This is a genomic window from Pseudomonas sp. HP_12 (assembly GCF_055283955.1).
In genome coordinates, this window is record NZ_JBTOQG010000005.1 from 115,019 (window position 1) to 171,089 (window position 56,071).

General features: G+C 62.8%; 50 protein-coding genes (2 of these 50 cut by a window edge). 21 read left to right on the top strand and 29 right to left on the bottom strand.

Features of this window, described 5'->3' with window-relative positions; genetic code table 11:
* The 7 genes from ACYASU_RS05865 to ACYASU_RS05895 form a co-directional block, all read right to left on the bottom strand.
* On the bottom strand, nucleotides 1–298 hold the 5' portion of the coding sequence (locus tag ACYASU_RS05865; protein WP_463582231.1) for a transporter. 719 nt of this gene lie to the left of the window's left edge; 298 of the gene's 1,017 nt are visible here — the first part of the coding sequence; it begins with the start codon at nucleotides 296–298; its stop codon lies beyond the left edge, outside the window.
* A gap of 107 nt (nucleotides 299–405) precedes the next feature.
* A complete protein-coding gene (locus ACYASU_RS05870) occupies nucleotides 406–1,239 on the bottom strand; it encodes an aldo/keto reductase (protein ID WP_192174234.1) in 834 nt (277 codons plus the stop codon).
* 506 nt (nucleotides 1,240–1,745) lie between these two features.
* The gene (locus ACYASU_RS05875) at nucleotides 1,746–3,176 is read right to left on the bottom strand and encodes an efflux transporter outer membrane subunit (protein WP_463582232.1); all 1,431 of its coding nucleotides are present in this window, start codon (nucleotides 3,174–3,176) and stop codon (nucleotides 1,746–1,748) included.
* Complete coding sequence (locus tag ACYASU_RS05880; RefSeq protein ID WP_346628815.1) at nucleotides 3,173–4,093, bottom strand: HlyD family secretion protein; 921 nt, start codon at nucleotides 4,091–4,093, stop codon at nucleotides 3,173–3,175. The genes ACYASU_RS05875 and ACYASU_RS05880 overlap by 4 nt, the downstream gene beginning before the upstream one ends.
* On the bottom strand, nucleotides 4,090–4,299 hold the full coding sequence (locus ACYASU_RS05885; RefSeq protein ID WP_065988670.1) for a DUF1656 domain-containing protein: 210 nt from the start codon (nucleotides 4,297–4,299) through the stop codon (nucleotides 4,090–4,092). The genes ACYASU_RS05880 and ACYASU_RS05885 overlap by 4 nt, the downstream gene beginning before the upstream one ends.
* On the bottom strand, nucleotides 4,296–6,386 hold the full coding sequence (locus tag ACYASU_RS05890) for an FUSC family protein (RefSeq protein WP_463582275.1): 2,091 nt from the start codon (nucleotides 6,384–6,386) through the stop codon (nucleotides 4,296–4,298). Before ACYASU_RS05890 ends, ACYASU_RS05885 begins: the two co-directional genes overlap by 4 nt.
* Before the next feature lie 5 nt (nucleotides 6,387–6,391).
* Nucleotides 6,392–6,844, bottom strand: coding sequence for a MarR family winged helix-turn-helix transcriptional regulator (locus ACYASU_RS05895; RefSeq protein ID WP_463582233.1), 453 nt, complete (start codon nucleotides 6,842–6,844; stop codon nucleotides 6,392–6,394).
* Between the two features lie 567 nt (nucleotides 6,845–7,411).
* Here ACYASU_RS05895 and ACYASU_RS05900 point away from each other — a divergent pair.
* On the top strand, nucleotides 7,412–8,080 hold the full coding sequence (locus ACYASU_RS05900; protein WP_192174238.1) for a polysaccharide lyase family 7 protein: 669 nt from the start codon (nucleotides 7,412–7,414) through the stop codon (nucleotides 8,078–8,080).
* 524 nt (nucleotides 8,081–8,604) lie between these two features.
* Here ACYASU_RS05900 and ACYASU_RS05905 read toward each other — a convergent pair.
* Both ACYASU_RS05905 and ACYASU_RS05910 read right to left on the bottom strand, forming a co-directional pair.
* Nucleotides 8,605–9,996 (bottom strand): heavy metal sensor histidine kinase, encoded by a 1,392-nt coding sequence (locus tag ACYASU_RS05905; protein WP_463582234.1) that lies wholly within the window; start codon nucleotides 9,994–9,996, stop codon nucleotides 8,605–8,607.
* Nucleotides 9,969–10,664 carry a heavy metal response regulator transcription factor gene (locus ACYASU_RS05910; RefSeq protein WP_065988665.1) on the bottom strand — a complete coding sequence of 232 codons (696 nt, stop codon included), beginning with the start codon at nucleotides 10,662–10,664 and terminating at the stop codon, nucleotides 9,969–9,971. The genes ACYASU_RS05905 and ACYASU_RS05910 overlap by 28 nt, the downstream gene beginning before the upstream one ends.
* Before the next feature lie 311 nt (nucleotides 10,665–10,975).
* Between ACYASU_RS05910 and ACYASU_RS05915 the strand changes: the two genes are divergently transcribed.
* Genes ACYASU_RS05915 through ACYASU_RS05925 form a run of 3 tightly spaced genes read left to right on the top strand, consistent with a single transcriptional unit; the run spans nucleotide 10,976 to nucleotide 13,043 of the window.
* Entirely contained in the window at nucleotides 10,976–11,599 is a 624-nt protein-coding gene (locus tag ACYASU_RS05915; RefSeq protein ID WP_133775968.1) for a hypothetical protein, read from the top strand.
* A 57-nt stretch (nucleotides 11,600–11,656) separates the two neighbouring features.
* The gene (locus ACYASU_RS05920; protein WP_122622694.1) at nucleotides 11,657–12,280 is read left to right on the top strand and encodes a cytochrome b/b6 domain-containing protein; all 624 of its coding nucleotides are present in this window, start codon (nucleotides 11,657–11,659) and stop codon (nucleotides 12,278–12,280) included.
* A complete protein-coding gene (locus ACYASU_RS05925; RefSeq protein WP_074889123.1) occupies nucleotides 12,273–13,043 on the top strand; it encodes a molybdopterin-dependent oxidoreductase in 771 nt (256 codons plus the stop codon). The genes ACYASU_RS05920 and ACYASU_RS05925 overlap by 8 nt, the downstream gene beginning before the upstream one ends.
* 739 nt (nucleotides 13,044–13,782) lie before the next feature.
* On the opposite strand, the gene ACYASU_RS05930 is transcribed toward ACYASU_RS05925, so the two are convergent.
* The 6 genes from ACYASU_RS05930 to ACYASU_RS05955 all read right to left on the bottom strand — a co-directional run bounded on the left by ACYASU_RS05930 (nucleotide 13,783) and on the right by ACYASU_RS05955 (nucleotide 20,070).
* Nucleotides 13,783–14,130, bottom strand: coding sequence for a hypothetical protein (locus ACYASU_RS05930; protein WP_463582235.1), 348 nt, complete (start codon nucleotides 14,128–14,130; stop codon nucleotides 13,783–13,785).
* Nucleotides 14,131–14,642: 512 nt separating this feature from the next.
* Complete coding sequence (gene efeO / locus ACYASU_RS05935) at nucleotides 14,643–15,467, bottom strand: iron uptake system protein EfeO (protein WP_192175100.1); 825 nt, start codon at nucleotides 15,465–15,467, stop codon at nucleotides 14,643–14,645.
* Nucleotides 15,468–15,494: 27 nt separating this feature from the next.
* Nucleotides 15,495–16,811, bottom strand: coding sequence for an iron uptake transporter deferrochelatase/peroxidase subunit (gene efeB, locus ACYASU_RS05940; RefSeq protein ID WP_463582236.1), 1,317 nt, complete (start codon nucleotides 16,809–16,811; stop codon nucleotides 15,495–15,497).
* A 65-nt stretch (nucleotides 16,812–16,876) separates the two neighbouring features.
* On the bottom strand, nucleotides 16,877–18,088 hold the full coding sequence (efeO, locus tag ACYASU_RS05945) for an iron uptake system protein EfeO (protein ID WP_463582237.1): 1,212 nt from the start codon (nucleotides 18,086–18,088) through the stop codon (nucleotides 16,877–16,879).
* 8 nt (nucleotides 18,089–18,096) lie between these two features.
* Nucleotides 18,097–18,978, bottom strand: a complete 882-nt coding sequence (gene efeU / locus ACYASU_RS05950) for an iron uptake transporter permease EfeU (protein WP_463582238.1) — start codon at nucleotides 18,976–18,978, stop codon at nucleotides 18,097–18,099.
* Between the two features lie 213 nt (nucleotides 18,979–19,191).
* Entirely contained in the window at nucleotides 19,192–20,070 is an 879-nt protein-coding gene (locus ACYASU_RS05955) for a LysR family transcriptional regulator (RefSeq protein WP_463582239.1), read from the bottom strand.
* Here ACYASU_RS05955 and ACYASU_RS05960 point away from each other — a divergent pair.
* The 3 genes from ACYASU_RS05960 to ACYASU_RS05970 are packed head-to-tail and all read left to right on the top strand — an operon-like array spanning nucleotide 20,069 to nucleotide 23,217.
* Complete coding sequence (locus tag ACYASU_RS05960) at nucleotides 20,069–21,538, top strand: CitMHS family transporter (RefSeq protein ID WP_463582240.1); 1,470 nt, start codon at nucleotides 20,069–20,071, stop codon at nucleotides 21,536–21,538. The genes ACYASU_RS05955 and ACYASU_RS05960 overlap by 2 nt on opposite strands.
* Entirely contained in the window at nucleotides 21,539–22,903 is a 1,365-nt protein-coding gene (locus ACYASU_RS05965) for an acyclic terpene utilization AtuA family protein (protein ID WP_463582241.1), read from the top strand.
* Nucleotides 22,900–23,217, top strand: coding sequence for an AtuA-related protein (locus tag ACYASU_RS05970; RefSeq protein ID WP_463582242.1), 318 nt, complete (start codon nucleotides 22,900–22,902; stop codon nucleotides 23,215–23,217). The genes ACYASU_RS05965 and ACYASU_RS05970 overlap by 4 nt, the downstream gene beginning before the upstream one ends.
* A gap of 194 nt (nucleotides 23,218–23,411) precedes the next feature.
* On the opposite strand, the gene ACYASU_RS05975 is transcribed toward ACYASU_RS05970, so the two are convergent.
* Together ACYASU_RS05975 and ACYASU_RS05980 are read right to left on the bottom strand one after the other, a co-directional pair.
* Nucleotides 23,412–24,752 carry an ATP-binding protein gene (locus tag ACYASU_RS05975; RefSeq protein WP_463582243.1) on the bottom strand — a complete coding sequence of 447 codons (1,341 nt, stop codon included), beginning with the start codon at nucleotides 24,750–24,752 and terminating at the stop codon, nucleotides 23,412–23,414.
* Nucleotides 24,749–25,489: a response regulator gene (locus ACYASU_RS05980; RefSeq protein ID WP_192175111.1), complete on the bottom strand. Its 741-nt coding sequence runs from the start codon at nucleotides 25,487–25,489 to the stop codon at nucleotides 24,749–24,751. Before ACYASU_RS05980 ends, ACYASU_RS05975 begins: the two co-directional genes overlap by 4 nt.
* Before the next feature lie 301 nt (nucleotides 25,490–25,790).
* Here ACYASU_RS05980 and ACYASU_RS05985 point away from each other — a divergent pair, with 301 nt between their 5' ends.
* The 3 genes from ACYASU_RS05985 to ACYASU_RS05995 all read left to right on the top strand — a co-directional run bounded on the left by ACYASU_RS05985 (nucleotide 25,791) and on the right by ACYASU_RS05995 (nucleotide 28,476).
* Nucleotides 25,791–26,054 (top strand): DUF2790 domain-containing protein, encoded by a 264-nt coding sequence (locus ACYASU_RS05985; protein WP_463582244.1) that lies wholly within the window; start codon nucleotides 25,791–25,793, stop codon nucleotides 26,052–26,054.
* Nucleotides 26,055–26,132: 78 nt separating this feature from the next.
* Nucleotides 26,133–26,387: a hypothetical protein gene (locus ACYASU_RS05990; protein WP_463582245.1), complete on the top strand. Its 255-nt coding sequence runs from the start codon at nucleotides 26,133–26,135 to the stop codon at nucleotides 26,385–26,387.
* 139 nt (nucleotides 26,388–26,526) lie between these two features.
* Nucleotides 26,527–28,476, top strand: coding sequence for an AAA family ATPase (locus tag ACYASU_RS05995; RefSeq protein WP_463582246.1), 1,950 nt, complete (start codon nucleotides 26,527–26,529; stop codon nucleotides 28,474–28,476).
* A gap of 288 nt (nucleotides 28,477–28,764) precedes the next feature.
* Here the strand turns inward: ACYASU_RS05995 and qhpR are convergent, their stop codons facing one another.
* On the bottom strand, nucleotides 28,765–29,841 hold the full coding sequence (qhpR, locus tag ACYASU_RS06000; RefSeq protein WP_463582247.1) for an AraC-like transcriptional regulator QhpR: 1,077 nt from the start codon (nucleotides 29,839–29,841) through the stop codon (nucleotides 28,765–28,767).
* Between the two features lie 488 nt (nucleotides 29,842–30,329).
* Between qhpR and eat the strand changes: the two genes are divergently transcribed.
* The 4 genes from eat (at nucleotide 30,330) to ACYASU_RS06020 (ending at nucleotide 36,195) form a co-directional block, all read left to right on the top strand.
* Entirely contained in the window at nucleotides 30,330–31,682 is a 1,353-nt protein-coding gene (eat, locus tag ACYASU_RS06005; protein ID WP_463582248.1) for an ethanolamine permease, read from the top strand.
* A 27-nt stretch (nucleotides 31,683–31,709) separates the two neighbouring features.
* Nucleotides 31,710–33,101, top strand: a complete 1,392-nt coding sequence (locus ACYASU_RS06010) for an ethanolamine ammonia-lyase subunit EutB (protein WP_282373662.1) — start codon at nucleotides 31,710–31,712, stop codon at nucleotides 33,099–33,101.
* A gap of 35 nt (nucleotides 33,102–33,136) precedes the next feature.
* Nucleotides 33,137–33,955, top strand: coding sequence for an ethanolamine ammonia-lyase subunit EutC (gene eutC, locus ACYASU_RS06015; RefSeq protein WP_463582249.1), 819 nt, complete (start codon nucleotides 33,137–33,139; stop codon nucleotides 33,953–33,955).
* Between the two features lie 821 nt (nucleotides 33,956–34,776).
* Entirely contained in the window at nucleotides 34,777–36,195 is a 1,419-nt protein-coding gene (locus ACYASU_RS06020; RefSeq protein WP_463582250.1) for a CoA transferase, read from the top strand.
* Between the two features lie 6 nt (nucleotides 36,196–36,201).
* On the opposite strand, the gene argC is transcribed toward ACYASU_RS06020, so the two are convergent.
* Nucleotides 36,202–37,140, bottom strand: coding sequence for an N-acetyl-gamma-glutamyl-phosphate reductase (argC, locus tag ACYASU_RS06025; protein ID WP_463582251.1), 939 nt, complete (start codon nucleotides 37,138–37,140; stop codon nucleotides 36,202–36,204).
* 116 nt (nucleotides 37,141–37,256) lie between these two features.
* Here argC and ACYASU_RS06030 point away from each other — a divergent pair, with 116 nt between their 5' ends.
* Nucleotides 37,257–38,141 carry a LysR family transcriptional regulator gene (locus tag ACYASU_RS06030; RefSeq protein ID WP_463582252.1) on the top strand — a complete coding sequence of 295 codons (885 nt, stop codon included), beginning with the start codon at nucleotides 37,257–37,259 and terminating at the stop codon, nucleotides 38,139–38,141.
* 87 nt (nucleotides 38,142–38,228) lie between these two features.
* On the opposite strand, the gene ACYASU_RS06035 is transcribed toward ACYASU_RS06030, so the two are convergent.
* Complete coding sequence (locus ACYASU_RS06035) at nucleotides 38,229–38,660, bottom strand: nuclear transport factor 2 family protein (RefSeq protein ID WP_192172305.1); 432 nt, start codon at nucleotides 38,658–38,660, stop codon at nucleotides 38,229–38,231.
* Nucleotides 38,661–38,927: 267 nt separating this feature from the next.
* Here ACYASU_RS06035 and yghX point away from each other — a divergent pair, with 267 nt between their 5' ends.
* The 3 genes from yghX (at nucleotide 38,928) to ACYASU_RS06050 (ending at nucleotide 43,034) form a co-directional block, all read left to right on the top strand.
* A complete protein-coding gene (gene yghX, locus ACYASU_RS06040; protein ID WP_463582253.1) occupies nucleotides 38,928–39,815 on the top strand; it encodes a YghX family hydrolase in 888 nt (295 codons plus the stop codon).
* Nucleotides 39,816–40,443: 628 nt separating this feature from the next.
* Nucleotides 40,444–42,273: an allophanate hydrolase gene (gene atzF, locus ACYASU_RS06045; protein ID WP_463582254.1), complete on the top strand. Its 1,830-nt coding sequence runs from the start codon at nucleotides 40,444–40,446 to the stop codon at nucleotides 42,271–42,273.
* A 110-nt stretch (nucleotides 42,274–42,383) separates the two neighbouring features.
* Nucleotides 42,384–43,034 carry a GntR family transcriptional regulator gene (locus ACYASU_RS06050; RefSeq protein WP_463582255.1) on the top strand — a complete coding sequence of 217 codons (651 nt, stop codon included), beginning with the start codon at nucleotides 42,384–42,386 and terminating at the stop codon, nucleotides 43,032–43,034.
* Nucleotides 43,035–43,076: 42 nt separating this feature from the next.
* Here ACYASU_RS06050 and ACYASU_RS06055 read toward each other — a convergent pair whose 3' ends face one another.
* The 3 genes from ACYASU_RS06055 to ACYASU_RS06065 are packed head-to-tail and all read right to left on the bottom strand — an operon-like array spanning nucleotide 43,077 to nucleotide 46,261.
* Nucleotides 43,077–43,949: an NAD(P)-dependent oxidoreductase gene (locus tag ACYASU_RS06055; RefSeq protein WP_463582256.1), complete on the bottom strand. Its 873-nt coding sequence runs from the start codon at nucleotides 43,947–43,949 to the stop codon at nucleotides 43,077–43,079.
* A gap of 48 nt (nucleotides 43,950–43,997) precedes the next feature.
* On the bottom strand, nucleotides 43,998–45,335 hold the full coding sequence (locus tag ACYASU_RS06060; RefSeq protein WP_463582257.1) for an ankyrin repeat domain-containing protein: 1,338 nt from the start codon (nucleotides 45,333–45,335) through the stop codon (nucleotides 43,998–44,000).
* Nucleotides 45,336–45,394: 59 nt separating this feature from the next.
* On the bottom strand, nucleotides 45,395–46,261 hold the full coding sequence (locus ACYASU_RS06065; RefSeq protein WP_463582276.1) for a DMT family transporter: 867 nt from the start codon (nucleotides 46,259–46,261) through the stop codon (nucleotides 45,395–45,397).
* A 146-nt stretch (nucleotides 46,262–46,407) separates the two neighbouring features.
* Between ACYASU_RS06065 and ACYASU_RS06070 the strand changes: the two genes are divergently transcribed.
* Nucleotides 46,408–47,262: a LysR family transcriptional regulator gene (locus tag ACYASU_RS06070; protein WP_282373446.1), complete on the top strand. Its 855-nt coding sequence runs from the start codon at nucleotides 46,408–46,410 to the stop codon at nucleotides 47,260–47,262.
* 12 nt (nucleotides 47,263–47,274) lie between these two features.
* On the opposite strand, the gene ACYASU_RS06075 is transcribed toward ACYASU_RS06070, so the two are convergent.
* The 4 genes from ACYASU_RS06075 to ACYASU_RS06090 form a co-directional block, all read right to left on the bottom strand.
* Nucleotides 47,275–47,640 carry a glyoxalase superfamily protein gene (locus ACYASU_RS06075; RefSeq protein WP_282373445.1) on the bottom strand — a complete coding sequence of 122 codons (366 nt, stop codon included), beginning with the start codon at nucleotides 47,638–47,640 and terminating at the stop codon, nucleotides 47,275–47,277.
* A gap of 189 nt (nucleotides 47,641–47,829) precedes the next feature.
* Nucleotides 47,830–48,195: a hypothetical protein gene (locus ACYASU_RS06080; RefSeq protein WP_192172315.1), complete on the bottom strand. Its 366-nt coding sequence runs from the start codon at nucleotides 48,193–48,195 to the stop codon at nucleotides 47,830–47,832.
* A gap of 164 nt (nucleotides 48,196–48,359) precedes the next feature.
* Nucleotides 48,360–49,109 carry a creatininase family protein gene (locus tag ACYASU_RS06085; protein ID WP_463582258.1) on the bottom strand — a complete coding sequence of 250 codons (750 nt, stop codon included), beginning with the start codon at nucleotides 49,107–49,109 and terminating at the stop codon, nucleotides 48,360–48,362.
* Nucleotides 49,110–49,218: 109 nt separating this feature from the next.
* The gene (locus ACYASU_RS06090) at nucleotides 49,219–50,409 is read right to left on the bottom strand and encodes a GAF domain-containing sensor histidine kinase (RefSeq protein ID WP_463582259.1); all 1,191 of its coding nucleotides are present in this window, start codon (nucleotides 50,407–50,409) and stop codon (nucleotides 49,219–49,221) included.
* Nucleotides 50,410–50,699: 290 nt separating this feature from the next.
* On the opposite strand from ACYASU_RS06090, the gene ACYASU_RS06095 reads away from it, so the two are divergent.
* Nucleotides 50,700–52,037 carry a PQQ-dependent sugar dehydrogenase gene (locus ACYASU_RS06095; RefSeq protein ID WP_463582260.1) on the top strand — a complete coding sequence of 446 codons (1,338 nt, stop codon included), beginning with the start codon at nucleotides 50,700–50,702 and terminating at the stop codon, nucleotides 52,035–52,037.
* Between the two features lie 307 nt (nucleotides 52,038–52,344).
* Nucleotides 52,345–53,034 (top strand): ATPase, encoded by a 690-nt coding sequence (locus ACYASU_RS06100; RefSeq protein ID WP_463582261.1) that lies wholly within the window; start codon nucleotides 52,345–52,347, stop codon nucleotides 53,032–53,034.
* Nucleotides 53,035–53,266: 232 nt separating this feature from the next.
* Here the strand turns inward: ACYASU_RS06100 and ACYASU_RS06105 are convergent, their stop codons facing one another.
* Together ACYASU_RS06105 and ACYASU_RS06110 are read right to left on the bottom strand one after the other, a co-directional pair.
* Nucleotides 53,267–55,690, bottom strand: coding sequence for a glucose/quinate/shikimate family membrane-bound PQQ-dependent dehydrogenase (locus ACYASU_RS06105; RefSeq protein ID WP_463582262.1), 2,424 nt, complete (start codon nucleotides 55,688–55,690; stop codon nucleotides 53,267–53,269).
* Between the two features lie 231 nt (nucleotides 55,691–55,921).
* Nucleotides 55,922–56,071, bottom strand: the final stretch of a protein-coding gene (locus tag ACYASU_RS06110; RefSeq protein ID WP_463582263.1) for an NUDIX hydrolase. The gene runs 270 nt beyond the window's last position; 150 of the gene's 420 nt are visible here — the last part of the coding sequence; the start codon falls outside the window, past its right edge; the stop codon is at nucleotides 55,922–55,924.

Below are 56,071 nucleotides of genomic sequence, written 5' to 3' on the forward strand. Positions count from 1 at the left end.
TGACCACGGCGAGCAGGGCAGAGTCGACGTGTTCGATGCGCGTGGAGCGCGACCCTTCGTGCAGGGCTTCGAGAAACTCGTCAGGCAGGTCGAGGTTGGTTTTCAGCCAGCGTTCACAGCTGGCGTGGGTCAGGTTCAGGTGCAGCCAGACAAACTCGTCCGGCGCGGTGGGCTGGCGCAGGCATTCAAGCGCCGCCGTCGAATCCAGTTCGCGGCCGGGTTCGTCGGGACGGAAGCGGAACCCGTACAGCAAGCCAAACAGATCGGAGTCCTGATGGTGGGCGATGCGTTGATTCATGAAGGCTCGCAGACGGGAAGTGCCCCGCAGGGCACGAGATCGAAAGCGGCATCATCGCAAGGGGTTTTGACAGTTTTGTGACGGTTTGTGTCGGCCAGTGGTCTTGTTCAGACCATTGACAGGCGCGTCTTGCGCAAGGGCGCCGGCCATGAGGAATCAATCAACAATTCATCCTCGATGGACAGCTCGATCTCAACCGCGGCAGCGTTCAATTCCAGGTGATGGGGCGTGACGGCCTTGGGAATGGCGATCACGCCGTCCTGACGCAGCACCCACGCCAGGCTGATCTGCGCCGGGGTGGCGTCGTGGCGTTCGGCAACTTCAAGGATGGCAGGGTTCATCAGCAAGTTGCCGGCCTGACCGATCGGGCAGTACGCCATCAGCGGCATCCGGGCGGTTTGCATCCACGGCAACAGGTCGTATTCGATGCCGCGTTCTTCCGGGTTGTACAGCACCTGATTGGTGGCACATCCGCCGCCGAGGCCGAGCTCGTCCAGCTCAAGCAGGTCGGACACGTCGAAATTCGATACGCCCCAGCGGCCGATCTTGCCCGCTTCGCGCAGACGCTCGAAGGCCTCGACGGTTTCTTCCAGCGGGTACTGACCGGCCCAGTGAAGCAAATACAGATCGATGTAGTCGGTCTTCATGCGCTTGAGGCTGCGCTCGCACGCCGCCGGAATGCCCGCGCGGCTGGCATTGTGCGGGTAGACCTTGCTCACCAGCATGACCTCGTCGCGGCGCCCGGCAATGGCCTGGCCGACCACTTCCTCGGCGCCGCCTTCGCCGTACATCTCGGCGGTGTCGATCAGCGTCAGGCCCAGGTCGATGCCCAGTTGCAGCGCCGAGACCTCCGCCTCGAACTGATGGCGGTCCTCACCCATGTGCCAGGTGCCCTGACCGATAACGGGGACGGTTTTGTCTGCCAGTTCAAGCGTGCGCATCGGGGGTGCCTCCGGGCGGATAGGACTGAATGATTAAAAACTCAGGCAGTGCTGGCCGGAAGGGGTTCAATCGCAAGTGAATGCGCGGTGCGTGAGTGGGACTGGGTATCTACTGTAGGACCGGCTTCAGCCGGGAAGAGGCCGGTGTGAACGACATCAGTTTTGCGATGTGACACATGACGCATTCCCGGCTAAAGCCGGTCCCACAATGGTGTTCCAGCCAGTGCCACTGGATGCACGCGGTCAATGAGTGGGACCGGCTTCAGCCGGGAAGAGGCCGGTGTGGACGACATCAATTTTGCGGTGTGGCACATGACGCATTCCCGGCTAAAGCCGGCCCTACAATGGTGTTCCAGCCAGTACCACTGGATGCACGCGGTCAATGAGTGGGACCGGCTTCAGCCGGGAAGAGGCCGGTGTGGACGACATCAATTTTGCGGTGTGACGACCGACGCCTTCCCGGCTAAAGCTGGTCCCACAAAGAGTCCACGCCAACCCGCGAGAACTTACTTATGCCCGTTCTCCCAACCCCCACCCAGCGCCAGGAACAGGTCGATCTGTCCCATCGCCACCTGGGTGTTCGCCGCCGCCAGTTGCGCGGTGACGTCGGTGTAGGTGCGGGTGGCTTGCAGGTCGGCGAGGAAGGATTCGCGGCCGGCGAGGAAAAACTGGTGGGTCTGGTCCGCCGCCTGTCGCGCCGACTCCTCGGTTTCAACCAGCGCATCGCGGCGTTGCAGCAGCGCGGTGTACTGGGATAAACCGGTCTGCGCCTCGCGGATGGCGTTGAGCACCACGCCATCAAAATGCGCCAGCGCCGCCTGATTTGACGCTTCGGCGATGTGAATCCGCGCCCGCGCACCATTGGACGGGATGGTCCAGTTGATCACCCCGCCAAAGCCCCAACGATTGGTCGACGGATCGCCCAGTTCATCGAGAATCCCCACAGTGCCAACCGTCGCGCCGATGCTGATGTCGGGATACAGCTCGCCCGTCGCCACACCAATGGCCGCCGTCGACATCGCCAGTCGGCGTTCAGCCTGGCGCACATCGGGGCGACGCTTGAGCAGCGCGGCGCCATCGCCCACTGGCATGACCTGGGCAATGTGCGGCAGCTCGGCGCATTCAGCCACCCCTTGGGGCAGCTGATTCAGCGGACGGGCGAGGAGCATCGACAGGCGATACAGCGCCGACTTCTGCGCCGCTTCGTAACGCGGCAAGTCAGCACGCAGGGACCTGAACTGGGTTTGCGAGCGCGTCACCTGGGTTTCATCGCCGCGGCCGGCGTCGCGCAGGCGTTGGGTCAGGCTCAGGCTCTGCTTCTGCAGGTCAAGGGAGTGCAGGGCGATGTTGCGTTCTTCGTTGGCGGCACACACCTGGGTGTAGGCGCGAACCACGTCGGCCACCAGCGTAATGCGTGCCGTGTCGGCCGCCGCCTGGGTCGCGTCGGCGTTGGCCTGGGCGGCTTCGATACCGCGCTGCAACACGCCGAACAGATCGAACTGGTACGAGGTGGTCAGCCCGACATCGCCGACGTTCGCGACCGGTACTTTCTCCGGCAGCAGATAGGCCTGACCGGCTTCCTGCAAGCGCTGCGCCCCGGCTTTGGCCGTGCCGCTCCAGCCACCGGCCGCATCCGCCTCGCTCATCTGAAAGCGCGCCCGTTGCAGGTTCGCCGCCGCGACGCGCAGGTCAGTGCTCGACACCAGCGCCTGACCCACCAGCTCATCGAGTTTCGGGTCGTGATACAGCCGCCACCAGTCAGCCGGTACCGGCGCCGACACCACGTTGGACGACGAACCGGCCAGTTCGCCCTGCAAGTCGGGGCGATTCACGGCGGCTTTATCGGGCAGCGTGTAATCCGGGCCGACCACGGTGCAAGCCGACAGCAGCAAGCCCATGCTCATGCCCACCGTTAGCAGGCGTGCGCGGTGTTTCATTTCGGCGCTCCTGGCTGGACGGGTTGGTCATTTCCCTGAGCATCTGCGCGGGCGTCATCGATGATCGACACCGTCGCCGTGCGACCGGCAATCATGCGGAAGTCCGCCGGTACTTCATCAAAGGCGATGCGCACCGGAATCCGCTGGGCCAGACGCACCCAGCTGAAGGCCGGATTGACGTTGGGCAGCAGGTTCGAGCCGCTGCTGCGGTCGCGGTCTTCGATCGCCGCGACAATGCTCACCACATGACCACGCAGGCGCGCGTTGTCGCCGATCACGCGGATGTCCACGCCGGAGCCGATGTGAATCCCGTCCAGCTTGGTTTCTTCAAAGTAGCCGTCGATGTGGAACGAGTTGCTGTCCACCACCGACAGCACCGGGTGCCCGGCGCTGACGAATTCGCGGTCGCGGGGCGCGCGGTCGTTGAGGTAGCCGTCCACCGGGCTGCGGATCACCGAGCGGTCCAGGTTCAGTTGCGCCGAGTCGACCGCCACTTGCGCTTCATTCAGGGCCGACAAAGCACGGGCTTCCTTGGACTGGCTTTCTTCCAGCTGTTCGCGGGCGACCAGATTGCCGAGGCTGCGGTTACGGCGGTTCTCGCGCTGGGCCTGTTCCCAGGTTTCCCTGCGCTCGGCGACCGTGGCCTGGGCCTGGCGCAAGGCGAGGCGGAAACGGTCTTGGTCGATGGTGAACAGCAACTGGCCTTTCTTGACCAGTTGGTTGTCGCTCACCGCGACCTTCTCGATCAGCCCCGAGACGTCGGGGGCGATCTGGATGACGTCGGCGCGGATGTGCCCGTCGCGGGTCCAGGGCGCGTACATGTAATACATCACCATGCGCCAGACGACGATCGCGGCGAGGGTGACAACCAGCAGGGTCAGGACCACGCGGCCCAGCGTCAGAAGAGGTTTTTTCATTTCATCAGGTATCGACTTAGGGTATCCACGACGCCGAGCAGCAGAGCGTATAGACCGACGTTGAATAAAGCCCGGTGCCAGACCAGGCGGTAGAAGCGGGCGCGCGTCAACACGGCGTGCACCACCAGAAAAATCAGGTAAGCGATGCCCATCAGCACCAGAAAGGTCGGCAGGAAAATCCCGCTGATGTCCACATCACCGATCATAACGGCGCTCCATCGATGCCATAGGGCGGTTGTTCTTCCTGCTCGGCGAGCACATCGACGATCTCCACCCCCGGCAGCAGCGCCAGACGCAAGCCACTGAGGGCGTGCAGCAGATTCATCCGCGCCGCGTCATCCCCCTCGCCATTGAAGGTCAGCGCGCGGCGGGCGCGGTCCATGGTCATCAACAGACCTTTGGGCGCCGGCAAACGCTCCCGGGCTTTCAGGCAGGCGCGGAAATGCGCACCGACTTCGATGGTGACCTGACGCAGCAACTGGCGTGGCAAAGGGTCGACCCGCGGCATATAGGCCAGCAAATCCAGCATGTTCAGGGCGACCCGTGCTTCACGCAGCGCGCTGGTGGAATCCTGCGCAGTGATCGCCAGACGCGGAAGATGCTGCATCAGCCGGTCGAGCATGCGTACGCCCATTTGCCGGTGCTCGGCCAAGGTGGCCTCTTCGCTGAGGGAGACGATGTCGCGCCAACTGAAGCGGGTCATGCGCTTGGCCGCCACTTCGGTGCCGAACGGCCTGACGATCAGGGTCCAGACGAAGGCGAACGCCAGACCCGCCGGCCCGGCCAGGTTGGAATTGACGAAGTTGACGAAGTCGGCGTCGTAGGCGCTCTGGATGCTGATAAAGGACGAGGTATTGACGATGGTCAGCAGCGTGCCGAGGTAGAACTTCGGCTGCACGGTGAGGGTGCCAACGCAGATAAACGGCACCGAAAACGCCAGGACCAGCATCGGGAAGTCGTGCAGGTTGGGCAGCACCACGAATAGATAGAGGCTGGCGAAGATCACCGACATCATGGTCCAGAAGAAGAAGCGGTAGATCTGCGGCGCCGGGTCGTCCATCGCCGCGAAGAAGCTGCACGACACCGCCGCCAGCGCCACCGCGCTCGCGCCGTCTTGCCAGCCCAGCATGATCCACAGCACTGACGCGACGATGATGGCGCTGACCGAGGTCGCCACCGAGTACAGCATCATCCCGCGATCGAGGAACGGCGAAAGTCGCCCCAGCCGCCAATGGCGGTACACCGCGCGCCATGCCGAGTGATCGTCAGTCTCGATGGCGTGTTGCAGGCTGCGGCAGTCCTGCCACAAGTCGATCCATTCGCGCAGCCGATACAGCGCGTTCGACAGCAGCAGTTGCCGGCGATCGTCGATCTGCGCGGGTGTCGGTTGCAGGCGGTCGAGCTCGGCGTGCAGCGCTTTCCAATACTTGATCGGCGCGCCTTCGGCGGTCTGCTCGACCCAGTCGCGGCACTCGATCAACAGCGGCGCAAGGTCAGCGACATGCTCGGGCGAGCGCCGCTCCAGCGCCCAAAGGGCATCGTCCAGGGCATCAATCACCGGCAGCAGGTGAATCATCCGGCCGCGCAGCTCTTTGGCGTTGCGCACGGTCTGGCGATGGGCGCCTTCATGGGGCAACTGGCCAATCATCAGTTCCAGGCTGTTGAAGGTGCCGACCATGGCCGTGCGCAGGCCGCCGACCGCTTCCGGCGTGGCGCTGCGGGAGAGAAATAGATCGCTGTAAGCCGAGGCGTCCTTGAACCACTTGCCCATGGCATCCACCAGCACCGGTGCCAGCCGACGTGGCCAGAACATCGCGCCGACCACGGCGGCGCAGACGATGCCGAGGAAGATCTCCTCGGTGCGCGAGACGGCGATGTCGAACACCGCCTGCGGGTTGTCGACCACGGGAAAGGAAATCAGCGGCATGGTGTAGCCGGCCAGCATCAGCGCGTAGCTGTTGGCGGTGCGCAAATGCAGGGACAAAAACAGCAGGGTGCCGGTCCACAGCGCGATGACCACCGCCAGCAAAAACGGCGTCTGCACGAACATCGGCACCAGCACCACCGAAGCGGCGGCGCCAAGCAGGGTGCCGGCGGCGCGGTACAGCGCCTTGGAACTGGTCGGCGCCACGAACGGGCTGGAGACGATGTACACCGTTGCCATCGCCCAGTAAGGGCGTGGCAGTTCCATCATCAGCGCGATGTACAGCGCCAGCATCGAAGCCGCGAACGTGCGGACGCCGTAGAACCAGTCGCGGCCCGGCGGTACTCCGTCGAAAAAGCCTTTGAACAGGCCGCTCAAGATGACGAATCCGGCGCCATCGGTGTGGCCTGGGCAATGGCGTTGAACACGCGCAACGTCGCCTCAAGATCCGCCGGGTCGACGTGACTGAAGATGTCGCGGCGCAGGCGGATCAGCTCTTCCTCGATGGAATTGGCCAAAGCGCGGCCCTCGTCGGTCAGGCTCAAGGCCTTGGCGCGGCGGTCAGTGGGGTCTTCGGTGCGCTGCACCAGCCCGGCTTTGCACAGTTGATCAAGCAGGCGCACCAGTGACGGGCTTTCCAGCCCGCAGGCCTGGGCCACCGTCACTTGGCGCACGCCCTCACCCAGGCGCGCGATCATCAGCAACGGGCCCGCGCAGGCTTCGCTCACGCCGACGTTCATCAACGTGGTCTGGCAGACGCGGCGCCACTGCCGGGAGGCCGCGACGACGCCGCCGGTGATGCGCATTTGCAGGGTGTCAGGGTTCATGAAAAGGCCATTGGGGCGGTGTGGGTTTGGTTAGGAGCTAAATGATTAGGCGCTGCATTATTAGGCTGCTAACTAATAATATCTTGTTACACCCTGGTCTCGTCAAATGGAATGTTGGCAGACGCGCCCGGCGGATTGTCGCAGGCCGGCGTGTCCGGATTTTCAGTTGAACGGGAGGGACGCGCCAAGCGCTTAGGACCGCGGAGCACGATGGAAGAGGGTACGAGTGAAGGAATTTATCGTACCGTCTGTCGGGTGGGTGCTCGCCAGCTGAACTATTTTTTTGAGGGCCGTCTAAGTGTCCTCCAAAAAAATGGCGCCAAATAATTAGCCTTCATCGCCCGGTTTACGCTGGCTGGGCAAATCTGGAAGGCAATGGGCCACTTTTACCCAGTACTGGCATTGTGCTGGCCTTATACGCCTCTTCAGGTGGCTCGGCGGTTTCTTGACTCCGGGGACGACTAAAGATCAAACGGTTCAGCCGATAGCAAAGATGACGGGAACGGCAGTGACAGGCCTGTTCCAGACACCTCCTTTGCTGTGCGCATCGCGCACCATGAGTGCACCATGATTGATCTCGCCATCTGGAATCTTTCTGTACCGGTCGGTATCCCCGCCGCCACCATCGACACGCCAAAACTGGTGGCCGGCTACAAGGATGGTTACTTCCGTTCAGGGGACACTTTGTTCTTCTGGGCACCGGTGACCGGGTCAAGGACTGACAACGCGATCTATCCCCGTACCGAATTGCGTGAGACCTACGCCAACGGTGCGGTGCACAACTGGGTTTACTCCCAGGCGGACAATTTCCTGCGCGCGGCGCTGACCGTGGACCAGGTGCCATCGACGGGCAAGATCGTCATCGGCCAGATCCACTGCTATGGCAGCACCGAGCCGCTGATCAAGCTTGAGTACCAGTACAAGGAAAAACTCAAGAGCGGCAACATCGTCGTCAAGTTTCGCCTGACGCCGACCTCCGAGCCCGAGGTGATTCAGGTCGCGACCGGCGTGCTGCTCAAGGAGCGCTTCACCTACACCATCCACCTGACCGCCGCCGGCAACCTCACGGTCAACGCCCACGAGATGCAATGGGGCACCAAGCTCGATCCGTCGTGGAGCGGCAAGCCGTTGTACTTCAAGGCCGGCGTGTACACCCAGGACAACACCGGCTACGCCACCGAAGGCGGCGCAGCGACGTTCTACAAACTGCAGGCGACCCACGACAAGAAAGCGTGAGGCTTGGGGCAGACTGCTGTCTCGCCTTAAACACCGCCCTTGTGGGAGCTTGCTCACGAATACGGTATTTCAACCACTGGATATGTAGTGGATGTACCGGCCCCTTCGCGAGCAAGCTCACTCCCACAGGTTCTGCAGCGTGACCAAGATTCCGAGTCGATCACCGATCCGGTGGGAACGAGCTTGCTCGCGGAGATTTAATTCCAACCGCTGAAGATCTAGCGGATGTACCGGCCTCTTCGTGAGCAAGCTCACTCCCACAGGTTCTGCAGCAACCTGAAATTCCGAGGTGAACCACCATCCCGTGGGAGTCGAGCTTGCTCGCGAAGACTGAGTGTTAGCTTCAGAAAATGTGGCTGAATGTCCCGGCCTCTTCGTGAGCAAGCTCACTCCCACAGGTTCTGCGACATGCCGGATATCTCAGGCAGAATCATGATCTTGTGGGAGCGAGCTTGCTCGCGAAGGCTTAATTCCGACCGCTAAAGATACGAACTCGCCCTGTTGGGTGGCAATTGCGCTGCGCGCTATCGTGGAAACACCAGCCCGAAACAGATCCGTCCCGGCGTCGGTTGGTTGACCGTCACTTCGCCGCCATGCAGCTGCATGATCGCGGCGACGATCGCCAGGCCCAGTCCGTTGGAGTCGGAGCTCTGGTGGCGTGAGGCATCGCCGCGGTAGAAGCGGTCGAACAGTTTGCCCAGGGTCGCGTCGTCCAGCGTCGGGCCCTGGTTCTCTACTTCGATGCGGCAGTGCCTGGCACTTTCAACCACACGAACATCGATGATGCTGCGTTCATCGGCGTAGCGAATCGCGTTCGCCACCAGATTGCTCAGCGCCCTGCGCAGCAACAGAGGATCAGCCTCAATCCGAGCGTCGCCTTCGGTGTGCAGGGCGATGTCCCGTTCTTCCGCCAGCCCTTCGAAATAGCCCGTAACCCGTTGCATCTCGTCCGCCAGGTCCAGCGTCTGGCGATTGAGCGCGGCTTGCGCTTCATCGGCGCGCGCGAGGAACAGGATGCTTTCGACCATCCGCGAGATGCGTTCCAGCTCCTCCAGATTCGAGGCCAGTAACGCCTGGTATTCATCCTGGGTGCGCGGTTGCCGCAGCGCCACTTGGCAATGCCCCATCAGCGAACCCACAGGCGTGCGAATTTCATGGGCCAGGTCGGCGGAAAACTGAGTCAGCCGCTGATAGCCATCGGCAAGCCGGTCGAGCATCGCGTTGTACGCCTCGCCCAGTTGCTGCAGCTCGACCGGCGTGTCGCGGTTGTCCATGCGGCTGTCCAGTTGCGCCGGAGTGATGGCCGCCGCGTGGCTGGCCATCCTGCGCAGCGGCCGCAGCCCTCTGCGTAGCAACACATAACCGAGCAGCGCCGTGAGCACGAAGGCCAGCGCCACGGCGAACAGGATGCGGTTACGGAAGCCCGCCAGGGTGGCCATTTCCTTGACCGCGATGTGCGCCGCCGTCAGATGCACAGTCTTGCCGCCGGACACGGCTTCAACCGTCGCCGCCCGCATCGGCACCCCTGAATCCAGCATGCCGCTGCGCATGTCGGCCACGCTCAGCGGCATGTCGGCTGGCACCACCGGCATCGGCGGCAGCGGCGCGTGCAGTGGATTGACCATGATCACTGCGGGCTTGCCCGGCTCGGCGATGATGAAAATGTCGTCCTCGCTGTCGAGCATGTTCTCGAACAGCTGCGGGCTGCTTTGCAGCGTGGTCAGGGTCAGGTCGTATTGCAGCAGTTTGCGAAAGTGGTCCAGCCGCGCCAGCACCGCATGGTCGCTGCGGGTCATGACCGCGCCCTTCATGGTCTCGTAGAGGTACATGCCGGCGCTGGCGACGGCGAGCATGGCCACCACCGAAAACGCCAGGGTCGCGCGCAGGGTCAGGGATGGCTGGCGTCGGGCTCGCATGGCCGCACCTCGCAGACGTAACCGATGCCGCGCACGGTGTGGATGAGTTTGATCGGGTAGGGCGTGTCGACCTTGCTGCGCAGGCGCTTGATCGCCACGTCGACGACGTTGGTGTCGCTGTCGAAATTCATGTCCCACACTTCCGAAGCGATCTGCGCCCTCGACAGCACGTCACCCTCGCGGCGCAGAAACAGATGCAGCAGCGCGAATTCCTTGTTGGTCAGGGTAATGACCTGTTGCTGGCGCGTGACCCGACGGCGCAGCAGGTCGAGTTCCAGATCGGCCAGATGAAAATGATCGGCCTCGCGCACCACGCCGCGACGCAGGATGGTGCGGATGCGCAAGAGCAATTCAGTGAAGGAAAACGGCTTGACCAGGTAATCGTCGGCGCCCAGTTCCAGGCCCCGAATGCGGTCCTGCAACTGATCCCGGGCGGTGAGAAACAGCACCGGCACATCCTGCTTCGCCCGCAGGATTTCGATGATCTGCCAGCCGTCGATGCCGGGCAGCATGACGTCGAGCACCAGCAAATCGTAGCTGTGCTCAAGGGCCATGTGCAGGCCGTCGGTGCCGTGCTGGGTCCAGTCGACTTTGTAACCGGACTCGGTAAGACCTTTCTTCAGGTACTCGCCGGTCTTAGTGTCGTCTTCGATAAGCAGAATGTGCATCGTCGGTCAGGCTCGCTTCACGTCATTGGCAGCGTCGCCGGCGTGGGGTGTCGGATGATTCATCAGATTGGGTCAGAACAGGCGCGAAGGGCTGCAGGCCGCGCCGGATGTGGAGTGTAACCAACGGATGGCGCGCGGTCGGTTACATTTTTGTCATTGATCGGCATCGTGACGAACCTGCCGCCCGAATGACAAAAATGTAATCGGGCGGTCATTGTCGGGTGCCGGTTACGGGTACAGGATGGTGGTCATGCAACACATGACGTTCAGCTTCAACTTTCCCAACTGCCTGAAGGAATCCACCGATGAAAATGAAGACAGCCCTGACCACTACGTTCGGCATGCTCATGCTCAGCGCCGCCGTCATGGCCTCTGCCGCCGGCATGGCGGCGGGTGACATGCCTGTGGTCAAGCCACTGCGCGGGACGGTCGACAGCGTCGACAGCAACACCCTGAATTTCACCACCCGTTCCGGCGCCCATCAGAGCATCGGCCTGACCGACAAGACCGGCATCCGTCTGGTCTCCAAGACTGATATCGCGTCGATCAAAGCGGACAGCTTCATCGGTTCCGCCGCGACCCCACAAGCCGACGGCACGCTGAAAGCCCTGGAAGTGACCGTGTTCGAACCCAGCCTGAAAGGCAGCGGTGAAGGCCACTACGGTTGGGAAAACGCTGACGGCAGCACCGGCACCATGACCAATGGCACCGTTGGCAAACTGAGCGGCAAGGCCAACGGTCGTACCTTGAGCGTCGGCTACAAAGGCGGCGAGAAGCAGTTGGTCGTGCCGGAAGACGTACCAATCGCCTACGTTCAGCCGGGCAAGGTCGATGAGCTGGTCAAGGGCGCGAAAATCGTCGTGTTCCCGGGCGAAGACGGCAAGACCGCACGCGGTGTCGCGGTCGGCAAAGACGGCTTCCAGCCGCCGATGTAAGCGGGTTGCGGCGTCTCACGGCGCCGCGCTCACCGAATCCGTGATGAGTCTCGCCCCATGAAAAAAACCAGAATTCATCCATGGCCCATCCGCCTGACCCACTGGATCAATGCCTTCGGCATGGTCTGCATGTTCATGAGCGGGTGGGGCATCTATAACGCGTCGCCGCTGTTCCGCTTCTCCTTCCCCCGGGATTTCACCCTGGGCGGATGGCTGGGCGGCGCGCTGGCGTGGCACTTCGCAGTGATGTGGCTGTTGGTGATCAACGGCCTGATCTACGTGCTGTATGGCCTGTTCACGCGGCATTTCAAGCGCGACTTCCTGCCGGTCACCCCCACAGCGGTCAAGCGCGACATGCTTGACGCGCTGCGCTTTCGTCTCAAGCACGAGAAGGGCGTCTACAACGCCGTGCAGCGCCTGATGTATTGGCTGGTGCTGGCTGCCGGCGTGTTGATCGTGCTCACGGGGCTGGCGATCTGGAAGCCCATTCAGTTGCAGGAATTGACCGCTGTGTTCGGCGGATACGACTTCGCCCGTTACGTGCATTTTGCGGCGATGGCGTTCATTGGCGCGTTCGTGGTGGTGCATCTGGCCCTGGTGCTGATGGTGCCGAAAACCCTGATGCCGATGATCACCGGCGGTACGCGTGGGATTGAGAGCGGGAAGGTCGAGCATGATTGAGCCTAAAAAACGCGCCATTGCGCGCATCAAGCTGGAGCCGGCGCAACAGATCCAGCTGGAGAGCCTGCAGCGTCGGCATTTCCTCAAGGGCGGGCTGACCGTGGGCGCGATGGCGATGCTCACCGGTTGCAACCTGCAGGACGGCGATCAGGTGGATAAGGTGCTGTGGAGCATGTCGCGCTGGAACGACCGGGTTCAGGCCTGGCTGTTCAGCGGGCAGAAACTGGCGCCGACGTTCAGCAAGGATCAGGTCCGTAATCCGTTTCCGTTCAATGCGTTTTACAGCGAGGATGATATTCCGGAGCTGGACACGGCGGACTGGAAGCTGGGTGTGTCGGGGTTGGTGCGCGACAAGGCGCCGTGGACGCTGGAGGGGTTGCGCAAGTTGCCCCAGCGCAGCGATATCACGCGCCTGATCTGTGTTGAGGGGTGGAGCGCGATCGGGCAGTGGGGCGGTGTGCCGCTGCGTACGTTCCTGGAGCATGTGGGGGCGGATACGACGGCGAAGTTTGTCGGGTTCAAGTGCGCGGATCGGTATTACTCGAGTCTGGACATGCCGACGGCGTTGCATCCGCAGACGTTGCTGGCGCTGGACTTTGCCGAGGTGGCGCTGCCGCCGGAGTATGGTTATCCGTTGCGGGTGAGGGTGCCGACGAAGCTGGGGTTCAAGAATCCGAAGCATATCGTCGAGATTGTGGTGAGTAATGAGAATCCCGGGGGGTATTGGGAGGATCAGGGGTATAACTGGTTTAGCGGGATCTAGTCTGGCTTGAGATCTTTGAAGCAAGATCAAGGGCGTCTGCCTGGGGGCAGACTGTTTCGCCTTCGGCGAGTTACTTGGAAAAGCACCCCAAGTAACCAAGGGTGCTTGCTCCTGGTTGGGCCCCTCCTTCGTCGGAATACCCTCACTTCGACGACGCTCCGTGGGCCCGCGCCGACCGGACATCCATGTCCTAGCGGCGCTCTCGCGGCATCCATGCCGCTCGGCCCACTCCGCGTCGTCTGCGTTCGGCCTGCACCCAAGTCGCGATTGGCGGTGTTTGATCTTTTTGCGTAGGAAGATCAAGAGCAGATCAGAAGCAGATCAAGAGCGGATCAAGGGCGGATTGCGGGCTAAGAATGCTGGGGACTTGTGGGAGCGAGCTTGCTCGCGAAGGCATTGGTACATCCGCCGAATAATTGGTGTTTGAAATGCAGCATTCGCGAGCAAGCTCGCTCCCACAGGATGGGTGTGCGATCAGCAAAAATGCTGGCGCCTGGGCTGGCCTCTTCCCGGCTGAAGCCGGTCCTACTGAATGCACCGCGTACACCCCGTGGGACCTGCTTTGCTGATCGTGCCCTCGCTCCGCGTGGGTATGCATCCCAGGACGCTCCGCGTCCATTCCCGGCTGAAGCCGGTCCCACTGAATGCACGCGGTGTCCTGTAGGACCTGCTTCAGCAGGGAAGGCGTCGATCGTCATGCCGTAAAAAGTGATGGTTATCAGGTGCCTTGAAGTATTCACTAGCAGTTTTCGATTATTTGCGGCTCACCAGGCCCGCGCCATACTATCTTGCGGTACGGGCCGCTCAGCATCTTATTCTCTCTCAGGAATTCAAATACCTCGGCAGGACACCAGCCTGGGCCAGCGGAAAAGCAAACTCCCTCATCTCGCAACCTTTCAAAAACCATTACTCTAGAGCTTTGATTTAGTGTTACCAAAGACATCATTTTCTCTTCTTTTTCTGGCGCAGCGACGAAACCTAACGCTACGAGTCGTTCAATCACACTCTCATCTATGACTCTCACTACTATTTCCGAAAGCGCAGCTTCCACAACATAGGCCTTTGTAGTGTTTTTTATAGAATTCATTTCACAATCACCGTTGTAATAGTCTGATCGTCACGCCGCAAAACTGATAGCGAACAATCCGGCCTCTTCCCGGCTAAAGCTAGTCCTACAAACACCGCGGTCACCGTAGGACCGGCTTCAGCCGGGAAGCCCTTGATCTGCTTTTGATCTTCGGACACAAAAGGCTCAAACACCGCCAATCGCGACTTGGGTGCAGGCTGAACGCAGGTTTCGCGGAGTGGGCCGAGCCGCATGGATGCGGCGAGAGCGCCGTCAGGGCATGGATGCCCGTTCGGCGCGGGCCCACGGAGCGGGACCGGAGTGAAGGAACCCCGACGGAGGAGGGGCCAAACCAGGAGCACGGCCATTTTGGTTACTTTTTCGGCTGTTGGAAAAAGTGACCCGCCGTAAGGGCGGAACCCTAATTCACGTACACACAAATAATGGATAGAGCGCCATCCAACAACCGGCGTGCCCATGAAAAAGCCCGCCTGCCGATCTCTCGGCAAGCGGGCTCTTGAGTACCTGACGAATCAGTTCAGGCCCAATTTCCCGCGCATCTGCGACAGGTCTTCAGCCAACGTATTGACCGGACCTGCCAACGCCTTGCGATCCTGCTCCTTCACCTTATCGTACGTCTCGTAGCCACCGTCCTTGGTCTTGTACTTCGCCAGGATCTTGTCCACGGTCGCAAAGTTCTTCTCGACCTTCGCCACGAACGCCTTGTCCGACTGCTCCAGCTGCGGCTTGAACAGATCAACGATCTTCTTCGAACCGTCAACGTTGCCCTGGAAGTCATACAGATCGGTATGGCTGTAACGATCTTCCTCGCCCGACAGCTTCGTCGCCGCCACTTCTTCCATCAGCGCAGCAGCACCGCCCACGACTTTCTCTGGCGGGAAGGTGATGCCAGCGATACGCGACTGCAACTCTTTCACGTCAGCCAACAGCTTGTCCGCGAACACGCCCTGATCCTTGGTGGTGTTCTGCGAGAACAACGCATATTCCAGACGGTGGAAGCCAGTGAAGTCGTCGGCTTTCACGCCGTTTTCGTGATCGTCTTCGCGGGAGTCGATCGACGCGTCCAAGTCGCTGAACAGTTCGGCGATCGGCTCGATCGACTCGTACGACAGACGCGTGGTCGGGAACAGCTTTTTCGCCGTCGCCAGGTCGCCCTTCTTGATCGCGTCGGTGAACTTCTGCGTGTCGGCGGCCAGGGTGTCGACGTTCTCGGTCACATAGATCTTGTAATCCGAAACCGGCGTGACCAGATCCAGCGGCGCGGTGGCGGCGAACGCGGACATCGATGTCTGCAACAGGCCAAAGGTCAGCAACAAAGCGAGGGGCGACTTTTTCATAGAGCTCTTCCTGTGAGGTAAGGGTTGTCAGGCAGTTTTTGTTGTGTGGGCAGAGGCGGCCAGCAAGGACCGGCCAATGAAATCGTTGCTGTCGACCACGCCCGGCAGGGTGAAGAAATACCCGCCGCCCACCGGCTTGAGGTACTCCTCAAGCGGCTCGCCGTTGAGGCGCGTCTGCACAGTAATGAAGCCTTTCTCCAGGTCCGCCTGATAGCAGATGAACAGCAGACCCATGTCCAGCTGACCGTTCTTGTTCACGCCGTTCGAGTAGTTGAACGGGCGACGCAGGATCAGGTTGCGCTGGGTTTCGGCCGTGCGCGGGTTGGCCAGGCGGATGTGCGCGTCCAGCTTGGTGACCTTGCCTTCAGGATCATTCGTGAAATCCGGGACGTCGGTTTCGGTCTTGCCATGCATCGGCGCGCCGGTGGTTTTGACCCGGCCGATGATCGATTCCTGCTCCTGCAGCGGGGTACGGTCCCAGCGCTCGACGAAGTTGCGGATGATGCGCACCGCCTGATAGCTGCCGTTGGCGGCCCAGGCCGGTTCGTCGCTGCCCGGTTGCACCCAGACCAGCTCGTTCATAGTCTTCTGGTTGTTCGAATCGGGGTTGGCCGAGCCGTCGCGGAAGCCCAGGAAGTTGCGCGCGCTTTCCGGCGGCTGGCCCGGTTTCAGCGGGGCTTGCGCGGGCACGGTGCCTTCCTGTTTCCAGCGCACCAGCAGTAGGTCCGGCAGGTTTTTCACGATATCGCGCAGGGCGTGAATGTTGCTGTCCGGGGCGTTCGAGCAGAACTGAATGCTCAAATCGCCGTGGCAGCAATCGGCTTCCAGGGCGTCGTTGGGGAAACCGACCATGCGCTGCAGACGCTTGGGCTTGACGGGTTCCAGACCAAAGCGGTCGTCGAACAGCGAGTCACCCACCGACACGGTAATGGTCAGGTTGTCCGGCGTGACCACCGGGCCGAGGATGCCGGAATCCAGTGGCGGCAGTTTCGGGTCGACCTGGGGCACGGGGCCGCCGGTCATCAGAAACGCAATGCGCTCGTTCAGCGTGCGGAACATGCGCTCAAGGTCTTCGCGGTCCTGGGCCAGCACGTCGAAGGAGACCATCATCCCGGCGGTTGGGCGCGGGGTGACGATGCCGCTCTGATGCGGGCCGTGGAACGCGTTGTGGTCCTGGGTTTTTTCGCTTTTCGGTGCTTCGGTGACCTGCGCCGGCGCGGTGGCGGCGAACGCGTTGCCGGTCAGGCTGGCACCGGCCACCGCTGCGCCTGCAGCGCCAAGGCCCAGCAGGACGCGGCGACGGTCAGTGGAGATCGGCGCGTTTTTTGAATCGGAGTCTTTCATGTGAATGCTGTCTTCGCTCTGGTTTCAGGGCCGGGCGGGTGCATTGGGCACCCGCCTGGGCACGCTCACAGGCCTGAGAGGCCGAGGGCCGGATCGATTCCATCGAGTGCGTCGGCCAGTGCCTTGGCCTTGTCTGCTACTTGTTTTCGTTGTTCGGTGCTGACCTGGTCGTACGGCTTGAAGCCGTCGGCGGTCTTGAGCATCAGCAACTGGTCATCCAGGGCGGTGCTCGCGGTGTCGATCTTTTTCAGCACGTCGCCGGAGGACTTGGCCAGCAGCGGACGCAGCAGGTCGATGACCTTGCGCGTGCCTTCGAGGTTGGCGGCAAAGCCGTTCACGTCGAGGTGGCTGTAGCGTTCTTCTTCGCCGTTGCTGCGGACTTCGGCGATGCTGCGCATGTTGCGCACGACCATGCTCGCCAGTTGTTCCGGGGCAATGCTCTGGGCCAGCAATTGCTGTTTCAGGCTGGCGATGTCGGTTTGCAGCTTCTGCACGACCGGCGTCAGGCCGTCGACGGATTTCTGCGAGAACAGGCCCAATTCCAGGCGGTGGAAGCCGCCGAAGCCCGGGTCCTGCTCGCGTTTTTCGTAGTAATCGGCGCGGGCGTTGATCGCGTTGTCCAGCTCGGACAGCCGCTGGGCCGCAGGGGCGATGCGCTGATAGGCAGCACGGGCCGGCGCGTAGGCTTTCTGCGCTTGGGCCAGATCGCCGCTGTCGATGGCTTGTTGCAGATCGTTGACCGCGCGGATCAGCGCGCTGCTCTGGGTGCTCAGGTAGACGCGGTATTCGGACAGCGGGCCGATGAAGGCGACCATCGACGGACGCGCTTTGGCAGCGGCATCGGATTCAGCGGTCGGCGTCACGTGCAGGGTGCCGCGCGGGTTGCTCAGCAGGCCGCAGGTGATGGCGTAGTCGCCCGGCTGCAGGTTGGCGTTGATGATCTGGCTCAGGCCCGGAACGATGTTTTCGCGTTCTTCCACCACGAGCACGCCGTCGAGGATTTCCCATTCCACGGCGCGATCCGAAGCGTTGACGATGCGGAAAGCGTTCTTCCCGGCCGGCACGGTGATCGAATTCGGCTCGCAGCTTTTGGCGTTGATGGTCACGACGGTTTCATTGCCGCTGTTGGCGATGCGCTTTTGCTGCGCGGCCTGGGAGGCGAAATAAAACATGGCGCCGGCGGCGATCATCAAAATCACCGAGCCTGCAACGGCGAACTGCAAGGCGCGAGGGGGCTTGGCTTTCTTGGGAGGAAGGCCGTTGGCAGTGGAGTTCATGGGAGCCCTTATTTGTTCGTAACTGAATGCGTAACCGAAGAAGTGTGACCGTGTTCATGGGCCGGGCGGGTGGGCAGACTCACCACCCGCGCCTGGGGCTTGAAGAACAGGAACAGCGCAAAGATCAGGTAGGCCAGGTACGCCACCAGCACGCTGACGGTCGGCGCATCCTGATAGCCGAACATGCCGGCCAGCACCGAACCGGTCGGGCCGTCCATCGGAAGGATCGCGCTGATGTCGAAGACCACGTCCTGGAAGTGGTTCCAGACCCCGGCTTCATGCAGCGAACGCACGGAGTTGGCCAGAATGCCCGCCGCGACGACGAGGATGAACAGGCCGGTGTAGCGGAAGAACTTGCTCAGGTTCAGGCGCATGCTGCCTTTATAGATCGCGACGCCGATGCACACCGCGATGATCAGGCCGAACAGCGCACCCAGCGGGCCTGACACGCCTTCGCTCTGCTGGAACACGGCGAGCAGGAAGAACACGGTTTCGAGGCTTTCACGGGCGACGGCGAAGAACACCATGCCGATCAGCGCGTAGGTCTGGTTTCTCGACCCGGCCAGAGCGGCGTCCAGGGACTGGTGCAGGTCATGCTTGACCGAGCGCGCGACTTTGCGCATCCACACGACCATCGAGCTGAGGATGACCACGGCGACGAGGCCGACGATGCCTTCGAACAATTCCTGCTGCTTTTGCGGGAATTCAGCGCTGACCATCTCCAGACCACCGCCGACGAACAGCGCCAGGGCGACCGCCAGGAACACGCCGATCCACACCGCAGGCATCCACTCGCCGCGGCCGGTCTGTCTCAGGTAACTGGCAATGATGCCAACGATAAGCGCGGCTTCAATCCCTTCGCGCAGCATGATCAAAAAAGGAACGAGCATTTATCACCGGTGCATATCTGATAGGGTGTGCGACGTGAATGCGTCGGGTAGCCATTCGCATTCAGCCACTGTGTAACATAATGATACTCATTATTGAATGCGTGCACTGGTTTTTTTGCAAAACCCTGCTTGTTGTGCAGGTGTTCAGCCGGGGTTCAGGCAGTGAGGGAGCTGGAAGCTTTAAGCGCGCAAGCGGTCAGAGCGTTTTAGCGTTCACAGCGCGGCTTTCAGGGTCTCGACGAAGCGCAGCGCTGCCGGGCTCAGGTCCGAGCCAGCACGGGTAATCAGCCCGATCTCCCGACACACCCCAGGATGCTCGACCCGCACCTGCGTCAAATCGCCGCGGCCTTCGTCGGCGGATTCCGGCAGCAAGGTCATCCCCAGGCCGTGCCGCACCAGCGCCATGACCGTCGACATGTAGTTCGCTTCCAGCCCGGGCGTCAGCACAAGTCCTTCTTCAGCAAACAATTGCTCCACCCGCTCACGCACGCTGCTGTCGCGACCGGTGAGGATGATCGGCTGTCCCGCCAGCGCCTGCAGGGTGACCGAACGCTCCCGTGCCAGCGGATGGTCAGCGGGAACAAACAGACTCAGGCGGTCGACCATCACCACCTCGAACGCCAGCCCGTGGCCCATGCGCGCCCGCACCCCCAGCCCGAAATCCACTTCGCCCTCGCGCACCAGCGCATCAATCCGCTGCGCGACCACGTCACGCAAGCGCACTTCGACGCCAGGGAACTGCTCGCGAAAGGTTTTCAGAATGGGCGGCAGCGTGCCGGAACCCATCGACGGCAGGGCGGCGATGGTCACCACGCCCCGACGCAGCGCGGCCAGATCCCGCGAGCCGCTGATGATGTTGTCCAGGTCCAGCAGCAGTTTCTCCATGGGCCCGCGATTGTTCTGACCCGCAGCGGTCAGGCTGACCTGGCGCGGGCTGCGCTCCAGCAGGGCAACGCCGAGCCATTCTTCCAGCTGCTGGATCTGCACGGTCAGGGCGGACGGCGACAGGTTCAGCTCCAGCGCCGCCTTGGCAAAGCTGCCGGTGTGGGCGACGGTCAGGAACGCGCGGATGTGCTGAATCGAGTTTTTCATGGCGCTGATTTCCAATGCTTCTTGTCGTGGCGTCATTCGGTTTTTCCGAACGCAGGGCGCCGAACATTTCAATTTACAAAGCTTACCCCCGTTTCGATACTCGCTGAAAACAACAACAGCTCGTCCCGCCGCCCGCCGGTCAGGGATGACGAAGGATCAAACCATGCTCGCCACCCTTGGTGTCATTACCATCCTCTGCCTGCTCGCCGCCGTCATGAGCAAGCGCCTCTCGCCCCTGGTCGCCCTGATTGCCTTGCCGATCATCGCCGCATTGATCGGCGGATTCGGCCTGCAAACCAGCGGCTTCATCATCACCGGCATCAAGAACGTCGCCCCGGTGGTCGGCATGTTCGTGTTCGCCATTCTGTTCTTCGGCGTGATGACCGACGCCGGCATGCTCGACCCGATCATCGACCGCATCCTGCGCACGGTGGGCACGCGTCCTACGCGGATTGTCGTCGGCACTGCGCTCCTGGCGTTGCTGGTGCACCTCGACGGTTCCGGCGCGGTGACCTTTCTGGTGACGATTCCGGCAATGCTGCCGCTGTACACGCGGCTGGGTATTGATCGGCGGATTCTGGCCTGCGTCGCGGCCATGGCGGCGGGGGTGAATTTCCTGCCGTGGACCGGGCCGGTGCTGCGCTCGTCGGCGGCGCTGCATGTGCCGGTGTCCGAGCTGTTCCAGCCGCTGATTCCGGTGCAGATCGTCGGCCTGGCCTTTGTTTTCTTCTGCGCCTGGATGCTCGGGCGACGTGAGGAAAAGCGCCTGGGGTTGGGCCGTTTTCAAACCACGGCCGAGCACATCGACGTGGTGCCGCAGCGTGTGCTCACCGAGCAGGAAGCGGTGCTGCGCCGGCCGCGTCTGTTCTGGCTCAACTTGGTGCTGACCATTGTGGTCATGGCGGTGATGATTTCCGGCTGGGTCGATCCGGTGGTGATGTTCATGGTCGGCACGGTGCTGGCGTTGTGCATCAACTACCCCAACGTCGACGCCCAGCGCGCGCGCATCGATGCCCACGCCAAGACCGCCTTGACCATGGCCAGCATTCTTCTGGCGGCCGGGGTGTTCACCGGGATCATGCAAGGCACCGGCATGCTCAAGGCCATGGCCGAAGTGGCGGTGGCGCAAATCCCGGCCGGCCACGGCAAGTTGATTCCGATGGTGGTGGGCTTCCTGTCCATGCCGCTCAGTTTGCTGTTCGACCCCGATTCCTTCTATTTCGGCGTGATGCCGGTGATTGCCGAAGTCGGCCGCTCCCTGGGCGTTGATCCGCTGCAAGTGGCCCAGGCCTCGCTGCTGGGCGTGCACACCACCGGTTTCCCGGTCAGCCCGCTGACGCCGGCCACCTTCCTGCTGGTCGGGCTGTGCAAGGTCGAACTGGCCGACCACCAGCGCTTCACCATTCCGTTTCTGTTTGCCGCATCGGTGCTGATGACCCTGACCGCACTGTTGCTGGGAGTGTTTTAAATGAAGACATTACGTATCGGCTCCGGCGCCGGTTATTCCGGTGACCGTATCGAGCCCGCCGTTGAATTGGCTGAGAAGGGCGAACTGGATTACCTGGTTTTCGAGTGCCTGGCCGAGCGCACCATTGCCCTCGCACAACAAGCGCGGCTCAGCGATCCCGAAGCCGGTTTCGACCCGCTTTTGAACGAGCGCATGCGTCGCGTGCTGCCTTTCGTGGGGCGCGGACGTGAAGCCGGGCAGCGGCGGCTCCGGCTGATCAGCAACATGGGCGCGGCCAATCCGCTGGCGGCGGCGCGGGAAGTGCGCCGCATCGCGGTCGAGTTGGGGCTGCACGGGCTGAAGGTCGCGGCGGTGACGGGGGATGACGTGCTCGCTGTTCTAAAGGCGAGTCCTGAACAGATGCTGGATAACGGCGCGACAATTGTTTCGTTGGGTGATCGGTTGATCTCGGCGAATGCCTACCTGGGTGCCGAGGGGATTGTCGAGGCGCTGGAGGCCGATGCTGATGTGGTGATCACTGGCCGCGTCGCCGATCCCTCGTTGTTTCTTGCGCCGCAGCTGTTCGAATTCGGCTGGGCCGAGGACGACTGGACGCGGCTGGGACGCGGCACGCTGATCGGCCATCTGCTGGAATGCGCCGGGCAGATCACTGGCGGTTACTTTGCTGATCCGGGCGTGAAAGAGGTGCCGAATCTGGCCCGCCTCGGGTTTCCGCTGGCTGAGGTAGACGCCGAGGGCAGGGCAGTGATCAGCAAGGTCGCAGGCTCCGGCGGGCGGATCGATACCGCCACCTGCACCGAGCAAATGATTTATGAAGTGCACGACCCGGCGGCGTACCTGACCCCGGACGTGACGGCGGATTTTTCCGGCGTGTCGTTTAGCGTTGTTGCCTCTGACGAGGTGCGGGCTGAGGGAGCGGATGGCCGCGCGCGACCCGAGACGCTGAAAGTGTCGGTGGGCTATCTCGACGGCTGGATGGGCGAAGGGCAGATTTCCTACGGCGGGCCCGGCGCCCTGGCCCGGGCACAACTGGCGCGGGACGTGGTGCTGGAGCGTTTGCAGCTGACCGGCGTGGTCTTCGATGACGTGCGCGCCGAGTTGATTGGCGTCGACGCATTGCACGGTGCGGCGCTGGGTTCGCGGACGGCGGCCGAGCCGTGGGAGGTGCGCCTGCGGGTCGCGGCGCGCTGTGCAGACAAGGCCGAAGCCGTGCGCATCGGCAATGAAGTGGAAACCCTCTACACCAACGGGCCTTATGGCGGCGGCGGCGCGACCAAGGGCGTGCGGCAAGTGGTGGCCGTGGCGTCGCTGCTGATGCAGCGGGATGCCGTCAAGGCGCAGGTTCATCTGGAGGACGCATCGTGAGCATCGTGAAATTGCGCGAACTGGCCCATTCCCGGACCGGCGACAAGGGCGACACTTCGAATATTTCGGTCATCGCTTTCAAGGCGGAAGACTACCCGCGATTGTTGGAGGTGCTGACGGTCGAGCGGGTGGCGGAGCATTTTGCCGAGTTGCTGGGGAGCGATGCCTCGCGGGTGCTTCGGTATGAACTGCCGAACGTGCACGCGCTGAATTTTGTGCTGCCGGGGATTCTGAAGGGGGGCGTCACGCGATCATTGGCGCTGGATGCCCACGGCAAAGCGCTGGGGGCGGCGTTGCTGGATATCGAGGTGTGAGTTCGCCGGATTCGCGGCGCAGCGGCCGACGTCTTCCCGGCTGAAGCCGGTCCCACAGGGTGCGCGCGAGCCTTTAGTGGGACCGGCTTTAGCCGGGAAGGCGTCAGGCGTCACACTGCAGAATGTTCGGTGCTCACATCGGCGTCTTCCCGGCTAAAGCCGGTCCCACTAGGGATGATCCTCGTCACCACCCCTTAGATATCCGTGATCTTCACCACCCCCGTCGCCAACCGCGCGGGCAGCTTCAATTGCGCGCACAACCCGCCGCCTTCGCGATTGGTCAGGGTCAAGGTGCCGCCCAGTGCGATCGTCAATTGCTGCGCAATCGCCAGGCCCAACCCTGTCCCCCCCGTATCGCGGTTGCGCGAGCTTTCGACGCGGTAGAAGGGTTTGATGACCTCGGACAATTCCCCTTCGGCAATTCCCGGCCCGCGGTCCAGCACCTGGAGCGAGAGGCTCTGGTCGGGGTGGGCAATGACCTGGATCTCTGCCGCTCCACCGAACTTCAACGCGTTGTCAGTCAGGTTGACCAGCACCCGGCGCAGGGCGTGGGTGCGGGTGTCGATGACGGCGCCGGTCTTGCCGTTCAACTGCACGTCGCGGCCGACGTCCTGGTAGTCGAACACCAGGCTGTCGAGGAATGAATCCATGTCCACGCGCCGCGCTGTCTCGGTCGAGGTGTCCATGCTTCGCGCATACGCGACGCCTTCCTGGACCAGGTGCTGCATCTCGCTCAGGTCGCTCCAGAGTTTGTCTTTCTCGACGCCATCGTCCATGAACTCGGCCCGCAGTTTCATGCGGGTGATGGGGGTTTGCAGGTCGTGGGAGATCGCTGCCAGCAGTTGCATACGCTCCTTCACGTAGGTCGAGATCCGTTGCTGCATGGTGTTGAACGCCACGGCGGCGAAGGCCACTTCGGTCGGGCCGCTTTCATCCAGGCGAATGCCTTCTCCGTTCGGGTCGAGGTTGTCGACCGCGTGGGACAGGCGCGTCAGCGGGCGAATGGCCGTACGCACCGCCAGCCAGGTGCAGACAAACAGCAGCACGAGTTGGCCAATCAACAACAAAGGCAGCCAGGGCGACAGCGGCGTGATCTGCGGGCGTACGTCGATCGTCAGCGGGTTGCCGTCCTTCAGCGTCAGATGGGCCTGATAGTGCGGGCGGCTGTCGGCGATGTTATTGAACGTCAGTTCGTAATCGTGACCGAGGCTTTCCTGCATCGAATGCACTGACATCGGGGCCTTGTCCATGTCCACCGGCGTCCCGGTCTGGCCGGCACCGAGGATGTAGCCGTAGGTAGGGTGTTCGAGGCGTGGCAGCCAGGCCTGACGCTCTTCGGCTGGCAGGCGTTCGAGGATGGCGACGGTGGTGCTGAGGTCGCGCTCCATATTGCCGAGCATCGTGGTCATCGCGCTTTCATAGCGCTCATAGAATTGCAGGCCGAACGACAACCCGTGGGCCAGCACCAGGCTGATCAGAAAAATCAGCGAGAGCCGTGACGCCAGGGTGCGCGGCCATCCGACGCTCAGCTTCATGGGCTTTCCCCGAGAATTTCCACGGCGTAGGTGAACACGTAGCCCTCGTTGCGCACGGTCTTGATGTAGGCCGGGTCGCGGGCGTCGTCGGCCAGGCGCTGACGCAGACGGCTGACCAGCAGGTCGATGGAGCGATCGAACAGATCGGCGTCACGGCCCTGGGTCAGGTTCAGCAGCTGATCGCGGCTCAAGACCCGCTGCGGGTGATCGAGGAAGGTGCGCAGCAGGCGGTATTCCGCGCCGCTGAGGGTAACGACCGTGCCTTGGGCGTCGAGCAAGTGGCGGGCGGTGGTGTCCAGTTTCCATTTGCCGAACGCCAGCATGCGACCGGCTTCGGTGACGATCAGGTTCGGCGGCAGCATGCGGGTGCGGCGCAGCACGGCATTGATCCGCGCCAGCAGTTCGCGGGCGGCGAAGGGTTTGACCAGATAATCGTCGGCGCCCATTTCCAGGCCAATGATGCGGTCGGTTTCGTCGCTGCGGGCGGTGAGCATCAGCACGGGGGTGGTCTTGTGCTTGCCGGTGCGCAGCTCGCGGCACAGCAGCAGGCCATCGTCGCCCGGCATCATGATGTCGAGCACGATCAGGTCGACGGGCGTCGATTCCAGAAACGAACGCATCTGCCTGCCATCCGCGACCACGGTGGTGCGCAGGCCGTTCTTCTTCAGGTAGTTGCCCACCAGCTCTCGAATTTCGCGATCGTCATCGACAATCAGAATGTGATCGACGTGCTCCATTGCCCCAGCTCCCGTATTCATGTGTGTGGCGCATCTTAACCAGTCGCGCGTGACTTGCCTGCCGGGGTTTGTATTCCACTGTATCTGGCGCTGCCGGGCATACATGCGCATGCAAAAGACGGTTTTTTCGGCGCGAATGTATCGCTGTGTATCTGCAGCGGGCGCTGACACGTAAGGATGATTTTCCGGCCGTTCGCGACACAAGCGAGATACCTGCGGGGCGTTCAATGGGACCCATCGAGACGACAGACACACACCGCCTCGAACCCCAACCGAACAACCTTGGATACCGGAGAACATCATGAACTGGAAGAACCTCAGCATCGCCACCCTGTTTGCCGCCCTGAGTCTCGGCGCCCTGACTGCACACGCCCAGCCCGTCGCCCAAGCTCACGCTTACATGTACGGCGACCACCTGGACATCGCCAAGGCGCTGTCCACCGAAGTCGACTCAACCCCGACCTGCGGCGTGGTCAACGCCCATCTGCGCTACCTCGATTCCCAGGGTCAGCAACAGACCCTGAACTACCAGACCGTGGCCCAGAACTGCCCGCAGGACAACTGAGTCTAGGGCCGCGCGGATGACGTGTCGCCGGCCGCTCGGTTCGCTCATTACCGTTGAAGATTTCATGAGGATCACACCATGACACCGATCAAGACCACCCTGTCCGCCGTTGCTTTCGCACTCGCCGGATTCGCCGTGCACGCCAACGCGGCGGTGCAGCACACCGGCGTCGATGACAGCGCCTGCTTCCAGCTCGCGCCAAAAGTCGCTGAAAACGGCTCTGACAAAACGCCGCTGGTGATGTGGATCGAAAGCCGCGGACAGATGGTGGCCGAAGGCGGCTCCGAACACACCCGTTCGGGCATGGCGGGTGAGCAGCAGAGCCGGGTGTGAGGCCCGATTCAGGCGGCGGTCTTACGGGCCGTGCGTGGTAACGGCGACACGCAAGTGGGCGGTGATCGGGCGGCAGGAGTAAGCTGTGCTCCTTTTTGACTGCCCGCGCCCACGCGCCGCTCAGGACCTTACGCCCGCAATGAGATCACCCGCTGCCTTCGCGCCACCGCCGTCGCTGTTTCTGCCCCTGACCGAAGAGGTGTGCAAAGGCCTGGCCGCTGGCGAATCGCTGGACGATTTCCTGAGTCAAGCCGGCCGGTCGCAACTCGCTGCGCTGATGCTGCTGCTCAATCTCAACGCACTGGTCGCGCAAAACACCGCCGTCGAACAGCTCGAACGCATGCTCGATGATGTCCTTCGCGCAGCCGCTTCCGTCGAAGAAGCGGGCGGGCGCTTTGCTGATCTGGTGCGTGGCAGGTTCACCGCCGACCATCTGGCCGCAGGGCTCTCGGTGCTTGAAATTGCCGGCGTCAGTCTGCTCGACGACGCTGATATCGAGCAGCAGGATTACCTCGACGGGGAAGGGCAGTGGGACTTCGGTTTTGGACTGCGTCATCGCGCCAAACTGGAGCCACTGACCCGCGAGATCGTGATGCCGTCCGGCGACCTCCTGCGCCTGAGCGATCAGCAGAGCCGGATCTTCGACGAGTTCAAGGTCTGCAACGAGGAGTCGTTCCACCTGCAGGCCTATGCCGGGGTGGGCAAGACCTACCTGCTGGCGAAGTTCTTCGAGGTCCTGGTCCCGGAAAAAACCCTGCTCATGGCGACCTTTCCGGGTCAGGTGAGCGCGCTTCAGACGCGGGTGCGTCAGGCCAACCCCGACGCGCGGATCAGCGCGTGCACCTTCGGCCACATGGCTAACCTGCTGCTTAACCGCGACATGACGGCGCGCGGCTGGCGCAACACCGACATTCAGCGCACCGGCGCCAGCTCGCTGGTCGATGACCGGCAAGTGGCGCAATGGCTGAATTTGCAGGCGGTGGGCAAGCTGCAGCCCCGTGACGTGGCGCGGGTCTGCCGCAGCACCGTGCACAGTTTCAGCCTGTCGCCGCTGGCGAATATCGAGGCGCGGCATTTGCCGTCACTGGGGCACGCGGCGAGTCAGGCGGACATCGCTCTGCTGCTGGAATACAGCCGCCTGCTCTGGCGCGAGACGGTCAGGCCGTCGGCGCCGCACATTCGTCTGCCGATCCGCAACAGCCACCGGATCAAGTTCCTGGCGCTGACCAACGAAGTCATCCCCGAGAACTACAGCCACATCATCATCGACGAAAGCCATGAACTGACGGCGCCGATGGTGCAGATCCTCGACCGCAGCCCCCAGGCGGTCATTACGTTGGGCGACGAATTCCAGCAGCTCAGCGGCAAGACCCCGCGCCATGGCGGCTTCATTCGCCAGCGTTTCATGACCCAGTCGATCCGCGCCGGCAAGCAAATGGCCGACGTGCTCAATCCGATGATTCAATTGCACCCCAGCGACATCAAGGAAGGTTTCGTCGGCCGCGCGCCCCACCCGACGCGCATCATTGGCCACGGCATCATGCCGATTCCGGAAAAACCCACGACGATTCTGGTCGCCAACGAATGGGGCCTGTTTGCCTGGTTCAAGCGCCTGACCGAAGCCGGCGCGCGCTTTCAAATGCCCCTGCGCACCTTTGAAAGCCTCACGCTGTTCGTCAAAGGCCTGGACCTGCTCTACCGCGAAGACCTGCGCCCGCAGCACCGGCTGATCTTCCGGTTTGCCTATTGGGACGCGTTGGCCTCGGCCATGGGCGGCAGCCACGAATTCAAGGCGATGCACGAGTGGCTCGGCCAGGACAACCGCCTGCAGGACTTCCTCGACACCACCCAGCGGTTCTGCAACGACCCGGCCGCCATCCTCAAACTGGCGAAAGTCGAAGACGTGAAGAATCAGGAATTCGACTCCGTGCTGCTCTCCCGCGACCTCATGCGCCCACCGCGCGAGGGCTCGACCCATTCACTGGCCAGCGTGTGCTCACTGCTCTACACCGCCAGCTCCCGCGCCCGCCACGAACTGCTGCTGCCGGGAAACATGAATGACTGGTTGCAGGATTTGGGGCGTAAGTAGAGCGCGCTATTACCTGTGGGAGCGAGCTTGCTCGCGAAGACGGCAGTTCAGGCACTGAAGATGTAACGGCTGTTCCTGCCTCTTCGTGAGCAAGCTCACTCCCACAGTCCCAGCGAACCGACCCAAATATCGAGTGAATCCACTATCCCGTGGGAGCCGAGCTTGCTCGCGAAGGCTTCCTATCAGTCACCAGAGAAGGTGGCTGAATGTCCGAGCCCCTTCATGAGCAAGCTAATTCCCACATCACGGTGCTGTCTGGGAAAACAAGGAAAGCCGGCCGCCAGCGTTTCAAACCCGGCAATCACCCCCACGCCACTGCTTCGGACTCACCCCGAACCATCGTTTAAACGCCCGGGAGAACGCGCTGGTTTCCGAGTAGCCGAGCAGCGAGGCGAGTTGGGTGATGCTGAGGTTCTGCTGTTTGAGGTGATTCAGGGCCGAGTCCTGGCGGATCTGGTCGACCAGTTGCGTGAAGCTGATGCCCTGTTCGCGCAATTTGCGCTGCAGGGTCCATTCGGACAGGCCGAGGGTGTGGGCGATGTCGTCCAGCGCCGGTTCGCCCAGGTGCAGGGTGGCGAGGATGGTCTGGCGGGCGCGGTCGAGGAGCGTGGCCTCGGGGCTGTTGCCCGTGCCGCTGCCGTTATCGCCCAGTTGGCGGATCGCGTCCTTGATCAGCATCAGCAGAATCGGGTCGCTGCCGGGCATGGCTTTGCCCACGACATCACGCTTGGGGATCAGCAGTGAATTGCAGCGCTGCCCGAAACGCACGTCAGCGCGGAACACGTCGCGGTGTTCGTGCCAGCCCTGGGGTTTGGCGTGTTCGAATGCCACTTGCCGAGGTGCCCAGTCCGGGCCGAGCACGTGCCGCACCAGGTTCAGCGCCATGCCCATGGTCAGCTCGGCGTCCTGGCGGCGTTCGTTGATCGCGCCGTGGCGCACCTGATAATCGAAACGGTAGCACTCGCCTTGATCCACCAGTTCGATCAGCGTGCTGTGCTGATGGAACGGGAAGGCGGCGGAGAAATTGATCAGTGCGTCTTCCAGGGTCGCCGAGCACAGGCCGATGTAGCCCAGCAGGCCCAGCGCCTGGGGCCGGAATTGCTGGCCGTAACGCAGGCCGAAATTGTCACAGCCGGTCTGGCTCGCGGCTTCTTCCAGCACTTTGCAGTAGTTGGTCAGCGGCAGGCTCAGGGTCGGGTGCAGCAGCTGCTCGGGGTCGATGCCGGAGCGGCCGAATACCCGGTCCAGATCACCGCCGTGTTGCACGATAAAGCCATCGAGCCCGTTGGCCGCAGCCGACAGCACGCCGCGATTGCTGGCGGCGGGCGTGTTCGATGCGGCGGCGGGGACGAGGGTCTGGAGCATGGGGGTGAGGGCTCTGACGGTGTGTAGGCCTATCGTGCAAGCAAATGTCGTACCTTGTGTCAGCCACATGCATCGTCGGGGGGAATCAACGGTCCTGTGGGAGGGACCGGGGTAGCGCTCCACCTTGCTCGCGAAGACTGCATTCCAGCCGCTGCATACTCGGCGAATGTACCGACCTCTTCGCGAGCAAGGTGGAGCGCCACCCCGGTCACTCCTACATGGGCACCGGTGCTACTCGACGACTCATCTGCTGCCCAAGCTGTTGGGAAGTCTGGTGCCACTGCGGTCAGCAAACGCAGGCATTGCGTGACCCTCAATAAAGCACCGGGTCGTTTTCACGCGCCAGTGTGGCGCACCCCCGGCAGATACCCGGAAAACTTGACCGCAGACGACAGACAGCGCGCCGTACGGTCAAGCCTTGGCCTGTCAGCTGTGACTATGCTCGACGTCAGACAAATACCGTCGCCTGGCTACCGGGGTACACACTCATGACTGCATCACAACTCAAACCCACCTTGGGAACCCTGCACTTGTGGGGGCTGGCCGTCGGCCTGGTGATCTCCGGCGAATACTTCGGCTGGAGTTACGGCTGGGGCACCGCCGGCACCTTGGGCTTTCTGGTGACCACGCTGATGGTGGCGGTGATGTACACCTGCTTCATCTTCAGTTTCACCGAACTGACCACCGCGATTCCCAACGCCGGCGGGCCGTTTGCCTACAGCCTGCGTGCCTTTGGCGTGACCGGTGGGATGATCGCCGGGCTGGCGACGCTGATCGAGTTCGTCTTCGCCCCGCCGGCCATCGCCATGGCGATCGGCGCCTACCTCAATGTGCAATTCCCGTCCCTTGATCCAAGGGTTGCGGCCATCGGCGCGTATTTCGTGTTCATGACCCTGAACATCCTGGGCGTGAGCATCGCAGCGACCTTCGAACTAGTGGTCACCATTCTGGCGGTGGCCGAACTGCTGGTGTTCATGGGCGTCGTCGCGCCGGGCTTCAGCTTCAGCAATTTCGTCCTCGGCGGCTGGGCCGGTTCCGATACCTTCGGCCTGCCGGCCATCAGCGGCATGTTCGCGGCGATCCCGTTTGCCATCTGGTTCTTCCTCGCCATCGAAGGCGCGGCCATGGCGGCCGAAGAAGCCAAGGACCCGAAACGCACCATTCCGCGCGCTTACGTGGGCGGCATCCTGACGTTGGTGGTGCTGGCGATCGGCGTGATGATCTTCGCCGGTGGCGTGGGCGACTGGCGTACGCTGGCGAACATCAATGACCCGTTGCCCCAGGCGATGAAAGCGGTGGTTGGCGGCAACTCCAACTGGATGCACATGCTGGTGTGGATCGGCCTGTTCGGTCTGGTGGCGAGTTTCCACGGCATCATCCTCGGCTATTCGCGGCAGTTCTTCGCCCTGGCACGGGCGGGCTTTCTGCCACCGAGCCTGGCGAAACTGTCGCGCTTCCAGACGCCCCACCGTGCGATCCTCGCGGGCGGTGTGATCGGCATCATCGCGATCCTCAGCGACGGCATGATCAACCTGCAGGGCATGACGCTGACCGCGGCGATGATCACCATGTCGGTGTTTGGCGCCATCGTGATGTACATCATTAGCATGCTCAGCCTGTTCAAGTTGCGCCGCAGCGAGCCGAACCTTGAGCGCAGCTTCCGCGCGCCGGGCTATCCGATCGTGCCGGGCATCGCTCTGGTGCTGGCGGTGGTGTGTTTGGTCGCCATGGTCTGGTTCAACCTGCTGATCTGCGCCATATTCATCTGCCTGATGGCCGTGGGCGCGCTGTTCTGCAAAATGGTCCGCGGGCGCAGTGCGGCGGTCGCGGTCGCCGGTTAATCACGCGGTTCGAATAAAGAGGTGTGCATGAGCTTTTCCCACAGCATCGGTGGCATGGTCTGGCGCTTCGACAGCCTGCGGGAACTCATGGCCAAGGCCAGCCCCGCACGCTCCGGTGACTTTCTCGCAGAAGTCGCCGCCAGCAGCGATGCCGAGCGTGCGGCGGCGCAAATGGCCCTGGCCGACGTGCCGCTCAAGCAATTCCTCACCGAAGCGCTGATTCCCTACGAAGAGGATGAAGTCACCCGCCTGATCGTCGACAGCCATGACCGCGCGGCCTTCGCCCCGGTAAGCCACCTCACGGTCGGCGGCTTTCGCGACTGGCTGCTGGGGGACGACGCCACCGAGGCCAGCCTCAAGGCCCTGGCACCGGGCTTGACCCCGGAGATGGCGGCGGCGGTGTCGAAGATCATGCGCGTGCAGGATCTGGTGCTGGTGGCGCAGAAAATTCGTGTCGTCACCCGCTTTCGCAACACCGTCGGCCTGCGCGGGCGCATGTCCACCCGGCTGCAACCCAATCACCCCACCGATGATCCGGCCGGCATCGCCGCCAGCGTGCTCGACGGTTTGCTGTACGGCAACGGCGACGCCATGATCGGCATCAACCCGGCCACCGACAGCGTCAGCGCTATCAGCGAACTGCTGAAGATGCTCGACGGCGTCATTCGTCATTACGAGATTCCCACTCAGTCCTGCGTGCTGACCCACGTCACCTCATCGGTGGCGGCCATCGAAAAAGGTGTGCCGCTGGACCTGGTGTTCCAGTCCATCGCCGGTACCGAAGCGGCCAACAGCGGGTTCGGCATCAGCCTGGAAATCCTTCGCGAAGGCTACGAAGCCGGGCTCAGCCTGAAGCGCGGCCCGCTGGGCGACAACCTGATGTACTTCGAAACCGGCCAGGGCAGCGCCTTGTCGGCCAACGCGCATCACGGCGTCGATCAACAGACCTGCGAGGCCCGGGCCTACGCGGTCGCGCGGCATTTCAACCCGTTCCTGGTCAACACCGTGGTCGGCTTTATCGGCCCGGAATACCTGTACAACGGCAAGCAGATCATTCGCGCCGGGCTCGAAGATCACTTCTGCGGCAAGTTGCTCGGCGTGCCCATGGGCTGCGACATCTGCTACACCAACCATGCCGAAGCCGATCAGGACGACATGGACGTGCTGCTGACCTTGCTCGGCGTCGCGGGCATCAACTTCATCATGGGCATTCCGGGGTCCGACGACGTGATGCTTAACTACCAGACCACCTCGTTTCACGACGCTTTGTATGCACGCAAAACCATCGGCCTGCGCCCGGCGCCGGAGTTCGAGGAATGGCTGACGCGCATGGACATCCTGCGCCAGGACGACGGCGGCGTGCGGCTGGGGCAGGGCGTGCCGCCGTTGTTCCGCAAGGCGCTGGCGCAACTGAATTAGTCGCCGATCAGCAGTTCCAGACAAGGGCTTGAGCCATGAGCGATGACAAGAAATCACCCGCACACGCCGATGCCTGGCAGCAGTTGCGCTCGCTGACCTCGGCGCGGATCGCCCTCGGGCACGCCGGTACCAGCCTGCCGACGGCGGCGCAGCTGGATTTCCAGTTTGCCCACGCCCAGGCGCGCGACGCCGTGCACCTGGCGTTCGATCACGGAGCGCTGGCCGAGCAACTGGCGGGTCGGTCCCGCGAAACGCTGACCCTGCAAAGCTCGGCAACTGACCGCCATGTGTACCTGCAACGGCCTGATCTGGGGCGGCGTTTGTCAGAGGCGTCGGCTGCCCAACTGAAGGACTACGCGTCTGCGCATCCTGAAGGATTTGATCTGGCGCTGGTGGTCGCAGACGGTTTGTCTGCGCTGGCGGTGCAACGCCACAGCCCGGCGATGCTGGAGCGCATCGACGAAATGGCAGCGGCGGAAGGCTGGAGCCTGGCGCCGGTGGTGCTGGTGGAACAGGGCCGCGTCGCCGTTGCCGATGAAATCGGCGCACTGCTCAAGGCGCGCATGGTGGTGATCCTGATCGGCGAACGACCGGGCCTCAGTTCGCCGGACAGCCTGGGTCTTTACTTCACCTACGCACCGCGCGTGGGCCTGAATGACGCCGCGCGCAACTGCATTTCCAACGTGCGCCTTGAAGGCATGAGTTACGCGATGGCGGCGCACAAGTTGCTGTACCTGATGCGCGAGGCCTGGCGTCGACAGTTGTCCGGCGTGAGCTTGAAGGACGACGCGCAAGTGCCGGTGCTGGAAGCGGGCGAGGGCAGCCGGCCGGGGAATTTTCTGCTGGGACCTTGATCGTGCCCACGCTCCGCGTGGACATGCCTCCCGTGACGCTCGGCGTCGCCTTGTGCATGGCTTGAATATTCGGTGTGTTCTTTGACGCCTTCCCGGCTAAAGCCGGTCCCACAATTCAGGTCACCGCCAGTGTGACTGGAGGCACGCGGCGCTTTTAGTGGGACCGGCTTCAGCCGGGAAGAGGCCAGTACAGCCGCTGCATCTCCTGCGGCAGTTACGCCCCCTTCGCGAGCAAGCTCGCTCCCACATAATCGTTGTCGACGCCGGATCTGAGCCAGCCTGCAGAACCTGTGGGAGTGAGCTTGCTCATGAAGGCCAGCAGCATCCGCTGCATATCCACCGGCAGAGACACCGCCTTCCCGGCTAAAGCCGGTCCCACATTTCAGGTAACAGCCAGTGTGACTGGATGCGCGCGGTGCTTTTAGTGGGCCGGCTTTAGCCGGGAAGAGGCCAGTACAGCCGCTGAATCTCCTGCGGCAGTTACGCCCCCTTCGCGAGCAAGCTCGCTCCCACATAATCGTTGTCGACGCCGGATCTGAGCCAGCCTGCAGAACCTGAGGGAGTGAGGTTGCTCACGAAGAGGCCAGTGCAGCCACTGCATTTCTGACAATAGATACACCGTCTTCCCGGCTAAAGCCGGTCCCACATTTTAGGTCACCGCCAGTTTGACAGGATGCGCGCGGTGCTTTTAGTAGGACCGGCTTCAGCCGGGAAGAGGCCAGTGCATTCGCTGCATCTCCAACGGCAAACACGCCGCCTTCGCCCCCCCTTTCCAGACTCTTTTGCTAGGCTGCTTCCACCACTCCCGAGAGCGCTGCCCCATGCCGATTGCCCAGTCCGACACTGCCTGCACGCATTTCCTGCGCGAATTCTGGTTGGCCCTCGGTGGGCCGCCTCGCTATCTGGGCCATCTCCAGACCATCGGCGAAGGCGCCCTGGCGTCGGCATTCCCGGTCACCGATTTCGCCACAGCCGCCGTCGCTGCCGCGCATCTGGCGGTGGGTGAACTGATCGATCAGGCCCACGGCACGTTGCCGCTGATCACGGTCGATCGGCGCCTGGCCTCGTTCTGGTTCGCAACGTCCCTTCAGCCCCAAGGCTGGTCGCTGCCGGCGCAGTGGGACGCGGTGGCAGGGGATTACCGCGCGGCAGATGGATGGATCCGGTTGCACACCAACGCACCGCACCATCGTCAGGCCGCGCTCGCCGTGCTGAAAACCGCCCCCCAGCGCGACGCGGTCAGTCAGGCCGTGCTGCACTGGCAGGCCAGCGAGCTGGAAAGCGCGGTGGTCGACCATCACGGTTGTGCCGCCGCCATGCTCAGCGCTTCGGCCTGGCGCGAACATCCTCAGGGTCGCGCCGTCGCCGCCCAACCTTTGCTGCATCGTGCGCAGGCCATAGCGCCACCGGCTCCATCGCATCAGTCAAACCCCGCACGACCCGAATGGATCGTCCCACGTGAACGGCCCTTGCGCGGCATTCGCGTGCTCGACCTCACGCGTATTCTGGTCGGCCCCGTGGCCACGCGGTTTCTCGCCGGGTTCGGCGCCGAGGTGCTGCGCATCGACCCTCTTGGCTGGGACGAGCCCGGCACCGTCCCGGAGGTGGTGCTTGGCAAACGCTGCGCGCGGCTGGATTTGCGCGACCCCGCCGATCGCGCAGTGCTGGAGGGCCTGATCCGCGAAGCAGACGTGATGATCCATGGTTACCGCGCCGACGCCCTCGCGCGACTGGGCCTCGATGCTGAGCGCCGCCTGCAGCTCAATCCCGGTCTGGTGGATGTATCGCTGAACGCCTACGGTTGGACTGGCCCATGGCGGGAGCGACGGGGTTTCGACAGTCTGGTGCAAATGAGCTGCGGCATCGCCGACGCCGGCATGCTTGCAGCCGGAAGTGACCGCCCCGTGCCGCTGCCCGTGCAGGCGCTGGATCACGCCACCGGGTACTTGATGGCGGCGGCAGCGGTGCGCGGTCTGACCGAGCGACGGATTACCGGACAGGGCGTTCAGGTCCAGGCATCCCTGGCGCGCACCGCGTTATCGCTGATGTCGTTTGCCTCAACCGAGGCGCAGCCTGCAGCGCTGCTACCGCTGATTCCGAGCGATTACTCCGACGCCATTGAGCACACCGCGTGGGGCCCGGCGCTGCGCCTCAAACCCGCCGGGCAGCTCGACGGCACGCCGACCCTCTGGGATTTACCGGCGAGCGCACTGGGCAGTGGCGACGCGAGATGGCTGTAACACGCGTCAGCTACCCGCAATCATCAGATCCAGGTTCTGCACCGCCGCCCCGGCCGCGCCCTTGCCCAGGTTGTCGAACACGGCGGCCAGCAGTACATGGCCGTCGTGCTCGAACACCATCAGCCGCAGGTTATCCGTGCCGTTGAGCTGGCGCGGGTCGATCCCGGTCAGCGCGCGGGATTGCTCCATCGGCAGCACTTCGACAAACCCGCTGCCTTGATAATGCTCAGCCAGCGCGGCATGCAGCGTCGTGCCCGTCACGCCGTGGGGCAGCAGGCGCGTTTGCAGCGCGATGGTCAGCACGATGCCCTGACGAAACGCGCCATAGGCCGGCATGAACACCGGCCGCTCGCTCAGCCCGCTGTACTGCTGGATCTCCGGAACGTGCTTGTGGGCAAGGCTCAGGCCGTAGACCTGAAAAGGCACCGCCTGAGCAGCGTCCGGCCCTTCGAATTCGTCGACCCCCGCGCGGCCTTTGCCCGAATAGCCCGACACCGCATTGATGCTGATCGGGTAATCGCGCGGCAGCAGTCCCGCCTCCAGCAACGGCCGCAACAGACCGATCGCCCCAGTGGGATAGCAGCCTGGATTGCTGACGCGGCGGGCTGTGGCGATGCGTTGTTTCTGTGCTTCGCTCATCTGCGCGAAACCGTAGACCCAGTCGGGGTGGGTACGGTGCGCAGAGCTGGCGTCGATCACCCGCACGTCCGGGTTGGTGATGCTCGCTGCCGCGTCGCGGGCCGCATCGTCTGGCAGGCACAGCACGGCAATGTCGCAGGCGTTGATCGCGGCAGCTCGGCTTTCAGGGTTTTTGCGGTGTTCGGCGGGCAGCGTCACCACCTGCAGGTCGGTGCGGCCTTGCAGGCGCTGGTGTATTTGCAGGCCGGTGGTGCCTTGGTCGCCGTCGATGAACACGATAGGCAGGGGCGCTTGTTTTAAAGACATGGCATTTGAATTCCGCAGAAGGTCGTCAATGCCAGCCATCTTCCAGTCCACTCGTGGATAGAGAAAGTTGAATTTGTTGACGGTAAACTTCAGCTTTTCTGAAGGAGGGCCGGCTGGTGCGGGAAATCAGTCTGGATCGTTTGCGCACCCTGGTGGCCATCGCCGACCACGGGTCATTCGCCGAAGCGGCACGGGTGCTCAACCTCGCGCCGCCGACGGTGAGCCTGCACATCGCTGATCTGGAGCAGCGAGTGGGCGGCGTGTTGCTCTCGCGCACGCGGGGCCGGGTTCAGCCCTCGGCCATCGGCGACACCCTGATCGAGCGCGCGCGGCGCCTGTTGGCCGATGCCGAGCAGGCGCTGGAAGACGTCGAGCGTCAGGTCCAGGGACTGGCCGGGCGGGTGCGATTGGGTGCATCGACGGGTGTCATCGCGCAATTGCTGCCCCAGGCGCTGGAAACCCTGGAGCAGTTACACCCGGGCATCGACGTGCAGGTCGCGGTGCTGACATCGCAACAGACGTTGCAAAAGCTCGCGGACGGCAGCCTGGACATCGGCGTGATTGCGCTGCCTCAAGCGCCGGTGAAGGGCTTGTCGATTCAGCCGTGGCGCCGGGACCCGGTGATGGCGTTTTTGCCGGCGCGCTGGGACTGCCCGTCGGTCATCACGCCGTCATGGCTCGCCAGTCAGCCGCTGATTCTCAACGACGCCACCACGCGGCTGTCCCGTCAGGTGGCCGAGTGGTTTGCCGGCGAGGGGCCGCAGCCGACGCCGCGCATTCAGCTTAATTACAACGACGCGATCAAGAGTCTGGTGGGGGCGGGCTATGGCGCGACATTGCTGCCCCATGAGGCGTCCACGCCCGCGCCGGAGAGCCGCATTGTCATGCGTCCGTTGCAGCCGGCATTGTGGCGGGAGTTGGGCATTGCGCACCGGGCCGGAAGCGTCGAACGCTCGACCCGCTATGTGCTGGAGGTGTTGCAGGAGTTGGAAGCGTTGTAGCGCACAGGGGGTTGAAAACAAACGTGTAGCCGACCGGGGCTTGATCCTGTCAGGCGCCCGGTCGGTTACAACGTTGAAGTCATGCCATCAGAATTTAAACGCCTGGCGCCCGATCAGCAGCCAGTGGCCTTTCTGTTTTTGCCAGACCTGAAAGTTTTCGATCTCGGTCGGCACGACCTTGCCGCTGTTCACGGCTTCTGCGGAGAAGTGGTTGCGCACCAGGGCAGTGTCGCCGTTCATGTTGATTGTCTGGTTTTTCATTTCCAGGGTGTTGAAGCCGCTGCGACCGGTTTCGATGTCGGCGATGAATTCATCCTTGTTCTGCACCTTGCCGCTGGAGTGCCCGTAGGTGACGTTGTCGGACGTCAACGCTTTGAGGCCGGCGATGTCCTTGTGCAGCATCGCCTGGGTCATGTTGTCGACGGCCTTGGCGACGGCTTGTTCATCGGCAGAAGGGGCGGCGGCCACGAAGCCTGAAAACAGGCACAAGAAGCCGAGGGTCAGTTTGAGTCGGGTCATGAGTGCATCCTTTTTTATTGTTGATGGAAGCGGCATGCAGGGCCATTTTTGTCGAAAAGTGGCTTTGTACGTCGTCGTACAACTGCGCCGCTCAGGCTAGCCCACAACGAGACAGTTGGAAAGCGCGCCGTGGAAAGATGCTGTTCGACAGCGCGTGATGTTGACGCACTCGGCCTAAATACTGCTTTACTGAGGGCTCGCTGCGGCACGTTCAGGCGCTCGGTTCTACGCCTGTGCCCGTTGAACAATCGATGAGGATGCGCACAGATGACCCGTCTCACCGCCAAAGACTTCGCCCCTGAATTGCTTGAGCTTTACGACTATTACGTTCACGGCAAGATCAACCGCCGGGAGTTTCTGGATCGCGCGGCGGTGTTCGCCGTGGGCGGGCTTGCCGCCACGACGATTCTGGCTTCGCTGAGCCCCAATTATGCGCTGGCCGAGCAGGTCAAGTTTACCGACCCGGACATCATCGCCGAGTACATCACGTATCCGTCGCCCAAGGGCAATGGCCAGGTGCGCGGTTATCTGGTGCGGCCGGCGAAGGCCGATGCCAAACTCGCGTCGGTGCTGGTGGTGCATGAGAATCGCGGCCTCAATCCCTACATCGAAGATGTCGCCCGGCGTGTGGCCAAGGCCGGTTTTATCGCCCTGGCGCCTGACGGTTTGTCTTCGGTCGGGGGCTATCCGGGCAACGATGACCAAGGTCGCGAGCTGCAGGCGAAGGTCGATCCGGAGAAGCTGATGAATGACTTTTTCGCCGGCATCGAGTGGCTGATGGCTCATCACGCTTCCACCGGGAAAGTCGGGATCACCGGGTTTTGTTACGGCGGGGGCGTAGCCAATGCTGCTGCCGTGGCTTATCCGGAGTTGGCGGCGGCGGTGCCGTTTTATGGCCGTCAGCCCAGGGCCGAGGATGTGAGCCGGATCAAGGCGCCGTTGTTGTTGCATTACGCAGAGCTCGACAAGCCGATCACCGATGGCTGGCCGGCGTATGAAGCGGCATTGAAGGCGGCGGGCAAAACGTATGAGGCGCATATTTATAAGGGCGCCAACCATGGTTTTCATAACGATTCGACGCCGCGGTATGACGATGCTGCTGCGACGTTGGCGTGGGAGCGGACGGTCGCATGGTTCAAAAAGTATCTGGTTTGAGGTGAGGCTGGGAGAAGGTCAAGAGCGTCTGCCTGGGGGCAGACTGTTTCGCCTTCGGCGAGTTACTTGGAAAAGCACCCCAAGTAACCAAGGGTGCTTGCTCTCGGTTGGGTTCCTCCTTCGTCGGAATACCCTCACTCCGACGACGCTCCGTGGGCCCGCGCCGAACGGACATCCATGTCCTGACGGCGCTCTCGCCGCATCCATGCGGCTCGGCCCACTGCGCGTCGTCTGCGTTCGGCCTGCACCCAAGTCGCGTTTGGTGGTGCCTGGGCTTTTTGCGTAGGAAGATCAAAAGCAGATCAACAGCTTCCCGGCTGAAGCCGGTCCCACTGACTGCACGCGTTGCTTTTAGTGGGACCGGCTTTAGCCGGGAAGAGGCCGGTGTGTTCGACATCACTTTTGCGGTGTGACGCCGAATGCCTTCCCGGCTAAGCCAGTCCCACTAGGTGATCGCGGTGTGCCAGCTGGCACCAAAACCCTGCACGGTGTGCTTTTTTGAGGCGAGTGCAGGCTCTTTCAACAGTGAGTAAGAAACCATCCACCCAGGCCGGCCGGGGCTTTCACCCCCGTGGCCCGGCTTTTGCTTTTGTTGAATCCAAACTTGGATACAAGATGGAAGCCTCCCATGCATGACCTCCAACACCCCCATATCGGCTGGACGATCAACGAATGGCTAACGGCCTATCAGACCGGGCAGTTGTCCCCGGAAGTCCTGCTCACGCTCCCCAGCGCTTACCCGGAAACCGATACCGCGTGGATCGCCCGGGCCAGTCAGGCGCAGGTTAGCGAGCAGCTCGACGCCCTCGCCGAGCGGCTCGCGGCGTTGAACGGCGATATCAGCCAACTGCCGCTGTACGGCGTGCCGTTCGCGATCAAGGACAATATCGACGCAGCGGGCTGGCCGACGACGGCGGCGTGCCCGGAATTCGCCTACGCCGCGAGCAAGGACGCGACGGTGCTGGCCCGACTGCGCGCAGCCGGGGCGATTTTGATGGGCAAGACCAACCTCGATCAGTTCGCCACCGGGCTGGTCGGCACGCGCTCGCCCTACGGCGCCGTGCCCAACAGTTTCAATCCCGATTACGTCAGCGGCGGCTCCAGCTCTGGATCGGCGTCGGTGGTGGCGCGGGGGTTGGTGGCGTTTTCGCTGGGCACCGACACCGCAGGCTCTGGCCGGGTGCCGGCGGGCTTCAACAACATCGTCGGCCTGAAACCGACCAAGGGCCGGTTGCCTAACACCGGGCTGGTGCCGGCGTGCAAGACGGTGGACTGCATTTCGATCTTCGCGCTGACGGTGGACGACGCGCAGAAAGTTGCCGGTCTCGCTGAAGGATTCGATGGCGATGACGCCTATTCCCGCCACAACCCTGGCACAGCGCCGGTGGGCTTTCGCGCAGCGATGAAGCTGGCGGTGCCGGATACCCTGGAATTCTTCGGTGATGCACAGAATCAGGCGGTGTTCGAGCAGGCGCTGCACCGTTTGAGCGGCATGGGCGCCGAGATCACCCGCATCGACTTCGCCCCGTTCAAGGCCCTGGCGGAGCAGTTGTATTATGGCCCGTGGGTCGCCGAACGCACGGTGGCCCTGACCTCGATGCTGGAAACCAACCCCGACGCCATCAATCCTGTAGTGCGCGGTATTGTCGAAAACGGTCTGGCCTACAGCGCCTGTGACGCCTACCGCGCCGAGTACCTGCGCGCCACGCTGAGCCGGCAGATCAACGACGCGCTGGCCGGGTTCGACGCATTGGTCGTACCCACGTCCGCGACCTTGCGCACCCAGGCAGAAATGGCCGTGGAGCCGGTGCTCTATAACTCCCAGTTCGGCTTCTACACCAACTTCACCAACCTGGCGGACCTCTCGGCTCTGGCGTTGCCTGCCGGTATGCGCGCCGATGGCTTGCCGTCGGGCATCACCTTGATTGCACCGGCATGGCATGACACCGCACTTGCCCGGTTTGGCCAGCGCTGGCAGGAAAGCATCGGCTTGCCCATGGGCGCAACCGGCCGCGCAATGCCAGCGTCGACAGCGCCGACACTTTCGCCAGCGATTGCACCGCGCGGCAGCGTGCGCGTTGCCGTGGTGGGCGCGCACCTGACCGGCATGCCGCTGAACGTGCAGCTCACCCGCCGCGATGCCGTGCTCGTCGAACAAACCCTGACCGCAGGCGACTACCGGCTCTACGCCTTGCCCGACACCGTGCCGCCCAAACCAGGGCTGGTGAAATCCCCAGGCGGAGCGTCGATCATCGTCGAGCTGTGGGACATACCGCTGGCGCGCTTTGGCGAGTTCGTGGCCGAGATCCCCGCGCCGCTGGGCATCGGCAACCTGACGCTGAAGGACGGTCGCAGCGTCAAGGGTTTCATCTGCGAGCCTTGGGCGATTGATGGCGCGCTGGACATCACCTCGTTCGGTGGCTGGCGCGCGTACATCGCCAGCCTGAAAAAAGCCTGACCCGACGCCTGACGCGACCCCAAGATGCCGTCGCGTCAGGCGCAAAGATCACCTGCCGGAGCACCCAGGCCATCATCCCTTCACAGAAACCCAAACTGCGCCCGGACAATATGGCCGAGCGCATCTATCAGCAGCTCAAGGAAGACATCTTCGAGTTCCGCCTGCTGCCGGGGGATCGCTTCAGCGAAGGCGAGGTGGCCGAACGCGTGCAGGCCAGCCGCACGCCGGTGCGGCAGGCGCTGTATCGGCTGGAGCGCGAAGGCTATCTGGAGGTGCATTTCCGCAGCGGCTGGCGGGTGAGGGCGTTCGATTTCACTTATTTCGAAGAGCTTTACGACGTGAGGATCGTGCTGGAATGCGCGGCACTGGCGCGGCTGGAGACATTGGATCTGGAGCAACACCCGGTCATCGACGAGCTGAAATGCACTTGGCTCGTCACGCCCCCCGAGCGCCTGCAAGATGCCCAGCAGGTGTCAGCGCTGGATGAGCGTTTCCACTGCGCACTGCTGGAGGCGGCAGGCAACACCGAAATGGCGCGCCTGCACCTGGAGATCACCGAGAAGATACGCATCATTCGCCGCCTGGATTTCACTCAGGCGGCGCGCATCGAGGCGACCTACGATGAGCATGGGCAGATTCTCGGCGCCGTGCTCAACGGCCACACAGGGCAGGCCCAGCAGTTGCTCACGCGTCATATCGAAATCAGCAAGCAGGAGGTGCGCAAGATCACCCTGCACCGGCTCCATGTCGCCCGGCCATGAGCTGACGTCTGCACCTCACATCAGCGGCAAACGACAAAGCACTCAGCGCGGGTTGCGCCGCTCCGCCACTTCGGCCAATACCGCCAGGTCCATCTCGCCCTGACCATGGTCGATGGCGTCCTGCAAGTGGGCGCGAATCATGTCGGCGCTCGGCATCTGCACCGACACCTGGCTGGCCGCCGCCAGCACCAGATCCACGTCCTTGAGCCCAAGCACTGCCTTGAACGCGGCCGGCTCGTACGTGCGTTCACCGATCAGCGCGCCATAACCGGCGTACACCGGGCCGGGGAAGATCGTCCCCGCCGCCAGTTCCACCAGATCGGCCGATTTCAGGCCGTGGCGGGTGACCAGCACGGCCGCTTCGCTCATCGCCTCGATGGCCGAGACCAGCATGAAGTTCATGGCCAGTTTCATGGCGTTGGCGCTGGAGGGTTTGTCGCCCATGCGCCAGGTCTTGCTGCCGATCAGGTCGAACAACGGCTGCACTGTCTCGATGGCTTCAGCGGAGCCGGCAGCCATGATGTTCAGCTTCGCGGCGGCGGCCATGTTGGGGCGGCCCATCACCGGCGCGGCGATGTAGTCGATGCCCTGTGCGGCGTGCAGCTCGGCCAACTCGTCGGCGAAGGTCACGGAAATGGTCGCCATGTTGATGTGGATCAGCGGGCCCTTGAGTGACTTGAGCAGACCGGAATCCAGCAGCACCGCGCGCAGGGCCTTGTCGTCGGCGAGCATGCTGAACACCACGTCGGCGGCGAACGCTTGCGCAGGCTCGGTGACCGCCGTGGCGCCTTGCTCGACCAATGGCTTCGCCACGTCGGGAGAACGGTTCCAGACCAGCAGTTCATGACCGCCTTTCAACAGATTGCCAGCCACGGCCTGACCCATATTGCCGAGGCCCAAAAAGCCGATTTTCATGGGGATGCGCTCCAGTAGAAGGTGGGTGTGGGGCGCACACTCGTATCATCAAACCGGGAGCCATTCACTTAAATCCTTGGCCCGTATGTCGGAATTGATCCGCTGCAACTGGGACAGGTCAAGGGTCCCCAGTGGCTTATCTCCCGCCTGTTCGGCCACTTCAGCCGCCAGCTTCTGCCTGAACAGCGCGGTCTGGGAGGCGTCCAGGTACTGGGCTTTTTCACTCTTTCGGGCTTTCACCCGCACGACCAGATCGGCGGGCAGTTCGACACCTTTGATGGCGCAGCCCAGGCACACCGTCGCGAGGTCATCCAGGCCTCGCACTTCCATTTCCTTGAGCTTGCCGCCGTTTTCCGGGCTCCCCGACAGCGGGTGTTCACCATGCTGATAGGAATATTGCTTGGTCCCCGCGCGGTACTGGATCTCGTGAGTGGACAGGTTGTCGATCTTCTCGAAGCCGAACACCAGCGGAACAATCCCACCCTGATTCAACACGCCCAGATAAGGAGCCTTGCCATCCTCCAGGGAGCGCTGCAACTCGCTGGCCGCCTGGTGATAAAAACGATTCAGGTCCTCACCCCTTAGCTCCTTGACCTCTGTGCCGGAACGCAGGGCGATGGAGCCCGGCATTTTAAGGTCTTCCAGGTGCTCTTCCAGCGGCGTGCCGATGAATTTCCGCCCGCTCAGCTTGTTGATGTAGCTGGCGTGCAGGAAACGCTGCAGCCATGCGGCACCCTCGGCAGGCAGTTGTTCGGGATTGGCGACGTTGATCGTGGGCGCCATGTCATTGCCTGGCAACGTCTTGCCGCTATCCAGGGCATGGAGGATGACCTGCGCCATGCGGTGTTGCAGCGCCCGCGAGTGTGCATTACTGGTATTGATACCGTCGCCTGCCGCATAGACCCGGGCCTTGCCGCGCAGGTTGGGCCGGGTGGTCGTGTCATTTGAGCTCTCCCGGGTGCGATCGGAGAAAAACACCTTGCCTTCCAAAGACTGGCTGCCGCCCTTGGCATCATTGACGCCGCCTTTGAGCGCCCCTGACTGCAGGATTTCCAGCCCCCACGGGGTGCCGTGCAACGCCTCCGGCTTAGCATAGGCCAGGGGCGCCGTCGGGTTGAGTGACTGCAGCAGGGCCATGCGCAATCCGGAGCGGCTGCGCTCGTCGATGTCGCGCATTCTGTCGAGCACATCCAGCGGCGAATGGCCTTCGGCGTTCAAGGTGTTGGCGCGCTGGCCGTCCTTGCGCAGACGCGCCAGCGCCTCGGCGTCGCGATTGGCCACGGCCGCGTGCAGCGTCGGGCTGGCCTTGGACGTTTCAGCGTTGTCCGAAGGGCTGTGTGAGGGGACAGCCGGGATGAAAGGCGAGGAAGTTCGGATAGGAGTCATAAGGGCGCGCTTATGGTTAAAAACGCCTGAGTGGAGCCGGCGCGCCTAACGGTTCCACATCACCCGTGCTTTGCCGACTGCCGCGCCTCGCCGCGTATCACCAGACCGATGCCGACCCCCGAGACCGCCATGCCCAGGGCCATCAGCCACGACAGCGGTTCGTCGAACAGGGCCCAGGCCAGCAGCAGCGTCAGCGGCGGGCTGAGGTAAAGGACACTGGCAACCCGCGTTGGCGTGGCACGACGCAGGCACATCCAGTACAGCCCGTAACCGCCGACCGTCGACACCGACGTCCACAGCACACTCATCGCGAAGCCTGAATTGGGGACGGGCGCGAGACTCCCGTGCAGTCCCGCAACGAGGGCAAACACGAAGGTCGAGACGAAGCACTGCAGCCACAGGTTGGGCAGCAGGCCCAATGCCTGCGGGTCGGGGGAATGTTTTTGCCACAGGGTCGCCACTGCCAGCGACAGCATGCCCAGCACCGGCAGGGCGTAGGCCCATGGGGGTGCGCTGCCCCAGGCCAGCGCGTCGTGGGTCGCCAGCATCACGCCCGCCAGGCCGATGAGCAAACCGATCCATACGCTGCGGGCCAATCGCTGGCGCAGCACCACGGCCGCGAGCACGGCCATGCCGATCGGCAGCAGGTCGGCGAACAGCGCTGCCAGCCCGGCCGGCACGCCAAGGGCAATCCCCTCGGTCACGCCGAACAGATAACCGGCCATGGCCAGCAGGCCGATGCCGGCGTTTTTCAGCACCACCGCGGGCGGCGTCTGGCGCAGTTGCCGGGCTACAAAGGGAAACAGAATCAGCGTGACCAGGAGGCAACGCCAGAACACCACCAGCGACGCCGGCGCGAAATCGATGGAGAAGCGCGCGCCAATGAAGCCCGAGCTCCAGATGATCACCAGCCCGGCTTCGAGCATCGGCAAGGGGAAAATCCGGCGTCGAGACGGAAGGGGAAGGCTCGCGTTGGTCAGTTCGTTTGAAGTGTTCATGGACCCAACGTACCCAACCGCCGTAATCTAATAAATCAAAATAAACGACAGCAGTGCTTCGGGATCAGTGAACCATGAGCGCCATTCTGGATATCGAACAGGTCCGCACCTTTCACGCCGTGGCGCGCATTGGCAAGTTCAGCGCGGCGGCGGAACAGCTGCACAAAAGCCCGGCGGCGGTCAGCGTGCACGTGCAGCGGCTGGAAGCGGTGGCGGGCGGGCGACTGCTCAACCGCGACAATCAGTCGGTCTCGCTGACGCCGCTGGGCAAGCGGTTTCTGACTTCCACCGCCGCGCTGCTGAGCACCCACGATCAAGTGCTGGCCGAGCTGCAGGGCACGCAGCTGGCGGGGCGCATCACCCTGGGCGTGCCGGATGAATACGCCACGCACCTGATTCGCGACGTGCTGCCGATTTTCACCGCCGCGTGGCCGAATATCGTTCTGGAGTTGAAGACCGCGCCCAGCTTCATCTTGCGCGAGCAGGTGCGGCGGGGGCGGCTGCAGGTGGCGGTCATCGCCCTGCCCGAAGGCCAGTTGGGTGCGGACGATCAACTGCTGGTGCCGACGACCCCGGTGTGGGTCGGCGCCGCACATCACTCGGGGGATTTACCGGACCCATTGCCGCTGGCCGTGCACGCCGCGCAATGCTCGTACCGGCAAGCGATGATCGAGTCACTCAAGCGCAGCGGCCACCGCATGCGCATCGTGCTGGAGAGTTCGTCCAATCAGGCGGTCAAGGCCTGCGTCGAAGCAGGCTTGGGGATCAGCGTGATCGACCGCGCCCGGGTCACCGACGGCATGCGCATTCTGGACGGCCTGCCGCTGATCGCCGACCACGACATCATCGTCGTGCGCTCGTCAGCCTCCCACGGCGATGACGCGGTGGACCTGCTGCGGCGGGCGATCGGTCAGTATTTCCGCCTCTGACGGCGGCGCGGTTCAGTCCTCGGAGCGCTCGCAGAAACGCAGGCGGTTGCCGAACGGATCGGCGATTTCCATGACCTTGCCCCAGTCGAGGTCCTGAATGCCGGGGCGCGAATAGCCGTAGTTTTTCGCCAGCAGTTCGCGCTGCAATTCAGCGATGTCGCTGACCGGCACGAAGATCGTCGAGCCCGGCGTCGCGTCGCCATGGTGTTCAGTCAGGTGGATCACAAGCTGGTCGCGGCGGGCCTGGGCATACAGCGGCAGACCCGGTTCAAAGCGGTGCTCCCAGTCCAGGCTGAAGCCGAGAAACTCGACGTAGAACTCTTTCGCCTTGGCTTCGGAAAAAATACGAATCAGCGGTATTGCCGGGGACATCTGCACAGGGGTTCACTCCTTGATGGTCTGAGCGGGCGATTCTAGCCCAGAGTGCAATAACGGTTGGTGTTTACACGGCCCTCTTCCCGGCTAAAGCCGGTCACCCTGACGGGAAAGGCGCGAGGCAGAAACAAAAACGGCGCCGTGCTGAAGATCAGCAACGGCGCGCGTCAGAGGAACGAGGGATAAAGCGACTTAGCTGCGCAGGTCTTTCTTGATTTCGTCTTCGTCTTTGTGAGGTGCCGCTGTCGGCAGCTCGGGAGGATAGAACTCGCCTTTGAGATTCAGTGCGGCAATGCGCGTCTTGAGCTTTTCGATGACCAGGTCGATGTCCTGTTGATCATCGAGGTCGTCCACCCGCAGCCACAGGTGCGGAAGGTTTTCAAAGTACACGCCGTCGATTTCCACATCGGAGGTCATCTCGCGATCCTGGCGCCACAGGCACTTGCGGTGGACCGTCGCCGGGTCTTGTGGCCAGGTTTCTGACGTGGTCAGCCAGACCTCGTGGTAATCCTGCAGATCGATTTCTTCAACTTTGTCCAGTGGGATAAACGTATTCACATATCACCTGTCAGCCAAGGGGACCGGGCGAGGTCGTTGCGCTGCAGACTGCCCCAGGTCCCATACCGTTTCAAAAAGCGCATACCACTATGGCCGCCGTTTGGCGGACGAGTTCAACGCCGCGCGCTATTGCCGCACGGCCAAGCCACGTCAACGCAGCGATATCAATGCAGCGCCGGTTCGCGACTGAACGCGTCAACCGCGCGCACCAGCCCTTTGGCGGCCAGCGCCACCAGTTCTCCGCCCCTTTCCGGCGTGGCCAGTGCAGGGTCAGAGCCCATACGCCCGTCGGGGAAGCGCGCGCGAAAATCCTTCGCTTCGCGGATCGGACCGGTCGGGGCAATCTGCGGCGAGTAGTCCGCTGATTTGATCGACTCCGGGTAGGCCCACTGGGTCACCGCGATCTCGGACGGCGTCGCGTGGGAGCCGTGGCCCACCGGGAACTGCCGATGGGCGAGTTCACCAACGCCTTCCAGGTCCCACCAGTTGGTCAGCTTGAGCGCAAAGCCTGCAGACCGCCCGGCGAAACTGGCCTCGGCATACAGCTCGGAAAACGCTGCCTCGATCGACGCGACGTTGCCGCCGTGCCCATTGAGGAAGAGGATTTTTTCGAAGCCATGACCCGCCAGCGAGCGCGCCCAGTCACCAATGGCGGCGATGAACGTCGAGGGGCGCAGCGAGATCGTCCCGGGAAAGCCCAGATGGTGCTGCGCCATGCCGATGTTGAAGGTCGGCGCGATCAGGATGTCGGCGCTCCTCTGTGCTTCGTGGGCGATGATCTGAGGGCACATCCAGTCAGTGCCGAGCAGGCCGGTGGGGCCATGTTGTTCGTTCGAGCCAATGGGCACGACGATCGTGCGGCTGCGTTTGAGAAACTGCTCGATCTCGATCCACGTGGACTGGTGCAGAAGCATGTCAGGTGCTCTCCTCAGGGAAGGGGGCTTCAGAAAACCGGGTGATGGCGAAAAATCAATGTGCAGCGCAGCGCCGCCGGGTGGCCGCGCCGAAATCGGCAATCGGCGCTCAGGCGGGCGGCTCAGAAGGAAAACGCGCGATGAAACAGGTGCCCAGTTCCGCCGATGAGCTCACGGTCAGGATCCCGTCATGGGCAGTGGCGATCTGTGAGGCGATGTACAGCCCCAGTCCCAAGCCTTCCCCGCGACCACCGGCTTCGGACCGGGTGAAGGGCTCGAACAGCAGCGGCATCAGCCGTGGCGAAATGGGCGCGCCATAATTCATGACGGAAATGATGACCTGATCGCATTCCTGCCAGACGTGCAGATGGATCGGCGTCGTGGGTGACCCGTGGGTGACGGCGTTGCCCAGCAGGTTGGACAGCAACTGACTGATGCGCAGTGGGTCGCAGTAGACGGTGCCGCTGAGGTCGATGGCCTCGATAAAGCTCGCCTGCGGGTGCGACGCGCGGATCTCGTCCACCGTCGCTGTCAACACCTCGGAAAGTTCGTCGGTGATGTGGCGTTTCACCGGTATCCCGCCGCCCATTCGGCCCCGGGCGAAATCCAGCACGTTCTCGATCAACACGCCCATGCGGATCGAACTCTGCCGTATGGCGGCCACCAGCCCCAGCGAGCGCTTGTCTTCGGTTTTGGTCGCCAACAGGTCGGCGCTCATGCGGATCGCACTCAACGGCGTACGCAGGTCGTGGCCCAGCACCGCCATGAATTGCTCGCGCAGCCGGCCGTGCTCGTGGGCGTCGGTCAGCTCGGCCCGGGCGCTCTCCAGGTGGCCCTGGGTGTCCAGGCTCATGGCGATCAATTGCGCGAACAGGGTCAGCGTCTTGACGATGGCAGGATCGCCCAGGTTGGCCGGCACTGAATCGATCGCGCACAGCGTGCCGAAGAAACGGCCGTCGGCCAGGATGATGGGGATCGAGATGTAGCTTTCCAGGCCGTAGGTGAGGGGCGTGTGGTGGGTGGCGTACTGCGGATCGGCGCTGGCGTGGCCGAACACTACAGGTTGCTGATGCTGCCTGATCTCGTGGCAGATGGTCGATTCCAGCACCAGTTCGCCGCCCGGCTTGAGGCCGAAATTGATCGAGTCATCGACGGCGCAGGCCACCCAGTGGCTTTGCGTGACCCTGGCGATCGCCGCGAAGCGCATGCCGGTGATGTGCTTGACCATGCTCAGAATGACGGGCACGGCAGGGATCGCACTGATCGCCTCAACATCCAAAGCAAACTCTGGGCGGGTCATCGGATCTGGCTCTGGGGTGGTGGGAGGGCAGCGTAGCTAAAATCGGCCGATATGGCTAACCCCTCGGCCCCCTTACGCGACGTGTCGGCGCAGATTATTGAACCCTGAGCCTCGCGCAGTGGTCGTTTTATTGATGCCCCAAGGGCAAATGTCATTTGCGTCCCATGAGCTGTTTGCTGTCGGTCGACGTGGCGATACTTGTCAGCCTTATGTCTCTTGAAGCGTTTGCTTCTCCCAGCTTCTAATTCTCAAAACAATGGGCCCATGGATGGCCGCCGCGAGGTTGAACGATGATTGCGATGCACCGATTTGCACTGCTGATGACCACTGCTGCGATGCTCAGTGCCTGCGGCGAGACCGCCAAGCTGCCGTTCCAGGCGGGTGTAGGCGCGCAGCCGCAACTGCCCGAGCCGAACAGCACGCTGATTCCGACGGTCAAGATGTCCAAGGCCGTCGGTTGGAAGGGCACCGACACGCCCAAGGCCGCCGAGGGCTTCAAGGTCGGCGCGCTGGCAGAGAACCTCGATCACCCGCGCTGGCTGTACAGCCTGCCCAACGGCGACATCCTGGTGGCCGAAAGCAACAAGCCGCCCAAGCCTGAAGGTGCGACGGACGGCGGGCCGGGCGTGATGGCCTGGATCAAGCGCACCGCCACCGGGATCGTCATGAGCCGGGTCGGCGCCGAAGCCGAGAGCGCCAACCGCATCAGCATCCTGCGTGATGCCGACGGCGATGGCCGCGCGGAAATGAAGAAGGTGTTCATCAGCGGCCTGACCTCGCCGTTCGGCATGGTGCTGGTGGGCAACGAGCTGTTCATCGCCAATGCCGACGCCGTGGTCAAAATCCCGTACAACGACGGCCAGACCGAAAGCACCGCCAAGCCGGTGAAAGTCACCGACCTGCCGGCGGGCATCAATCACCACTGGACCAAGAACATCATCGCCAACCGCGAAGGCACCAAGCTGTACGTCACCGTGGGCTCGAACAGCAACGTGGGCGAGAACGGTCTGGAGGCCGAAGAAGGCCGCGCGGCGGTCTGGGAAGTCGACGTCAAGACCGGGCAAAAACGCCTGTTCGCCAGCGGCCTGCGCAACCCCAACGGGCTGGCCTGGAAGCCGGGCAGCAACGAGCTGTGGACGGTGGTCAACGAGCGTGACGAAATTGGCAGCGACCTGGTGCCGGATTACCTCACCTCGGTCAAGGACGGCGCGTTCTACGGCTGGCCCTGGAGCTACTACGGCCAACACGTCGACAGCCGCTTGCAGCCGCCGCGCCCGGACATGGTCGCCAAGGCCATCGCCCCGGATTACGCCCTCGGCACCCACGTCGCGCCGCTGGGCCTGACCTGGTCCGACCCGCGCGGCATGCCGGCCAAATTTGCCGACGGCGTGTTCGTCGGCGAGCACGGCTCGTGGAACCGCAATCCCCAGGCGGGCTACAAAGTCGTCTTCGTCGGCTTCAAGGATGGCCGCCCAACCGGCCTGCCGGTGGACGTCCTGACCGGCTTCCTCAACGCCGACGGCGACGCGCAGGGCCGTCCGGTCGGCGTGATCCTCGACAAACAGGGCGCGTTGCTGGTCGCAGACGATGTGGGCAACAAGGTCTGGCGCGTCAGTCAGGCCAAGTGATGGCGCAGCGATGAAATGAAAAATGCCGGTGATGATCACCGGCATTTTTCGTTCGAGGGCAGCTTGCTACCTTTCGCCCAAGGGGAGCAAATAAGGTTGAACGTCACCCACGACCTGGCGTCGTATTTTCTATAGGGCGGCGCCTCTATGGGACGCTCAGGCTTTGTTGAAGCATCGGTAAAGGTGTTTCTCACTCCGCCTACCATTCCTGAAATCGATAGTGACCATCACGGTAGGCGAGTTCTCTTTTTCTCGGAAGAGAGGAGGATGGCCCCATACCGAACTTGCTTGAGAAGGACGCCACGCGATGAAAATTTCAACCCTGCTGACCCTCGTCGCCGTGCTGTCCAGCGGTTTCGTCGCTACGGGTTCTGCTGCAGCGGCGGTCACTGTTTCGGCGGCAGACGCCGAGGCGTGCCATTTGCTGCCGGTGGTTGAAAGCCGTGTGGCGTTGCAGTCTTCTCAAAGCGTTGGTGTGCTCTACAGCGAAAACACCGTCAGCACCCTCGAATACCTTGAGCGTTATCACGCCGTGGCGTTGAAAGGCGTCAAGAACGGCGGGCTGGATTCGCGTATTCGTGAGGCGTTCGTGAGCAGCTCCGATCCGAAACTGGCGATGGACTGGCTGAAAGGTTCTTTGGAGAAACAGTTCGCATCGGTGACCGTGTATGACAATCTCGACGCGCTGATGCAGGCGCGGCCGGACGTGGTAGTCATGCTCGACACCTATAGCCGCCTGGTGTCCCAGCGGAATTCTCAGGTGGAAGCGCGCTTTATTGCGAAGTTCTACGACTCGAACCTGCAATACATCGGCAAGGCTGAAGGCCTCGGCGCCAAAGAGCTGACCTCGGTGTGGGTCCACGACAAGGCCGCTCCGGAGATCGCCGCGCAGATCAACCAGCAGCGCGACCTGCAGATCAACGCCCTGAAGCAGTTCGATGCTTCGCTCAAGGCGCTGGTGACCACCGGTAATTCGGCGGAAGTGGCGAGTAATTGATCGCTGCCTACAAGGCGAACGCGGTTCGATAGTGGGACCGGCTTTAGCCGGGAAGAGGCCGGTGTAATCGCCCTCGATTTTGCAGCGTGACGCCCGACGCCTTCCCGGCTGAAGCCGGTCCCACTAGGTGAACGCAGTTCCCGAGGTGAATCCCGCCTGAGCCTTTCCCCTGATACAACAAAAAACCGCTGCGCCCCTCATCAAGGCGTCAGCGGTTTTTTTGTGGGAGCAGTTATTTGCTGTCAGGCAACGCGTAGGCAATCACGTAATCACCGCGATCCGCCGACTGACGGGCGCCGCCTGCGGTGATGACGATGTACTGCTTGCCGGTCTTCGGTGACACATACGTCATCGGGCCGCCCTGACTGCCAACGGGCAAGCGGGCTTTCCAGGCTTCTTCGCCGTTGGCGGTGTTGAACGCGCGCAGGTAGTAATCCTGGGTGCCGGCGATGAACACCAGTCCGCCCTGAGTCGACAGCGTGCCCCCCAGCGTCGGCATGCCGATCGGCAGCGGCAGGTGCATTTTGATGCCCATCGGGCCGGTGTCCTGAACGGTGCCCACCGGCACTTGCCAGGCAATTTTTTGGGTCTTCATGTCGATGGCGGTCAGCGTGCCGAACGGCGGCGCCTGGCACGGAATGCCGGCCACGGACAGGAAGCGGTTTTTGTTTACGGCGTAAGGGGTGCCTTTCAGCGGCACGGCGCCCATGCCGGTGTTCAGCGCTTCACCGCCGGACGCCGCAATGGCGTCCTTCAGTTGCGGCACCATCTGAATCCACAGGCCCAGGCGCATGTCATTGACGAAGATGAAGCCATGCATCGGGTCGGTCGACAGGCTGCCCCAGTTCATCCCGCCCAGAGAGCCCGGAAAGCTTAGGGAAATGTCGGTGCCCGGCGCCGTGAACAGGCCCTCGTAGCGCATCTTCTTGAACGAAATCCGGCACAGCAACTGGTCGAACGGCGTGGCGCCCCACATGTCCGACTCGGTCAGTGTCTGCGCGCCGATCTGCGGCATACCGACGGATTTTGGCTGGGTCGGCGAGTACGGTTCGTTGGGGATGTTCGACGCCTTGACCGGGACTTCCTTGACCTCGGTCAGCGGCTGGCCCGTGTGACGATCGAGGACGAAAATCTGCCCGGCCTTGGTGCCGATGACCAGCGCCGGCACCTTGCTGCCGTCAGGCTTGGCGAAGTCGATCAGGCTCGGCTGCATCGGCAGGTCGAAATCCCAGAGGTCGTTGTGGACCGTCTGATACACCCACTTCTGCACGCCGGTGGTGGCGTTCAATGCCAGCACCGAGGCGCCGTAGGTGTGGTCGAGCTCCGTGCGTTTCACACCATAGATATCGGTGGACGAACTGCCCATCGGCAGGAACAGCGTGTTCATGGCCGGGTCGTAGGACATCGGTGCCCAACTGTTCGGCGTGCTGCGCACATAGGTTTTGTCGGCGGCAGGGGCCTGCTTGTCTTCGGGATTGCCCGGATCGAACGCCCAGCGCATCTGCCCGGTGACCACGTCAAAGCCACGGATCACGCCGCCTGGCATGTCGGCCTGAACGTTGTCGGCCACGCGTCCGCCGACGACCACGGTGGTCCCGGCCATCAGCGGCGCGGATGACAGTTGATAGTAGGAATCGGGCACGTTGCCCAGACCGGCCTTGAGGTCGACCTGGCCGTTGTTGCCGAAGCCCTGGCAGAACTCGCCGGTGTCGGCGTCCACGGCAATCAGGCGCGCGTCGATGGTGTTGGTCAGCAAACGACGCTGGCAGTTGGCGCCGGCGGGCACTGCGACCGGCGCGGCGGGGGTGCTGCCATCGGTGGGTGGCGCGACGGCGGCGCTGGCATCGAAATAGGCCAGCCCGCGGCAGCGTTGCCACACGGCGGACTTGGCGTTGATTTCGTTTTTCCACAATTGCTTGCCGGTGTCGGCGTCCAGCGCGATGACGTTGTTGTGGGGCGTGCAGATGAACACCTTGTCGCCGACCTGCAGCGGGGTCATCTGGTCTTCGGCGCCATTGCCGTCGCTGATGGCGACGTCGCCGGTGTGGTAGGTCCAGGCCGGCACCAGCTTGCTGACGTTGTCGCGGTTGATCTGGTCCAGCGCGGCGAAGCGGCTGCCGCCTTCATCGTTGCCGTAATGGGCCCAGTCTTTCTGCGCGTGGGCCGGATCGACTTTGGTCAGCGCCGGGCCATCGCCCGTGGGCGACACCGAGGCATGGGGCTGAAACATCCACCAGAACCCGGCGACCATCGCCACCGCCAGCACACCGCCAACGAGGTAACCGCCGCGACCGGCCGCGAGGCCATTGGCCCTGCGCAGGGAAGGGTAGATCAGTGCGACCAGCAGGCTCAGGACGCCCAGCGCAAACAGCCGGGAAACCAGCGGCCAGAACACCAGCCCGGCGTCCACCAGCGCCCAGATCAGCGTCAGCAGCATCACCGCTGCAAACAGCCAGGCGCCTGACAGGCGACGCCGGAACAGCAGGACGGCCGAGATAATCAGGCCCAGACCGGCCAACAGGAAATACGCGCTGCCGCCTAGCGTGACGAGATAGCCGCCGCCCGCTGCAAAAAGTAATCCGAAAACCAGCACGCCCAGCGCGACGACCCGGATGGGCCAGCGGCTGACGGCTGCAGAAGGTTGTGAGTGATTCATGAGGCTTTCCTGCTGACGCGAAGAAGGGTCGTGGATGACCGATCAAGTGAGGTGAGGACAAGGGTTCAGAGCGTGATGGCTGCCAGATGGGGTTCTTCCGGCATTATCCGTCGCGTAATTAACCGGTTAGTTAATTCCGGCGACGATAGCAAAAAAACGCCATGCCTGCGTCAATTTGTCTCTGTTTGGGTGAGTCGGGGCGGGCGTCCTTCGGGGCTGGACGTATTAACGCTACTGATCCATGAACGCGCGTAAGCGGTGTTGCAGGCGGTCAACCGCGTTGTCCATCGCAAGAAACGCCTCGACCGTCATCACCTGCCATCGCTGGCCTTCGTCGCCGAACACCACCTGATCGAACAGGCCCTCAGCCACTTCAGCGAC

What these genes read in the sequence shown, in the direction of transcription:
- ACYASU_RS06035 (WP_192172305.1), bottom strand. Translation starts at nt 38,660, where the DNA reads ATGACCCGACTCAAACTGACCCTCGGCTTCTTGTGCCTGTTTTCAGGC.
- ACYASU_RS06065 (WP_463582276.1), bottom strand. Translation starts at nt 46,261, where the DNA reads ATGCTCGAAGCCGGGCTGGTGATCATCTGGAGCTCGGGCTTCATTGGC.
- ACYASU_RS05915 (WP_133775968.1), top strand. Translation starts at nt 10,976, where the DNA reads ATGAAGACAGCCCTGACCACTACGTTCGGCATGCTCATGCTCAGCGCC.
- ACYASU_RS06020 (WP_463582250.1), top strand. Translation starts at nt 34,777, where the DNA reads ATGCCGATTGCCCAGTCCGACACTGCCTGCACGCATTTCCTGCGCGAA.
- ACYASU_RS05875 (WP_463582232.1), bottom strand. Translation starts at nt 3,176, where the DNA reads ATGAAACACCGCGCACGCCTGCTAACGGTGGGCATGAGCATGGGCTTG.
- ACYASU_RS05880 (WP_346628815.1), bottom strand. Translation starts at nt 4,093, where the DNA reads ATGAAAAAACCTCTTCTGACGCTGGGCCGCGTGGTCCTGACCCTGCTG.
- ACYASU_RS05975 (WP_463582243.1), bottom strand. Translation starts at nt 24,752, where the DNA reads ATGAAGCTGAGCGTCGGATGGCCGCGCACCCTGGCGTCACGGCTCTCG.
- eutC (WP_463582249.1), top strand. Translation starts at nt 33,137, where the DNA reads ATGAGCGATGACAAGAAATCACCCGCACACGCCGATGCCTGGCAGCAG.
- ACYASU_RS05910 (WP_065988665.1), bottom strand. Translation starts at nt 10,664, where the DNA reads ATGCACATTCTGCTTATCGAAGACGACACTAAGACCGGCGAGTACCTG.
- ACYASU_RS06105 (WP_463582262.1), bottom strand. Translation starts at nt 55,690, where the DNA reads ATGAATCACTCACAACCTTCTGCAGCCGTCAGCCGCTGGCCCATCCGG.
- efeU (WP_463582238.1), bottom strand. Translation starts at nt 18,978, where the DNA reads ATGCTCGTTCCTTTTTTGATCATGCTGCGCGAAGGGATTGAAGCCGCG.
- atzF (WP_463582254.1), top strand. Translation starts at nt 40,444, where the DNA reads ATGCATGACCTCCAACACCCCCATATCGGCTGGACGATCAACGAATGG.
- yghX (WP_463582253.1), top strand. Translation starts at nt 38,928, where the DNA reads ATGACCCGTCTCACCGCCAAAGACTTCGCCCCTGAATTGCTTGAGCTT.
- ACYASU_RS06090 (WP_463582259.1), bottom strand. Translation starts at nt 50,409, where the DNA reads ATGACCCGCCCAGAGTTTGCTTTGGATGTTGAGGCGATCAGTGCGATC.
- efeO (WP_192175100.1), bottom strand. Translation starts at nt 15,467, where the DNA reads ATGAAAAAGTCGCCCCTCGCTTTGTTGCTGACCTTTGGCCTGTTGCAG.
- ACYASU_RS05985 (WP_463582244.1), top strand. Translation starts at nt 25,791, where the DNA reads ATGAACTGGAAGAACCTCAGCATCGCCACCCTGTTTGCCGCCCTGAGT.
- ACYASU_RS05965 (WP_463582241.1), top strand. Translation starts at nt 21,539, where the DNA reads ATGAAGACATTACGTATCGGCTCCGGCGCCGGTTATTCCGGTGACCGT.
- ACYASU_RS06070 (WP_282373446.1), top strand. Translation starts at nt 46,408, where the DNA reads ATGAGCGCCATTCTGGATATCGAACAGGTCCGCACCTTTCACGCCGTG.
- qhpR (WP_463582247.1), bottom strand. Translation starts at nt 29,841, where the DNA reads ATGCTCCAGACCCTCGTCCCCGCCGCCGCATCGAACACGCCCGCCGCC.
- ACYASU_RS06100 (WP_463582261.1), top strand. Translation starts at nt 52,345, where the DNA reads ATGAAAATTTCAACCCTGCTGACCCTCGTCGCCGTGCTGTCCAGCGGT.
- ACYASU_RS05900 (WP_192174238.1), top strand. Translation starts at nt 7,412, where the DNA reads ATGATTGATCTCGCCATCTGGAATCTTTCTGTACCGGTCGGTATCCCC.
- ACYASU_RS06060 (WP_463582257.1), bottom strand. Translation starts at nt 45,335, where the DNA reads ATGACTCCTATCCGAACTTCCTCGCCTTTCATCCCGGCTGTCCCCTCA.
- ACYASU_RS05955 (WP_463582239.1), bottom strand. Translation starts at nt 20,070, where the DNA reads ATGAAAAACTCGATTCAGCACATCCGCGCGTTCCTGACCGTCGCCCAC.
- ACYASU_RS05925 (WP_074889123.1), top strand. Translation starts at nt 12,273, where the DNA reads ATGATTGAGCCTAAAAAACGCGCCATTGCGCGCATCAAGCTGGAGCCG.
- argC (WP_463582251.1), bottom strand. Translation starts at nt 37,140, where the DNA reads ATGTCTTTAAAACAAGCGCCCCTGCCTATCGTGTTCATCGACGGCGAC.
- ACYASU_RS05885 (WP_065988670.1), bottom strand. Translation starts at nt 4,299, where the DNA reads ATGATCGGTGATGTGGACATCAGCGGGATTTTCCTGCCGACCTTTCTG.
- ACYASU_RS05920 (WP_122622694.1), top strand. Translation starts at nt 11,657, where the DNA reads ATGAAAAAAACCAGAATTCATCCATGGCCCATCCGCCTGACCCACTGG.
- efeB (WP_463582236.1), bottom strand. Translation starts at nt 16,811, where the DNA reads ATGAAAGACTCCGATTCAAAAAACGCGCCGATCTCCACTGACCGTCGC.
- ACYASU_RS05995 (WP_463582246.1), top strand. Translation starts at nt 26,527, where the DNA reads ATGAGATCACCCGCTGCCTTCGCGCCACCGCCGTCGCTGTTTCTGCCC.
- ACYASU_RS06010 (WP_282373662.1), top strand. Translation starts at nt 31,710, where the DNA reads ATGAGCTTTTCCCACAGCATCGGTGGCATGGTCTGGCGCTTCGACAGC.
- ACYASU_RS05870 (WP_192174234.1), bottom strand. Translation starts at nt 1,239, where the DNA reads ATGCGCACGCTTGAACTGGCAGACAAAACCGTCCCCGTTATCGGTCAG.
- eat (WP_463582248.1), top strand. Translation starts at nt 30,330, where the DNA reads ATGACTGCATCACAACTCAAACCCACCTTGGGAACCCTGCACTTGTGG.
- ACYASU_RS06050 (WP_463582255.1), top strand. Translation starts at nt 42,384, where the DNA reads ATGGCCGAGCGCATCTATCAGCAGCTCAAGGAAGACATCTTCGAGTTC.
- ACYASU_RS05905 (WP_463582234.1), bottom strand. Translation starts at nt 9,996, where the DNA reads ATGCGAGCCCGACGCCAGCCATCCCTGACCCTGCGCGCGACCCTGGCG.
- ACYASU_RS06055 (WP_463582256.1), bottom strand. Translation starts at nt 43,949, where the DNA reads ATGAAAATCGGCTTTTTGGGCCTCGGCAATATGGGTCAGGCCGTGGCT.
- ACYASU_RS05895 (WP_463582233.1), bottom strand. Translation starts at nt 6,844, where the DNA reads ATGAACCCTGACACCCTGCAAATGCGCATCACCGGCGGCGTCGTCGCG.
- ACYASU_RS05980 (WP_192175111.1), bottom strand. Translation starts at nt 25,489, where the DNA reads ATGGAGCACGTCGATCACATTCTGATTGTCGATGACGATCGCGAAATT.
- efeO (WP_463582237.1), bottom strand. Translation starts at nt 18,088, where the DNA reads ATGAACTCCACTGCCAACGGCCTTCCTCCCAAGAAAGCCAAGCCCCCT.
- ACYASU_RS05990 (WP_463582245.1), top strand. Translation starts at nt 26,133, where the DNA reads ATGACACCGATCAAGACCACCCTGTCCGCCGTTGCTTTCGCACTCGCC.
- ACYASU_RS06095 (WP_463582260.1), top strand. Translation starts at nt 50,700, where the DNA reads ATGATTGCGATGCACCGATTTGCACTGCTGATGACCACTGCTGCGATG.
- ACYASU_RS05930 (WP_463582235.1), bottom strand. Translation starts at nt 14,130, where the DNA reads ATGAATTCTATAAAAAACACTACAAAGGCCTATGTTGTGGAAGCTGCG.
- ACYASU_RS05960 (WP_463582240.1), top strand. Translation starts at nt 20,069, where the DNA reads ATGGCGCTGATTTCCAATGCTTCTTGTCGTGGCGTCATTCGGTTTTTC.
- ACYASU_RS06085 (WP_463582258.1), bottom strand. Translation starts at nt 49,109, where the DNA reads ATGCTTCTGCACCAGTCCACGTGGATCGAGATCGAGCAGTTTCTCAAA.